This is a genomic window from Nonomuraea candida (genome assembly GCF_000725485.1).
Classification (GTDB): domain Bacteria; phylum Actinomycetota; class Actinomycetes; order Streptosporangiales; family Streptosporangiaceae; genus Nonomuraea; species Nonomuraea candida.
In genome coordinates, this window is record NZ_JOAG01000027.1 from 112,451 (window position 1) to 168,231 (window position 55,781).

General features: G+C 73.3%; 54 protein-coding genes (2 of these 54 running past the window's edge). 30 read left to right on the top strand and 24 right to left on the bottom strand.

Annotation, left to right across the window (positions count from 1 at the left end):
* Both IO39_RS25395 and IO39_RS50940 read left to right on the top strand, forming a co-directional pair.
* Positions 1-810, top strand: the 3' portion of a protein-coding gene (locus IO39_RS25395) for a PAC2 family protein (protein ID WP_043627968.1). It extends 45 nt beyond the left edge of the window; 810 of the gene's 855 nt are visible here — the last part of the coding sequence; its start codon lies off the left edge, out of view; the stop codon is at positions 808-810.
* Positions 811-1,186: 376 nt separating this feature from the next.
* On the top strand, positions 1,187-1,774 hold the full coding sequence (locus IO39_RS50940; protein WP_157548884.1) for a TetR/AcrR family transcriptional regulator C-terminal domain-containing protein: 588 nt from the start codon (positions 1,187-1,189) through the stop codon (positions 1,772-1,774).
* Between the two features lie 193 nt (positions 1,775-1,967).
* Here the strand turns inward: IO39_RS50940 and IO39_RS25405 are convergent, their stop codons facing one another.
* Positions 1,968-2,711, bottom strand: a complete 744-nt coding sequence (locus IO39_RS25405) for a sirohydrochlorin chelatase (RefSeq protein ID WP_043627970.1) — start codon at positions 2,709-2,711, stop codon at positions 1,968-1,970.
* 40 nt (positions 2,712-2,751) lie between these two features.
* Positions 2,752-3,912, bottom strand: coding sequence for a uroporphyrinogen-III synthase (locus IO39_RS25410; RefSeq protein WP_043627972.1), 1,161 nt, complete (start codon positions 3,910-3,912; stop codon positions 2,752-2,754).
* 334 nt (positions 3,913-4,246) lie between these two features.
* Between IO39_RS25410 and IO39_RS25415 the strand changes: the two genes are divergently transcribed.
* Positions 4,247-4,732 (top strand): peptide deformylase, encoded by a 486-nt coding sequence (locus IO39_RS25415; protein WP_043627974.1) that lies wholly within the window; start codon positions 4,247-4,249, stop codon positions 4,730-4,732.
* Here the strand turns inward: IO39_RS25415 and IO39_RS52925 are convergent.
* Genes IO39_RS52925 through IO39_RS25430 form a run of 3 tightly spaced genes read right to left on the bottom strand, consistent with a single transcriptional unit; the run spans position 4,668 to position 6,510 of the window.
* A complete protein-coding gene (locus IO39_RS52925; protein ID WP_157548886.1) occupies positions 4,668-4,967 on the bottom strand; it encodes a WhiB family transcriptional regulator in 300 nt (99 codons plus the stop codon). The two genes, IO39_RS25415 and IO39_RS52925, sit on opposite strands and share 65 nt — an antisense overlap.
* 35 nt (positions 4,968-5,002) lie before the next feature.
* A complete protein-coding gene (locus IO39_RS25425) occupies positions 5,003-5,923 on the bottom strand; it encodes a glycosyltransferase (protein ID WP_043628298.1) in 921 nt (306 codons plus the stop codon).
* Positions 5,920-6,510 (bottom strand): D-glycero-alpha-D-manno-heptose-1,7-bisphosphate 7-phosphatase, encoded by a 591-nt coding sequence (locus IO39_RS25430; protein WP_245642217.1) that lies wholly within the window; start codon positions 6,508-6,510, stop codon positions 5,920-5,922. Before IO39_RS25430 ends, IO39_RS25425 begins: the two co-directional genes overlap by 4 nt.
* Positions 6,511-6,682: 172 nt before the next feature.
* On the opposite strand from IO39_RS25430, the gene IO39_RS25435 reads away from it, so the two are divergent.
* From IO39_RS25435 to IO39_RS25475, 9 genes are all read left to right on the top strand, one after another.
* Entirely contained in the window at positions 6,683-8,314 is a 1,632-nt protein-coding gene (locus IO39_RS25435; RefSeq protein ID WP_043627979.1) for a carbamoyltransferase family protein, read from the top strand.
* Positions 8,311-9,456, top strand: a complete 1,146-nt coding sequence (locus IO39_RS25440; protein ID WP_043627981.1) for a glycosyltransferase family 2 protein — start codon at positions 8,311-8,313, stop codon at positions 9,454-9,456. The genes IO39_RS25435 and IO39_RS25440 overlap by 4 nt, the downstream gene beginning before the upstream one ends.
* Positions 9,453-10,682, top strand: coding sequence for a glycosyltransferase family 9 protein (locus IO39_RS25445; protein WP_245642218.1), 1,230 nt, complete (start codon positions 9,453-9,455; stop codon positions 10,680-10,682). Before IO39_RS25440 ends, IO39_RS25445 begins: the two co-directional genes overlap by 4 nt.
* A complete protein-coding gene (locus IO39_RS25450; RefSeq protein WP_043627983.1) occupies positions 10,679-11,866 on the top strand; it encodes a glycosyltransferase in 1,188 nt (395 codons plus the stop codon). Before IO39_RS25445 ends, IO39_RS25450 begins: the two co-directional genes overlap by 4 nt.
* 2 nt (positions 11,867-11,868) lie before the next feature.
* Positions 11,869-12,414 (top strand): D-sedoheptulose-7-phosphate isomerase, encoded by a 546-nt coding sequence (locus IO39_RS25455; RefSeq protein ID WP_043627985.1) that lies wholly within the window; start codon positions 11,869-11,871, stop codon positions 12,412-12,414.
* Between the two features lie 84 nt (positions 12,415-12,498).
* On the top strand, positions 12,499-13,863 hold the full coding sequence (locus tag IO39_RS25460) for a PfkB family carbohydrate kinase (protein WP_052423356.1): 1,365 nt from the start codon (positions 12,499-12,501) through the stop codon (positions 13,861-13,863).
* Entirely contained in the window at positions 13,860-14,534 is a 675-nt protein-coding gene (locus IO39_RS25465) for an SDR family oxidoreductase (protein ID WP_043627988.1), read from the top strand. Before IO39_RS25460 ends, IO39_RS25465 begins: the two co-directional genes overlap by 4 nt.
* Positions 14,525-15,397 (top strand): glycosyltransferase family 9 protein, encoded by an 873-nt coding sequence (locus tag IO39_RS25470; protein ID WP_043627990.1) that lies wholly within the window; start codon positions 14,525-14,527, stop codon positions 15,395-15,397. Before IO39_RS25465 ends, IO39_RS25470 begins: the two co-directional genes overlap by 10 nt.
* On the top strand, positions 15,394-16,362 hold the full coding sequence (locus IO39_RS25475) for a UDP-glucuronic acid decarboxylase family protein (protein ID WP_043627991.1): 969 nt from the start codon (positions 15,394-15,396) through the stop codon (positions 16,360-16,362). Before IO39_RS25470 ends, IO39_RS25475 begins: the two co-directional genes overlap by 4 nt.
* A gap of 184 nt (positions 16,363-16,546) precedes the next feature.
* On the opposite strand, the gene mshC is transcribed toward IO39_RS25475, so the two are convergent.
* The 5 genes from mshC to IO39_RS25500 are packed head-to-tail and all read right to left on the bottom strand — an operon-like array spanning position 16,547 to position 20,475.
* Positions 16,547-17,773 carry a cysteine--1-D-myo-inosityl 2-amino-2-deoxy-alpha-D-glucopyranoside ligase gene (mshC, locus tag IO39_RS25480; RefSeq protein ID WP_084773474.1) on the bottom strand — a complete coding sequence of 409 codons (1,227 nt, stop codon included), beginning with the start codon at positions 17,771-17,773 and terminating at the stop codon, positions 16,547-16,549.
* A gap of 10 nt (positions 17,774-17,783) precedes the next feature.
* The gene (locus IO39_RS25485) at positions 17,784-18,434 is read right to left on the bottom strand and encodes an NRDE family protein (RefSeq protein WP_043627992.1); all 651 of its coding nucleotides are present in this window, start codon (positions 18,432-18,434) and stop codon (positions 17,784-17,786) included.
* Positions 18,435-18,466: 32 nt separating this feature from the next.
* Positions 18,467-19,180: an SCO1664 family protein gene (locus IO39_RS25490; RefSeq protein WP_245642220.1), complete on the bottom strand. Its 714-nt coding sequence runs from the start codon at positions 19,178-19,180 to the stop codon at positions 18,467-18,469.
* A 50-nt stretch (positions 19,181-19,230) separates the two neighbouring features.
* Positions 19,231-19,779, bottom strand: a complete 549-nt coding sequence (locus IO39_RS25495; RefSeq protein WP_043627996.1) for a DUF3090 domain-containing protein — start codon at positions 19,777-19,779, stop codon at positions 19,231-19,233.
* 9 nt (positions 19,780-19,788) lie between these two features.
* Positions 19,789-20,475 carry an MSMEG_4193 family putative phosphomutase gene (locus IO39_RS25500; protein ID WP_043628306.1) on the bottom strand — a complete coding sequence of 229 codons (687 nt, stop codon included), beginning with the start codon at positions 20,473-20,475 and terminating at the stop codon, positions 19,789-19,791.
* A 64-nt stretch (positions 20,476-20,539) separates the two neighbouring features.
* Between IO39_RS25500 and IO39_RS25505 the strand changes: the two genes are divergently transcribed.
* Together IO39_RS25505 and IO39_RS25510 are read left to right on the top strand one after the other, a co-directional pair.
* Positions 20,540-21,487 carry an aldo/keto reductase gene (locus IO39_RS25505; protein WP_043627997.1) on the top strand — a complete coding sequence of 316 codons (948 nt, stop codon included), beginning with the start codon at positions 20,540-20,542 and terminating at the stop codon, positions 21,485-21,487.
* Positions 21,488-21,674: 187 nt separating this feature from the next.
* Positions 21,675-22,553, top strand: coding sequence for a hypothetical protein (locus IO39_RS25510; RefSeq protein ID WP_157548888.1), 879 nt, complete (start codon positions 21,675-21,677; stop codon positions 22,551-22,553).
* A 148-nt stretch (positions 22,554-22,701) separates the two neighbouring features.
* On the opposite strand, the gene fabI is transcribed toward IO39_RS25510, so the two are convergent.
* Together fabI and IO39_RS25520 are read right to left on the bottom strand one after the other, a co-directional pair.
* Positions 22,702-23,466: an enoyl-ACP reductase FabI gene (fabI, locus tag IO39_RS25515; RefSeq protein WP_043628000.1), complete on the bottom strand. Its 765-nt coding sequence runs from the start codon at positions 23,464-23,466 to the stop codon at positions 22,702-22,704.
* Position 23,467: 1 nt separating this feature from the next.
* Complete coding sequence (locus IO39_RS25520) at positions 23,468-24,163, bottom strand: beta-ketoacyl-ACP reductase (RefSeq protein ID WP_043628002.1); 696 nt, start codon at positions 24,161-24,163, stop codon at positions 23,468-23,470.
* A gap of 77 nt (positions 24,164-24,240) precedes the next feature.
* Here IO39_RS25520 and IO39_RS25525 point away from each other — a divergent pair, with 77 nt between their 5' ends.
* Positions 24,241-25,734, top strand: coding sequence for a TldD/PmbA family protein (locus IO39_RS25525; protein ID WP_043628005.1), 1,494 nt, complete (start codon positions 24,241-24,243; stop codon positions 25,732-25,734).
* Between the two features lie 11 nt (positions 25,735-25,745).
* Positions 25,746-27,107, top strand: coding sequence for a metallopeptidase TldD-related protein (locus IO39_RS25530; protein ID WP_043628007.1), 1,362 nt, complete (start codon positions 25,746-25,748; stop codon positions 27,105-27,107).
* Positions 27,108-27,278: 171 nt separating this feature from the next.
* Here the strand turns inward: IO39_RS25530 and IO39_RS25535 are convergent, their stop codons facing one another.
* Positions 27,279-27,491, bottom strand: a complete 213-nt coding sequence (locus IO39_RS25535) for a dodecin (protein WP_043628308.1) — start codon at positions 27,489-27,491, stop codon at positions 27,279-27,281.
* Positions 27,492-27,590: 99 nt separating this feature from the next.
* On the opposite strand from IO39_RS25535, the gene IO39_RS25540 reads away from it, so the two are divergent.
* Complete coding sequence (locus tag IO39_RS25540; RefSeq protein ID WP_043628010.1) at positions 27,591-27,905, top strand: DUF3099 domain-containing protein; 315 nt, start codon at positions 27,591-27,593, stop codon at positions 27,903-27,905.
* A 302-nt stretch (positions 27,906-28,207) separates the two neighbouring features.
* Here IO39_RS25540 and IO39_RS25545 read toward each other — a convergent pair whose 3' ends face one another.
* From IO39_RS25545 to IO39_RS25555, 3 genes are all read right to left on the bottom strand, one after another.
* Positions 28,208-29,032, bottom strand: a complete 825-nt coding sequence (locus IO39_RS25545) for an NTP transferase domain-containing protein (RefSeq protein ID WP_043628012.1) — start codon at positions 29,030-29,032, stop codon at positions 28,208-28,210.
* 86 nt (positions 29,033-29,118) lie between these two features.
* A complete protein-coding gene (gene moaA / locus IO39_RS25550) occupies positions 29,119-30,108 on the bottom strand; it encodes a GTP 3',8-cyclase MoaA (RefSeq protein WP_245642222.1) in 990 nt (329 codons plus the stop codon).
* A gap of 181 nt (positions 30,109-30,289) precedes the next feature.
* Complete coding sequence (locus IO39_RS25555; protein WP_245642224.1) at positions 30,290-30,682, bottom strand: winged helix-turn-helix transcriptional regulator; 393 nt, start codon at positions 30,680-30,682, stop codon at positions 30,290-30,292.
* A gap of 168 nt (positions 30,683-30,850) precedes the next feature.
* On the opposite strand from IO39_RS25555, the gene IO39_RS25560 reads away from it, so the two are divergent.
* Positions 30,851-31,564: an NAD(P)-dependent oxidoreductase gene (locus tag IO39_RS25560; protein ID WP_211267160.1), complete on the top strand. Its 714-nt coding sequence runs from the start codon at positions 30,851-30,853 to the stop codon at positions 31,562-31,564.
* Positions 31,565-31,721: 157 nt separating this feature from the next.
* On the opposite strand, the gene IO39_RS25565 is transcribed toward IO39_RS25560, so the two are convergent.
* From IO39_RS25565 to IO39_RS25580, 3 genes are all read right to left on the bottom strand, one after another.
* Positions 31,722-32,219, bottom strand: coding sequence for a hypothetical protein (locus IO39_RS25565; protein ID WP_157548890.1), 498 nt, complete (start codon positions 32,217-32,219; stop codon positions 31,722-31,724).
* A 148-nt stretch (positions 32,220-32,367) separates the two neighbouring features.
* Entirely contained in the window at positions 32,368-33,249 is an 882-nt protein-coding gene (locus IO39_RS25570; RefSeq protein ID WP_043628018.1) for a hypothetical protein, read from the bottom strand.
* A gap of 785 nt (positions 33,250-34,034) precedes the next feature.
* Entirely contained in the window at positions 34,035-35,894 is a 1,860-nt protein-coding gene (locus IO39_RS25580; protein WP_043628020.1) for an AMP-dependent synthetase/ligase, read from the bottom strand.
* A gap of 147 nt (positions 35,895-36,041) precedes the next feature.
* Between IO39_RS25580 and IO39_RS25585 the strand changes: the two genes are divergently transcribed.
* Positions 36,042-37,523, top strand: coding sequence for a peptide MFS transporter (locus IO39_RS25585; protein WP_084773480.1), 1,482 nt, complete (start codon positions 36,042-36,044; stop codon positions 37,521-37,523).
* Positions 37,524-37,534: 11 nt separating this feature from the next.
* The gene (locus IO39_RS25590; RefSeq protein ID WP_052423359.1) at positions 37,535-38,143 is read left to right on the top strand and encodes a trimeric intracellular cation channel family protein; all 609 of its coding nucleotides are present in this window, start codon (positions 37,535-37,537) and stop codon (positions 38,141-38,143) included.
* Positions 38,144-38,164: 21 nt separating this feature from the next.
* Here IO39_RS25590 and yczR read toward each other — a convergent pair whose 3' ends face one another.
* A complete protein-coding gene (yczR, locus tag IO39_RS25595; protein WP_245642226.1) occupies positions 38,165-39,586 on the bottom strand; it encodes a MocR-like transcription factor YczR in 1,422 nt (473 codons plus the stop codon).
* A gap of 72 nt (positions 39,587-39,658) precedes the next feature.
* Between yczR and yczE the strand changes: the two genes are divergently transcribed.
* On the top strand, positions 39,659-40,261 hold the full coding sequence (gene yczE / locus IO39_RS25600) for a membrane protein YczE (RefSeq protein WP_052423361.1): 603 nt from the start codon (positions 39,659-39,661) through the stop codon (positions 40,259-40,261).
* A gap of 79 nt (positions 40,262-40,340) precedes the next feature.
* On the top strand, positions 40,341-42,110 hold the full coding sequence (locus IO39_RS25605; protein ID WP_043628025.1) for a glycoside hydrolase family 15 protein: 1,770 nt from the start codon (positions 40,341-40,343) through the stop codon (positions 42,108-42,110).
* A 227-nt stretch (positions 42,111-42,337) separates the two neighbouring features.
* On the opposite strand, the gene IO39_RS25610 is transcribed toward IO39_RS25605, so the two are convergent.
* The 4 genes from IO39_RS25610 to IO39_RS25620 form a co-directional block, all read right to left on the bottom strand.
* Positions 42,338-43,327, bottom strand: coding sequence for a lytic transglycosylase domain-containing protein (locus tag IO39_RS25610; protein ID WP_157548892.1), 990 nt, complete (start codon positions 43,325-43,327; stop codon positions 42,338-42,340).
* 200 nt (positions 43,328-43,527) lie between these two features.
* Positions 43,528-44,532: a LamG domain-containing protein gene (locus IO39_RS25615; protein WP_211267162.1), complete on the bottom strand. Its 1,005-nt coding sequence runs from the start codon at positions 44,530-44,532 to the stop codon at positions 43,528-43,530.
* Positions 44,493-44,654: a hypothetical protein gene (locus tag IO39_RS56105; protein WP_169789113.1), complete on the bottom strand. Its 162-nt coding sequence runs from the start codon at positions 44,652-44,654 to the stop codon at positions 44,493-44,495. Before IO39_RS56105 ends, IO39_RS25615 begins: the two co-directional genes overlap by 40 nt.
* 140 nt (positions 44,655-44,794) lie before the next feature.
* Positions 44,795-46,051, bottom strand: coding sequence for a cation:proton antiporter (locus tag IO39_RS25620; protein ID WP_043628028.1), 1,257 nt, complete (start codon positions 46,049-46,051; stop codon positions 44,795-44,797).
* A gap of 177 nt (positions 46,052-46,228) precedes the next feature.
* Between IO39_RS25620 and IO39_RS25625 the strand changes: the two genes are divergently transcribed.
* The 8 genes from IO39_RS25625 to yicI all read left to right on the top strand — a co-directional run.
* Positions 46,229-48,061, top strand: coding sequence for an aldehyde ferredoxin oxidoreductase C-terminal domain-containing protein (locus tag IO39_RS25625; protein WP_043628030.1), 1,833 nt, complete (start codon positions 46,229-46,231; stop codon positions 48,059-48,061).
* A gap of 56 nt (positions 48,062-48,117) precedes the next feature.
* A complete protein-coding gene (locus IO39_RS25630) occupies positions 48,118-48,657 on the top strand; it encodes a dihydrofolate reductase family protein (RefSeq protein ID WP_043628032.1) in 540 nt (179 codons plus the stop codon).
* 290 nt (positions 48,658-48,947) lie between these two features.
* Entirely contained in the window at positions 48,948-49,973 is a 1,026-nt protein-coding gene (locus tag IO39_RS25635) for a LacI family DNA-binding transcriptional regulator (protein WP_043628034.1), read from the top strand.
* Positions 49,970-52,081, top strand: coding sequence for a beta-galactosidase (locus IO39_RS25640; RefSeq protein ID WP_043628036.1), 2,112 nt, complete (start codon positions 49,970-49,972; stop codon positions 52,079-52,081). The genes IO39_RS25635 and IO39_RS25640 overlap by 4 nt, the downstream gene beginning before the upstream one ends.
* 64 nt (positions 52,082-52,145) lie before the next feature.
* Positions 52,146-53,453: an ABC transporter substrate-binding protein gene (locus tag IO39_RS25645; protein WP_043628038.1), complete on the top strand. Its 1,308-nt coding sequence runs from the start codon at positions 52,146-52,148 to the stop codon at positions 53,451-53,453.
* Positions 53,453-54,349 (top strand): carbohydrate ABC transporter permease, encoded by an 897-nt coding sequence (locus IO39_RS25650; protein WP_043628041.1) that lies wholly within the window; start codon positions 53,453-53,455, stop codon positions 54,347-54,349. The genes IO39_RS25645 and IO39_RS25650 overlap by 1 nt, the downstream gene beginning before the upstream one ends.
* Entirely contained in the window at positions 54,346-55,185 is an 840-nt protein-coding gene (locus IO39_RS25655; protein WP_043628042.1) for a carbohydrate ABC transporter permease, read from the top strand. The genes IO39_RS25650 and IO39_RS25655 overlap by 4 nt, the downstream gene beginning before the upstream one ends.
* 36 nt (positions 55,186-55,221) lie before the next feature.
* Positions 55,222-55,781 carry the 5' end (the start) of an alpha-xylosidase gene (gene yicI, locus IO39_RS25660; RefSeq protein WP_043628043.1) on the top strand. The gene runs 1,735 nt beyond the window's last position, so only the first 560 of its 2,295 coding nucleotides appear in the window; its start codon is at positions 55,222-55,224; its stop codon lies off the right edge, out of view.

Here is a 55,781-nt window from a genome sequence, read left to right on the forward strand (position 1 = left end):
ATAGCCGCGTTCGAGGGGTGGAACGACGCGGGTGAGGCCTCCAGCGGTGTGATCGCCCATCTCGAGTCCGCCTGGAAGGCCGAGCCGCTCGTCGCGCTCGACCCCGACGACTACTACGACTTCCAGGTGACCCGGCCCGTGGTGGAGATGAACGACGGGCTGACCCAGTCCATCGTGTGGCCCACCACGCGGCTGCTGCGCGCCAGGCCGCCGGGCGTCGACCGCGACGTCGTGCTGCTGCGCGGCATCGAGCCCAACATGCGCTGGCGCTCGTTCTGCGCCGACATCATCTACGTCTGCCGCGAGCTGGGCATCGAGCTGGCGGTGATGCTGGGCGCGCTGCTCAACGACTCGCCCCACACCCGGCCGGTGCCGATCCTGGGCGGCGCGACCAACGCGGGGCTGGCCCGCTCGATCAACCTGGAGCTGAGCCGCTACGAGGGCCCGACGGGCATCGTGGGGGTGCTGCAGCACGCGTTCGGCCAGGCCGGGCTCGACGCGATCACGTTGTGGGCGTCGGTGCCGCACTACGTGGCCCAGCCGCCCAACCCCAAGGCGACGCTCGCGCTGCTGCGCCGGCTGGAAGACGTCCTGGAGATCCCGATGCCGCTGGGCGACCTCGACGAGGAGGCCCGGGCGTGGGAGCGCGGCGTCGACGAGCTGGCCTCGCAGGACAGCGAGGTGGCCGAATACGTCAAGGAGCTCGAGGAGCGCAAGGACGCCGCCGAGCTGCCCGAGGCCAGCGGTGACGCGATCGCGGCGGAGTTCGAGCGCTACCTGCGCCGCAGGGACCGCGACACCGACGGCTGACCCGCCGCGAGCCCCGACGGCGACGGGACGGCTGCCACGGGCCGCGACGCCGACCGGCTGCCGCCGCGAGAGCGACGGGATGATCGCCGCGCGGCCCGACGCCGACCGGCTGCCCCGACAGTGGCTGGAAGGCTGCCACGGGCCGCGATGCCGACCGGCTGCCGCGGCAGCGGCGGGACGGTGGCTGCGGGGCGCGATAGCGGTGGGTGGCCTTCGGGGGATTTGATCCTGCGGCTCCTGGCCCTTTCGGGCGATAATCGGGAACCCGTATAATTTTCCACCAAGTTGGGATCCCATTTAAAAGTCACCCGGAAATCCGGGGACCTCGGCTTCGCACGTGATGCCTGCTCCAACCGTTGCGCACGTAAGGCATGCCATGGCGACACCCCACGCAGACCCGCACCACAGGAGCCAGGACACCAGGCGGCGCGTCCTGGAGATGGCCGTCTCGCTCAGGGAGGACCGCGCCGGCGGCTCGGTGGACTACTTCCTCGCCCTGCTGCAGGACCGGCTCCCCTTCTGGCTGAGCATCCTGCACAATCTCTCCCACCGCATCGGGAGAGGAGCCGTGTCCGACAATCTCCTGCCGATCGCGCGGGCGGGGATCGACTACTACATCGACGTGCAGAGTGCCGCGCTGCCGGCCTTCACCTCGCCGAAGGTGACGGTCCGGTTCCGGCAGGCCATCCGTGACGCGGGGCTCGGGCCGCACACGGAGGTCGCGCCGCTGGCCGCGTACCTGGAGGCCGAGCAGCGGCTGGGACGGGTGCGGGCCGACGCGGACCCGGAGGGCAGCGCGCGCCTGCTGGTCGCGGGCTGCTTCCACCGGGCCTACATCGAGATGTTCGTCGGGGCCGACGCGGGGCCGTCGCGGGACGCCAGCGCCCGGGAGATCGTCCGGGAACTGCGCCTGGAGCCCCTCCCCCGCCCCGCCCTGTCCACGCCGCCCGATCCCCTCACCTGATCCCGCCCTGTCCACGCCCCCGATCCCTCACCTCGATCTCCCCCGGCCGCCTCCACCTGATCCCGCCCGGTCACTCTCACGTTGATCCCGTCCCGGTCGCCCTCACCCCGCTCCGTCTCCACGCCCTCACCCGGCTCCGTCTCCACGCCCTCACCCGGCTCCGTCTCCACCCGTCAGGAGCGGGTGCGGGCCGTCAGGAGCGGGCGGGCGAGTGGGTGCGGCCGTCAGGCGTGGTGTGCGGGGTGGCGGCGGTGCGGGCGACGCGGCGCAGGGCCTCGTCGTAGCGGTGCCAGATGAGCGCCGCCACGTCCGGGTCGGCGCCCAGCGGGTCGCTGACCAGGCCCGCCCCCGCCGCCGCCAGGCGGTCGTGGAAGTGGCCGGGCGCGAGCACGTACGAGGCGATGGCCACCCGGGCGGCCGAGGTGGAGCCCAGCCGTTCCATGGCCTCCTCCAGCGAGGGCGCGCCGGCCGAGGCGAAGGCGGCCGTCACCGGGCGGGCCAGGCGCACGGCGAGACGGTGGGCGGCGGCCCGCACGTCGGCCAGGGCCGCCGGGTCGGAGGAGCCGGCCGCGCCCAGCAGGACGGCGTCCGTGGGGCGCAGGCCCGCCCGCGCCAGCCTGCGGGCCAGCGCCGAGGTCAGCAGCCGGTGCGGCCCCAGCCAGCCGGCCACCACCGCGTCGGGCCGGTGCGCGGCGATCACCTCGGGCAGGTCGATGTGCGCGTGGTAACCGCCGGCCAGCAGCAGCGGGACCACGACCACCGGGCCGCGCACCGCGGGCAGCACGTCCGCCAGGAGAGGTGAGCTGATCTCCAGGTAGCTCAGCTCCACGCGCCGTCCCGGACGGGCCCTGCCGGCCGCCCTGGCCAGCTCCGACAACGTGCGCTCTCCGGCGGCGCTGCGGGTTCCGTGCGCCGCCAGGACGAGGGTGGGGGTCACCGGGCCGCTCCTGGGCGGGAGGTGGGGGCAGGGGTCGCGGTCATGTGTCGTACCGGCAGGCCAGGCGGTAGCCGCGCTTGACCACGGTCTCGACGATGCCGCCGGGCCCCAGGGCGCGGCGCAGCCGGGTGATGGCCATCTCCACGGCGTGCTCGGCCGATTCGCGCGCGACGCTGCCCGGCAGCACCGTGCGCAGGTCGGCCCGCGACACCACGTGCCCCGGCTTGTCGGCCAGGCGTTTGAGCACCGCCATCGGGGCGGGCGGCAGCGGGCGCAACTCTCCGTCCACGACCACCGCGTGCCCGCGGATCTCCAGCCGGTGCTCGCCGGCCGTGAGCCGGGTGACGCCGTGCTCGGGCAGGTGCCGGGCCAGGGCGCGGGCCAGCGCGCCGAGCCGGGAGCGGTCCGGCTGCAGGGTCGGCACGCCGCGCGAGGTGAGCGGATCGGCGGTGACGGGCCCGACGCAGGCGGCCACGACCGGTCCGCCGAACGCGGCCAGCAGCGCCTCCTCCAGCCCTTCCGCCCTGGCCGTGGCGAGCATGGCGTGCACGGCGGGCGCGCTGGTGAAGGCGACCGCGTCGACGGAGCCGGAGACCGTCTGGCTGATCAGCCGGCGCAGCGGCGAGATGTCCCGGTACGGCAGCCACCGGTAGACCGGGATCTCGATCACCTCGGCCCCGGCCGCGCGCAGGTCGTCCACGAAGTCGCGCAGCGGCTCGCCGTGCTGCTGCACCGCGATGCGGCGGCCCCGCAGGTCCTGGGCCAGGAGGTACTCCTTGACCTCCTGGCACGACTCGGTCGAGGGGGTCCAGTGGTCGTTGAGCCCGGCGGCGCGCACCGCTCCCCTGGCCTTGGGGCCGCGGGTGAGCAGGCGGGACCTGGACAGGTGCTCGCCCAGGTCGCCGGAGAGCCCCCACCCTTCGGCGGCGGCCATCCAGCCGCGGAAGCCGACGCCGGTGGTGACGACCACGTCGTCGAGCGGCTTCTCCAGGCTGTGCCGGGTGGCGGCGATCAGGTCGGCGTCCTCGGCGAGGGGCACGAGCCGGATCGCGGGGGCGCTGACCACGCGGGCGCCGCGGCGCTCCAGCAGCGCCCCGAACTCCTCGCGCCGTCTGGTCGCGGTGACGCCGATGGTGAAGCCCGCCAGGGCGTCGGGCGCCGTCTCCGGGGAGGCTCCGCTCTCGAAGGGAAGCGCGCTCATGGGTGCACCTCCGGGTGGTCAGGGACGCCTGGCGGGGCCCCGAGCACCCGGCCAGGCATCACAGGCACGTGTGACGCAAGTGAGATCACCCTCCGATACTGCTTTCGGGTGGTTTCGCCGCTGGGTCTCCTCTGTTACCGCTGTGCTACAAGCCACCGGTTCTCCTCTGTCACCGCTGTGCCACAAGCCACCGGTTCTCCTCTGTCACCGCTGTGCCACAAGCCGCCGGGTCTCTTCTGTCACCCGACTGCTACAAGGAGGGCGCCTGGCGGTTGGCCCGGGGTCCTCGGGGGAAACGTTCTTGGTGACGACGTGGCCTATCGGGGAGTTGCGGGTGACGGTCCGGCCTATTCGCACGTTCGACGATCCGGTGCTCCGCTCGGTGGCGGCGCCGGTCCAGGATTTCGACCGGGAACTGCGCCGGCTGGTCAAGTCGCTGACCGCCACCATGCGCGCGGTCCCGGGAGGCGCGGGCCTGGCGGCGCCGCAGCTCGGCGAGCCGGTCCGGGTGGTGGTCTACTCCTACGACGGCAAGTCCGGCCACCTGGTCAACCCGCGGCTGGAGCTGTCGGAGCGGCGCGTGGTCGCCGACGAGGCGTGCCTGTCCGCGCCCGGCGTGTGGTGGCCGCTGGAGCGCTCCTACATGGTGACGGCGCGGGGCCGCGACATGTTCGGCAAGCCCGTGACGGTGCGGGGGCTCGGGGTGCTGGCGAGGGTGCTGCAGCACGAGGCCGACCATCTTGACGGCGTGTTGTTCAGCGACCACCTCGAAGCGAGCGAGCGGGCACGTTTTCTCGCCGAGGCCCTGCCGTCGGGGTGAGCGCGTCCGCCGGGAGCGCGAGCTCCCGCCGCTGCGCGGGGTCGGTGCCGCCCCAGACGCCGTACGCCTGGCCGGTGTCGAGCGCGTATCTCAGGCACGGTTCCCGCACGGGGCAGTCGCCGCACACCCGCTTGGCCCGCTCGACCTGGGAGTGGCTCGGGCCTTCCATGGAGATCGGGAAGAACAGCTCCGGGTCCAGGTCGAGGCAGGCCGCCCTGCGTGTCCAGTCGAGCATCATCATGATGGTCGCGCTACCCACGCCTTCCGGCGTCATACCTCGCTGAGCAGGTGGTCCCAATCGGCGAGGAACCTGCCGAGCCCGTAACGCGACAGCGCGGCCGCCCTGGCCGCCTTGCCGGCCTGGCTCGCGCGCTCGGGGTCGCGGGCGAAGTCGTGCAGCGCGTCGGCCAGCACGCTCACCTTGGTGGACAGCACGCCGGCCTCGGGCGGCACGGCCTCGATCGCCTCTGTGGCCGCCAGCGCGACCACGGGCATGCCCAGGGTCATGGCCTCGATGAGGGCCAGGCCCAGCGAGGTCCAGCGGTAGGGATGCAGGTAGACGCGCCTGCGGGCGAGCTCGGCGTGCATGACGTGCTGGGGCAGGTCCTCGTGGGTGCCGTACGGCAGCCCGTCCACCTTCATCCCGAACACGTCGAGCGGCACCCGCTCGGCGAAGCGGGGCAGCAGGTCGGTCCCGGCGACCCGGGTGCGGCGCACCGGCTCGTTGACGACGACGCCCGCCCGGGGCAGCTCCCCGGTGTAGAGGTGGCCGGGGTCGGGCACGCCGTGCTCGATGACGCGGGTCGGGGCGCGGCCGTTGTCCCAGTACAGCTCGTTGAAGTGGGTGACGTGCACGAGCGTGATGTCGTCGCGGCCGGCCAGCGGGTGGCGGGTGCGCGGCACGTCGCTGGTGGGCGTGTTGTGCTCGACGTACAGGCCGGGCACGTCGCGGCCCAGCCACTCGCGGGCCAGCTCGATCTCGTGCGGGCGCTGGTAGACGACGACGTCCACGGGTTCGTGCCGCAGCCGGTCGTACGGCACCTCCCGGGCACTGGCGGGCCAGTCGTACGTCGCCGCCCGCCCCCGGCCGTCGGGCCTCCGGCCGGGGACGAGCGGCAGCACGTACTCGTGGGACCCGCGCACGAACGCGCTGGTCCACGAGCCGTGCACGTGCCAGATGAGGATCTTCACCAGCGGCTCCATCCCATGGCGCGGGCCCACGGCGCCGAGGCGGCGGCCACGGGGGCCTCCGCGTCGGTCAGCACGCGGTCCACCACGTCGATCAGGTCGTCGGCGACCTCGGCGGCCTGCCGGATCTCCTCGCGGAGCGTCTCTTGTGTCGGGACGAGGATGCCCCTGGCGCCGGCGGCCCTGGCGGCCTCCATGTCGCGGCCGATGTCGCCCACGACCACGCAGTCGCGGGGGCTGACGTCGAGCACGGCGGCGGCCCTGATCACGAGGCCCGGCGCCGGTTTGCGGCACGTGCAGCCGTCGGCGTCGTCGTGCACGCAGATCGCCCACGCGTCGAACGGGCCGAGCAGCTCCTCCACCTTGGCGTTCACCTGGTCCATCTCGTCCGGGGACAGCAGGCCCTTGGCGACGCCCGACTGGTTCGTGACCACGGCCACCGGCACCTCGGCGCGTCTGAGCCTGCCCAGCGCCTCGACCGCGCCCGGCATGGGCTCGACGAGGGCCGGATCGCCGTTGTACGGCACGTCCCTGATCAGGGTTCCGTCCCGGTCGAAGAGCACGGCCCCGGGACGTCGCTTTTCGAACACCTTTCACCTCCGTCGCGTGTCCGGCAGCTACCCGGCGCCCCGCCTGGCAAACAACTACTTACCGTGACCAGGCGCAGGCGATCGGCCCCGTTTTCGCATCTCGGGGGATCGCGGAATGTTTGAGGACCGCTTCTCTCGGTAGCGGTTCTCGACATCCTTAGGGGGAGGAACCATGAAGTTTCTCGGCATCAACGCGATCTTCCACGACCCGGCCGCCGCCCTGGTGGTCGACGGGAGGATCGTGGCCGCGGCGGAGGAGGAGCGCTTCAGCCGCCGCAAGCACGGCAAGAGGCCGCTGGCGTTCTCCGCCTGGGAGCTGCCCGAGCAGGCGGCCGCGTGGTGCCTGCGCGAGGCGGGGCTGGAGCCCGAGGACCTCGACGCGGTGGCCTACTCCTACGACCCGTCCCTGGTCGTGCAGCGGCCGGAGGGCGACTGGGAGGACCTGCGCACCCGGTACGCGGTGCGCGCCCCCGCCTTCCTGGCCACGGCCCTGCCCGGGCTCGATCCCGGCCAGGTCAGCTACGTGCCGCACCACGTGGCGCACGCCGCCTCCGCGGGGCTGGCCGCGCCGTGGCGCGACTGCGCGGTGCTGGTGTGCGACGGGCGCGGCGAGAACGTCTCCCACCTGGCGGGCGTCTATCGCGACGGCGAGCTGGAGGTGCTGGCCACGCAGGAGCTGCCGCACTCCCTGGGCCTCATGTACGAGGACGTCACCGAGCACCTGGGCTTCCTGCGCTCCAGCGACGAGTACAAGGTGATGGCCATGGCCTCCTACGGCCGGCCCCGCCGCCTGGAGGCGCTGCGCGAGGTGATCTACACCACCGGGGACGGCGGGTTCCGGGTGGAGCCGGTCGACTGGAACGTCTACGCCAAGGCGCTGAAGAAGGGCGCCCCGTGGACCTCCGACCACGCCGATCTGGCCGCCAGCGTGCAGGCCCGGCTGGAGGAGGTGCTGCTGGAGCTGGTGCGCTGGCTGCACGGGCGGACCGGCGAGCGGCGGCTGGCGCTGGCGGGCGGGGTGGCGCTGAACTGCGTGGCCAACACGCGGCTGCTGGACGAGGGGCCGTTCGAGGAGGTGTGGGCCCAGCCGGCCGCGGGCGACTCGGGCACCGCGCTGGGCGGCGCCCTGCACCTGGCGCAGTCCTACGGCGAGCCGGCCGGGCCGATGCCCGGCGCGGCGCTCGGGCGCGGCTTCACCGACGAGGAGCTCGGGGCGTGGCTGGACGTGGCGCGGGTGCCGTACACCCGTCCGGCCGACCTGTCCGCCGCCGTGGCCGCGGAGCTGGCGGCCGACCGGATCGTGGCGTGGTTCCAGGGGCGGTCGGAGTACGGGCCGCGGGCACTCGGGCAGCGGTCGCTGCTGGCGCATCCGGGTCACGCGCGCAACACCGAGCGGCTCAACGACGTCAAGGGGCGCGAGCAGTTCCGGCCCATCGCGCCGATGGTGCTGGAGTCGCGGGCCAGGGAGATCTTCGGGCGGGGGCCGGTGCCGTCACCGTACATGCTGTTCGTGCACGACGTGCGGCCCGAGTGGGCCGCGCGCATCCCGGCGGTGGTGCACGTGGACGGGACGGCCCGCATCCAGACGATCTCCCCGGGGGAGCATCCGCTGATGGCGCGGGTGCTGAGCGAGTTCGAGGCGCGTACGGGGCTGCCGGTCGTGGTCAACACGAGCCTCAACACGGCCGGTCGGCCGATGGTGGACGATCCGCGTGACGCGCTGGAGTGCTTCGGCTCCTCGCCGGTGGACGTGCTGGCCCTGGGGCCGTACCTGGTGCGGCGCGGGGAGGTGTTCGCCTCGTGATCACCGTGGTGATCCCCACCATCGGGCGGGCCACGCTGCGCGACACGCTGGCGGCCGTGGGGCCGGGCGTGCCGGTGATCGTGGTGGACGACCGGCCTCTCACCGGCGGCGCCTCCTCCGAGGGGACGGACATTCCGGGTGGTGCACACACGAAGGCGCCGCCCGGGGTGACGGAGCCTCTGGCCGAGCACGTGCTCGTGGTGCGCTCCGGCGGCCTGGGGCCGGCGGCGGCGCGCAACGCCGGCTGGCGGGCCGCGGACACGCCGTGGGTGGTGTTCCTCGACGACGACGTGGTCCCCGCGCCGGGCTGGGCCGAGGCGCTGTGGAAGGACCTGGTGGACCTGCCCGACGACGTGGCGGGCAGCCAGGGCCGCATCGAGGTGCCGCTGCCGGCCGGCCGCCGGCCGACGGACGCCGAGCGGCACACCGCCGGGCTGTCCGAGGCGTTGTGGGTGACGGCCGACATGGCCTACCGGCGGGCGGCGCTGGAGGCGGTGGGCGGGTTCGACGAGCGCTTTCCCCGGGCGTACCGGGAGGACGCCGACCTGGCGCTGCGGGTGCGGCGGGCCGGGTACCGGCTGGTCAGGGGCGAGCGGGTGACGACGCATCCGGTGCGGGCGGACGGGTTCTGGGCGAGCGTGCGCTTCCAGCGCGGCAACGCCGACGACGCCCTCATGCGGCGGCTGCACGGCCCGTCCTGGCGGGCCGACATCGGCGGCGCCGGGGGACGGCTGCGCCTGCACGCGCTCACGACGGCCGCGGGCCTGGCGGCGGCGCTCCTCGGCGCGGCCTCCGTCGCCCGCCGGCGGAGCGTGAGCGGCCGGGGCGTGACCTTCCGGGGCGCCATCCTGCCGAGCGTGACCGGCCGGGGCGTGGCCTCTCGGGGCGTCATCCCGCGGAGCGTGACCGGCCGGGGCGTGGCCTCCCGGGGCGTGACCGGGCGGGACGGGCGGGTCCTGCGGGCGCTGACGTGGGGGGCGGCGGCCGGGTGGGCGGCGCTGACCGCGGAGTTCGCGTGGCGGCGGATCGCGCCGGGGCCGCGTACCCCGGGCGAGGTGCTGCGGATGGCCGTCACGAGCGTGCTGATCCCGCCGGTCGCCTGTGCGCACCGGTTGCGGGGGGAATGGAGGGCGCGGCGATGAGCGAGCGCACGAGAGCGCGGCACGCCCCGCGCCCCGCCACGGCCCCGGCCGGCCCCGAGGGGACCGCCGCCGAGGGGATCGCCGCCGAGGGGATCGCCGCCGCGAAGACCGGCGGCCGGGCCGGTGCCCACGGGAGCGTCACCGGCCGGACCGTCGGCGAGCGGGGAATCGGGAGGCGGGAACGTTCCAGCGGGGACCGGGGGCGGGTGCTGGTGGCGCGGCTGGACGACGCGGGGGACGTGCTGCTGGCGGGGCCCGCGGTCCGGGCCGTGGCGGCGGCGGCCTCGGAGGTGGTGTTCCTGGCGGGCCCGCACGGCACGGCCGCGGCCGGTCTGCTGCCCGGCGTGGACCGGGTGGCCGAGTGGCACGCGCCGTGGATCGACCACACCCCGCCGCCCGTCACCGAGGCCAAGGTCGCCGAGCTGCTCGGCCAGGTGGGCGGGATCGACGAGGCGGTGCTGCTGACCTCGTTCCACCAGTCGGCGCTGCCGCTGGCGCTGCTGCTGAGGCTGGCGGGGGTCAGGAGGATCACCGCGATCAGCAACGACTATCCGGGCTCGCTGCTCGACGTGCGCCACGTGGTGGACGAGAGCGTGGACGTGCCGGAGGCGGAGCGGATGCTGGCGGTGGCGCGGGCGGCGGGGTTCGAGCTGCCGGAGGGCGATGACGGCAAACTCGCTGTTCAGCGGCCATTGCCGGATATAGACGAATTTACGGGGCACTGTGTAGGCGTCGGCGGCGTAGCCGACAAAGGCGCGTATGTCGTGGTGCACCCAGGGACCTCGGCCCCCGCCCGTACCTGGCCCGCCGACCTGCACAGGCAGGCGGTGCGGGAGCTGGCCGAGGACGGGCACCAGGTCGTCGTGACCGGCACAGAACGTGACCTCACCGCCTATGTGGCCAGCGACGTCGCGGTCGACCTGGGCGGCGTGACCACATTCGCGGAACTGGCCGCCGTGATCGAGCGTGCCGGGGTGCTCGTGGCGGGGAACACCGGCCCGGCGCACCTGGCGGCGGCGGTCGGCACCCCGGTCGTGAGCCTGTTCGCCCCGGTCGTCCCAGCGGCGCGGTGGGCCCCGTACGGCGTGCCCTCGGTGCTGCTGGGCGACCAGCACGCGCCCTGCCGCGGCAGCAGGGCGCGGGTCTGCCCGGTGCCGGGGCACCCGTGCCTGTCCCACGTGACAAGTGAGCAGGTGGTCAAGGCAGTGAGGGAGCTGACTCAGTGAAGGTCGATCTCATCTCGGAGCACGCGGACCCGCTGGCGGCGGTCGGCGGCGTGGACTCCGGCGGCCAGAACGTCTACGTCGCCGCGCTCGCGGTGGCGCTTGCCGAGCGCGGGCACACGGTCGTGGTCCACACCCGGCGCTCCTCCGAGTCCCAGCCTGACGTGGTCGGCCTCGCGCCGGGCGTCACGGTCGAGTACGTCACCGCGGGTCCCGCGGCTCCCGTCCCCAAGGACGAGCTGCCCCCGTACATGCCGGAGTTCACCGAGCGGCTGGCCCGGCGCTGGGCCGAGCGTCCGCCGGACGTCGTGCACGCGCACTTCTGGATGAGCGGGCAGGCCGCGCTCCGGGCGGCGCGCGGCCTGCCCGTGGTGCAGACCTACCACGCGCTCGGCACCGTCAAGCGGCGCTGGCAGGGCGAGGCCGACACCAGCCCCGCGCACCGGATCGAGACCGAGCGCGAGATCGGGCAGCGGGCCGACGCGGTGCTGGCCACCTGCAGCGACGAGGTCAGCGAGCTGTGCGCGATGGGCGTGCCCGAGCACCGCATCGCGGTCGTGCCGTGCGGGGTGGACCTGACGGCGTTCTGCCCGGACGGGCCGGTGGCGCCGCGCACGGAGCGTCAGCTCGTGCTCAGCATCGGCCGGATGGTGCCGCGCAAGGGCGTGGACACCGTGATCAGGGCGATGCGTCACATCCCCGACGCCGACCTGGTGATCGCCGGCGGCGGCCAGGACGACGAGGAGGCGGTCAGGCTGCGCGAGCTGGCCGACGGGTACGGCATGGGCGAGCGCGTCCACGTCATCGGCTCCGTGCCGCGCCGGCACGTGCCCGCGCTGATGCGCTCGGCCGACGTCGTGGTGACGGTGCCCTGGTACGAGCCGTTCGGCATGGTGCCCGTGGAGGCCATGGCGTGCGGCGTGCCGGTCGTCGCCTCGGCGGTCGGCGGCCATCTCGACACGGTGGCCGGCTGCGGCGTGCTGGTCCCGCCGCGCCGCCCGCGCGCCCTGTCCAGGGCGCTCAAGGACGTGCTCGCCGATCCGCGGCGGCGCGCGGCGCTGGGCGCGGCGGGAGCCCGCCGGGCCCGCGAGCGGTACGGCTGGTCGCGCGTCGCCGAGTCCACCGAGGCCGTGTACACGCAGGTGATCGAGGGAAAGGTCTGCCGTCTGGCGGCCCTGGGGGGTTGATCATGGATGCTCATCTGGAGAAGCTCTGGAACACCCTGGAGAAGGTCGACGACCACGCGGTCACCGTCCGCGCCTGGGGCGGGAAGCTGGCCGGGGTGCTGGCCGCCGGGGGCAGGCTGCTGGCCTGCGGCAACGGCGGCTCCGCGGCCGAGGCGCAGCACCTGACGGCCGAGCTGGTCGGCCGGTTCAGGGACGACAGGCAGCCGTACGCGGCGATCCCGCTGCACGGCGACGGCTCGTCGTTCACGGCGATCGTCAACGACTTCGGCGCCGACGAGGTCTACGCGCGCCAGGTGCGCGCGCACGGCCGGCCGGGGGACGTGCTGGTGTGCCTGTCCACCAGCGGCGGCAGCCGGAACGTGCTGGCCGCCGCGGCGGCGGCGCAGGAGTCCGGGCTGGTGGCCTGGGCCATGACGGGCCCGGCGCCCAATCCGCTGGCCGAGCTGTGCGACGAGGCGGTGGCCGTGCCCGGCGAGACCGCCACCGTGCAGGAGGTGCACCTCGCGCTCATCCACCTGCTGTGCGACGCGCTGGAGGAGGCGCTGTGAGGAAGATCCCGCACCCGAGTGACGTGCTGGAGGAGGCGCTGTGACGAGGAGCCCGCACCGGAGCGACGTGCTGGAGGAGGCGCTGTGACGAGGAGCCCGCACCCGAGCGGCGCGGCGGAGGGGCCGCTGGTCGTCATCGGCGACACGCTGCTCGACGTGGACGTCGAGGGCGACGCCGACCGGCTGTGCCCGGACGCGCCCGTGCCCGTGGTGGACGTGTCGGCCGAGCAGGCCAGGCCCGGCGGCGCCGGGCTGGCGGCGCTGCTGGCCGCGCGGGACGGCGCCGACGTGGTGCTGATCACCGCGGTCGGCGACGACCCCGACGGGCGCCGCCTGTGCGGGCTGCTGTCGGAGGAGGTCGATCTGGTACGCCTCCCGCTGCGCGGCGGCACCGTGCGCAAGACCAGGGTCAGGTCCAGGGGCCAGACGCTGGTCCGCCTGGACACCGGCGACGGCGTCGCCCGCTACTCCCCCACCCCGGAGGCGGCCGAGGCGATCGGCCGGGCCGGCGCGGTGCTGGTCTCCGACTACGGCAGGGGCGTGGCCAGGATGGCCGCCGAGCTGCTGAGCGACAGCGACGTGCCGGTGGTGTGGGACCCGCATCCGCGGGGCGAGCAGCCGATCCCCGGCTGCGCGCTGCTGACCCCCAGCGAGGCGGAGGCGAGACTGCTGTGCTCCTCCGGCTACCACGGCCCCGACCAGGCGGCGCGCCGGCTCGTACGGGCGCTGCGGGCCGAGGCGGTGGCCGTCACCACCGGCGAGCGCGGAGCCGCGCTCGCCGTGGCGGGCGGACCGCTGACCAAGGTGCCCCCTCCGGTGCGGGCCGGCGGCCAGGACGCCTGCGGCGCGGGCGACCGGCTGGCCGCCGCCGCCGCGCTGGCGCTGCGCGACGGCGCCGGCGCCGAGGAGGCGGTCACCATGGGCGTCGGCGAGGCCTCGCGCTTCGTCGAGCGCGGCGGCGCCGCCGCCGTGAAGGTGCGCGAGCAGCGGCTGGGCGACCGGCCGCGCACGGCGCTGGAGGTGGCCCGGCTCACCCGGGCCTACGGCGGCCGCCTGATCGCCACGGGCGGCTGCTTCGACCTGCTGCACGCGGGCCACGTGAGCCTGCTGCGGCGGGCCAGGGCGCTGGGCGACGCGCTGGTCGTCTGCGTCAACTCCGACGACTCGGTACGCCGGCTGAAGGGCCCGTCCAGGCCCATCGTGGACGTGCGCGACCGGGTCGAGGTGCTGCGGGCACTGGGCTGCGTGGACGCGGTCCTGGTGTTCGACGAGGACACGCCGGCGGGCGCCATCGAGCAGCTCCGCCCGGACGTGTGGGTGAAGGGCGGCGACTACGAGGGGGAAGTGCTGCCCGAATCCGAGGTCCTCGGCAGGCTCGGCGCGGAGATCGTCGTGCTGAGCACGCTGCCGGGACGTTCGACAACCAATCTGATCAGGGAGATCCAGTGAATGTATTGATCACCGGGGGCGCCTCCGGGCTCGGCCTGGCCACGGCCGAAGCGGTCGAGAAGGAGGGCTGGAAGGCGCTGGTCGTCGACGTGCGCGCGCCCGACCAGCGCTTCGAGCACGTGACGGCGGACCTGGCCGACCGCGGGGAGGCCGAGCGGGCGGTCCGCGAGCTGGCCGAGCGGGCCGGCGGCCTGGACGCCGTCGTGACGGCCGCGGGCATCGACGCGTGCGGGCGGCTGGAGGACGTGCCGGCCGACGACTGGGAGCGGGTCATCCGGGTGAACCTGCTGGGCACGGCCTCCGTCGTACGGGCGGCGCTGCCGTACCTGAAGCACACCCGGGGCAAGGTCGTCACCTGCGCCTCGACGCTGGGGCTGCGGCCGCTGAGCGACGCCTCGGCGTACTCGGCGTCGAAGTTCGGCGTCGTCGGGTTCACCAGGGGCCTGGCGATCGAGCTGCGCGGGGAGGTGGGGGTGACCCTGCTGATCCCCGGCGGCATGCGCACCGGCTTCTTCGACGGCCGGCCGGAACAGTACAAGCCGGGCCCCGAGGCGGGGCTGAACGATCCGGCCGACGTGGCGCAGGCCATCGTCTTCGCACTGCGGCAGCCCGCCGGATGCGAGGTGAGAGAGCTGGTCGTCTGCCCGTCCACGGAGACGTCATGGCCCTAGAACTGCTGGCCCTGCGCGGGCTCGGCCTGGGCGACCTGCTCACGGCCGTGCCCGCGCTGCGGGCCCTGCGCCAGGCTTTTCCCAAGCACCGCATCACGCTGGCCGCGCCGCGGGCGCTGGAGGCCCTGCTGCCGCTGATCGGCGCGGTGGACGACCAGGTGGACGTCTCGGGCCCGGGGCCCGTGCCGTTCGAGCGGCCCGACATCGCGGTGAACCTGCACGGGCGGGGGCCGCAGAGCATCGAGGCGCTGCGGCGCACCGAGCCCGGGCGGCTGATCAGCTTCGGCACCGGTCCGGCCTGGGAGGAGGGCGTGCACGAGGTGCGGCGCTGGTGCGACCTGCTGGAGTGGCATGGCATCCCGGCCGATCCCGGCGATCTGACGCTGGGCATCTCCGACCGTACGGGGCCGGCGATCGTGCATCCGGGCGCCGCCTATCCGGCGCGGCGCTGGCCGCCGGAGCGGTTCGCGGAGGTCGCGGCGGCGCTGGACGACGTGATCGTCACGGGCAACGCCGAGGAGGTGCCGATCGCCACCCGGGTCGCGGAGCTGGCGGGGCTGCCGCCGGAGCGGATGGTGGCCGGGCGTACCTGCCTGGCCGACCTGATCGATCTGGTGAGCAGGGCGCGGCTGGTGGTCTGCGGCGACACCGGCGTCGCGCACCTGGCGACGGCGTTCTGTGTGCCGTCGGTGGTGCTGTTCGGCCCCGTCTCGCCCAGGTTGTGGGGGCCGCCGCCCGGCTGGCGCCACGTGGCGCTGTGGGCCGGGCACAGCGGTGACCCGCACGGGCAGCGGCCCGACCCCGGCCTGCTGAAGATCGAGGTTTCCGAAGTCGTCGACGCCGCCATGGAGGTCACGTCATGAGGGCACTGGTCACCGGAGGCGCCGGCTTCCTCGGCTCCTATCTCTGCGAGCGGCTGCTGGCGGGCGGGGCGGAGGTGGTCTGCATGGACAGCTTCCTGACCGGCGGGCCGCGCAACGTCGAGCATCTTCTCGACCGCCCCGAGTTCCGGCTCATCGAGTGCGACCTGACGGGGTACGTGCACGTGCCGGACCGGCTCGACCTCGTGCTGCACTTCGCCTCGGCCGCCTCGCCCGCCGACTACCTGCGCTACCCGATCGAGACCCTGCGGGTGGGCAGCGTCGGCACGCTGCACGCGCTGGGGCTGGCCAGGGAGAAGGGCGCCCGGTTCGTGCTGGCCTCGACCAGCGAGGTGTACGGCGACCCGCTGGAGCACCCCCAGAAGGAGACCTACTGGGGCAACGTCAACCCGGTCGGCCCGCGCAGCGTGTACGACGAGGCCAAGCGTTTCGCCGAGTCCCTGACCACGGCCTACCGCCATTCGCGCGGCACCGACACGGGCATCGTGCGGATCTTCAACACCTACGGCCCGCGCATGCGGCCGTTCGACGGGCGGGCGATCCCGACGTTCATCCGGCAGGCGCTGACCGGCGAGCCGATCACGATCACCGGTGACGGGTCGCAGACGCGGTCGATCTGCTACGTCGACGACACCGTGTCGGGCATCCTGGCCATGGCCGACAGCGGCTTCGCCGGGCCGGTCAACATCGGCAACCCCGACGAGCTGACCATGCTGGAGCTGGCCACCCTGATCAAGAAGCTGTCCGGGTCGTCGTCGGAGATCGAGTTCATCGACCGGCCGGCCGACGACCCGAAGGTCAGGCGGCCGGACACGTCGCTGGCGGCCGAGCGGCTCGGCTGGCGGGCCCGGGTGCCCGCCGAGGAGGGGCTGCGCCGCACGATCGAGTGGTTCTCCGCGGAGCTGGCCGCGCCCGAGCAGCTCGAAGGGGCCGCCGGGGTCAAGTAGCGGCCCCTTCGGGCGGCACCTGAGCGGCCCTGCGAGCGGCACCTGAGCGGCCCTTCGGACGGAACCCGAGCGGCCCTTCGAGCGGAACCGCCCTGTGCCTGGGGGCGGCCGCCCGGGGAGCGGGCGGCCGGGGAGCGGGCGGCCGGGGAGCGGGCGTCCGGGGACGGCCCCGGTGAAGCGGGGGTCAGCGCAGGGAGATCCCGAGCAGCGCGTCGGCGAGGTCGCGCACGAGCCCGGGCGCGGAGTCGTCGGAGCCGTCACCGGCGAGGGCCCGCGCGGCCCAGGCGTCGACGGCGGCCAGCGCGCCGGGCGAGTCGAGGTCGTCGGCCAGCCGCTCGCGCACCCGGGCCAGCAGCTCGCCGGCGGGCGGCCCCGCGGTCAGCGCGGCGGCCGAGCGCCACAGCGCCAGCCTGCGCTCGGCGCCGGCCATCAGGTCGGGGGTGTACTCCCAGTCGGCGCGGTAGTGGTGGGCCAGCAGCACGAGCCTGATCGCCATCGGGTCGTGCTCGCGGCGCAGCTTGGAGACGAAGACCAGGTTGCCCTTGGACTTCGACATCTTCTCGCCGTCGAGCGCCACCATCCCGGCGTGCGTGTAGAACTTGGCGAACGGCCACTCGCCGGTCGCGGCGTGCCCCTCGGAGGCGCCGCACTCGTGGTGCGGGAAGATCAGGTCGGAGCCGCCGCCGGCCACGTCGTAGCCGGGGCCGAGGTTGTCGAGCGCGATCGCGGTGCACTCGATGTGCCAGCCGGGGCGTCCCCGGCCCAGCCGCGACTCCCAGGCCGGCTCGCCGGGCCGCTCGGCCCGCCACAGCAGCCAGTCGAGCGGGTGGCGCTTGCCCGGCCGGTCGGGGTCGCCGCCGCGCTCGGCGAACAGGGCGAGCATCTCCTGCTCGTCGTAGCCGGACACCTGGCCGAACTTGGGGGCGTCGGCCACGCTGAAGTAGACGTCGCCGTCGAGGACGTAGGTGACGCCCTTGGCCGACAGCCTGGAGATCAGGTCGGCCACCCGGCCGACGACCTCGGTGACGCCGACGTATTCGCGGGGCGGCAGGATGCGCAGCGCCTCCATGTCGCCGCGGAACAGCTCGATCTCCCGCTCGGCCAGCTCCTGCCAGTCGATGCCGGTCTGCTCGGCCCGCTCCAGCAGCGGGTCGTCCACGTCGGTGGCGTTCTGCGTGTAGTGCACCTCGTGGCCCGCGTCGCGCCACACCCGGCCCACGAGATCGAAGGCGTGGTAGGTGTTGGCGTGGCCGAGGTGGGTGGCGTCGTACGGGGTGATGCCGCAGACGTACATCCTGGCGGTCGGTCCGGGATCGGTCTGCCGCACCTGCTTGGCCGACGTGTCATAGAGACGCAGCGGAATGCTCTCACCTGGGAGCTTTGGAACGTTCTGGGCAGACCACGATCTCATGCCTTTGAGCCTATCCGTCCCGATCGGCGGTCAGGTCGGTGAACGCGTACGTCACGTCGCCGGGCCCGATCTCGACCCGCATCACCGACAGGGAGGCGAAGACGCGGCCGTCGGGCAGCTCGTGCCGGACGATGAGCGCGCTCGCGTCGGAGGACGGCTCGGCCGTGATCAGCTCGCCCCAGTCGGCCTGGTCGCGGAAGCGGGGCAGGTGCGCCACGACGCGGGGGCTGTCGGGGTCGAGGCCCGTGTTGACGACCATGCTGGTGCCCGCGGGCAGCTCGGAGACGGCCAGGCCCGCGCCGTCCCAGCTGAACAGGCGCACCCGCGACAGGTCGGCGAGCACCAGGTGGAAGGGGTCGTAGTGGCCGAGGTCGCCGCCCGGCCCCTCCCCCGTGCACGCCGCCCGCAGTGCCAGGTCGCCCCGGGAGACCTTCGTCTTCTCCCCGGCGGCCCTGCCGTGCCCGTTGAGCAGCGCCGCGGCCCGGCGGGCCGCGGGGTTGACGGCCAGCCAGGTGCCGCCGGCCTTCAGGTCGCGCCCGCCGATCACGCCCGGGTATTCGGGCCAGTGCTCACCCGGCCCCTCCCAGGGCCGGTCGGCGAACTCGTCTCTCACGCCCATGAGGCTCAGCGTCGGCCCGGTTCTCACGATCAGCGTGCACATGGGCAAAGGGTAATAAACGGGTACAGGGTCGTTCAGATCGGGGGCCAGGGTATGGCCGGCCAGCCCTCCGACGGGTAGGGGTGCACGCCGGTGTCGAGCAGCCGCCTGACCCGCCGCCAGGTGGCCTCGACCTCGGCCTGGGTCAGCAGCTCGCGCAGCCGCCTGCCGAGCGTGCCGGACTCGATGTCGCGTTCGAGCTTGGCCAGCACCGCCACCGCCTCGCGGGCCAGCGGCTTGCCGCGCCACTGCCACAGGACCGTGCGCAGTTTGTCCTCCACCGAGAAGCAGACCCCGTGGTCGACGCCGTAGACGTGGCCGGTGGGCAGCGGCAGCAGGTGGCCGCCCTTGCGGTCGGCGTTGTTGACCACCGCGTCGAACACCGCCATCCGGCGCACCACCGGGTTGCGGCTCTTGACCAGGCGCATGAGGTCGATCTCGCGCTCGGTGTCGATCCACAGCTGGCACATGCCCGGCCCGAAGGGCCCGTCGCGGTAGACGGTGGGCGGCACGATGCGCCAGCCGGTGGCCTGCGAGACCTCGAAGGCGGCCACCTCGCGGGCGGCGAGGGTGCCGTCGGGGAAGTCCCACAGCGGGCGCTCGCCGCGTACGGGCTTGTAGACGCAGGCGGCCGAGCGGGAGCCGAGCTTGACCGAGCAGTAGAGCGTCATGTTGGTCGCCTCGACGAGGCGGCCGGCGACCTCGAGGGTGCCGTCGCGCAGCAGCGTGAGGGCCTCTTCGTCATGCATGGACGGCGGTGGGGCGGGTGGCTTGACGGCCGGTTCGCTCTCCGGAGCGGTCATGAAGCCGCCTCACCCCCGCGGTAGCCGTTGAGACGGACGCAGACGTGCCCGGCGGCGTCGAGCGGCTGCCCGCACAGGGGACACGGCGGTCGGCCCGCCGCGACGATCTGCAGGGCTCGCCGGGTGAAGGCGCGCGCGGCCCCCGCGCTGATGCGCACCCGCAGCACCGCGGGCTCGGGCCTGTCGAGGTCGTCCTCGTCGACGACCTCCTGCGCTTCTATCACCACCTGCGATTTCTCGGCGTCCCAGGTCAGCGCCATGGTGCCGACGCGGAAGTCCTCCGCGACCGGCGCGTCGAGAGGCCCGTCGTCGGTCAGGTCGGCCGGGGCCAGCGCGGGCACCTGGGCGGTGCCCCCGCTGAGCCGCAGCACCTCGTCGAGCAGCTCGTCGAGCCTGCCCGCGAGTGCGGCGACCTGCAATTTCTCCAGCGCCACCGTGGTCAGTCTGCCCTCGGCCCTGGCCTGCAGAAAAAAGACCCGCGCGCCCGGCTGCCCCAAGGCACCGGCGACGAACCTCTCTGGTGGGTCGTAGTCGAAGACCGGCATAGCCTGACCTTACGTGGTTCCGGGTCCGCCGCCGACGGCGGCATCGCTCCCGGTGATGTTTTCTCCCCCGTCTTTCTCCTCCGAATCCTCGGGAAGCCGCAATTCCCCCATATCGTTGACTCTGAGAACAAAGGGACGCAAGGGGGCATAGCGCACCACTGTGACGGCCGCCGGATCAGCCGTAATCCGCTGAAACTGATCGAGGTGAAGGCCCAGCGCGTCCGCGACGATCGCCTTGATCACGTCGCCGTGGCTGCAAACCAGGTAGGAAGCCTTCTCCCCCAGGCGTTGATTCCACTCCCGGACGGCCGAGACCGCACGATGCTGCATTTCCGTCAGCGACTCCCCTTCCGGAAATGTCACCGCGCTGGGGTGCGCCTGCACGACCCGCCACAGGGGCTCCTTGGCGAGCTCCGAGAGCGGCCGGCCGGTCCACTCTCCGTAGCCGCACTCGATGAAGCGTTCATCGGTGCGCACCTCCAGCCCGCGGCCCGCGGCGACCGCTTGCGCCGTTTCCTGGCAGCGCTCCAGCGGGCTGGAGACAATGGCGTCGAGCCTGACGCCCGCGATGCGCCCGGCGAGCGCGGCCGCCTGCGCCCTGCCCGCCTCGCTCAGATGCACCCCCGGGGTACGGCCGGCCAGCACCGGCCCTGTGAGGTCCGTCAGCCCGTGCCGGACCAGAAGCAGCGTGGTCATCCCGCAAGTGTCGCAGGCGTCGATCACGACGTTTCATCGGCCTGGACGGTAACCTGGCGGGATCATGGAGCAGCGCTATGTCGGCCACAGCGGCCTGTCGGTGTCCCGGCTGGGGCTCGGCACGATGACCTGGGGGCGTGACACCGACGCGGACGAAGCCGCCGCCCAGCTGCGCACCTTCCTCGACGCGGGCGGCACCCTCGTCGACACGGCCGACGTCTACACCGGCGGCGACGCCGAGCGGCTGCTGGGGCGGATGCTGCGCGACTCGGTGCCGCGCTCCGAGCTGGTCATCTCCACCAAGGCCGTGGTCACCCCGACCGGCCGCCGCCCGCGCGACGCCTCCAGGCGCCACCTGATCGCCGCCGTCGACGACTCGCTCAACCGGCTCGGGCTCGACTACGTCGACCTGTGGCAGCTGCACACCTACGACGCCGAGGTGCCCCTGGAGGAGACCCTGGGCGCTCTCGACGCGATCGTCTCCTCCGGCCGGGCGGTCTACGCGGGCGTCTGCGACTACGCCGGCTGGCAGCTCGCCGCCGCCGCCGTCACCCAGAAGACGGTGCCCGGCCGCATCCCGATCACCTCGGCGCAGGCCGAATACTCGCTGCTGGCCCGCGAGCCCGAGCGCGAGCTGCTGCCCGCCGCCGCCCACCTCGGGGTGGGGGTGCTGGCCTGGTCGCCGCTGGGGCGGGGGGTGCTGACGGGCAAATACCGCACCGGCATCCCCGCCGACTCGCGCGCCGCGACGCCGCACTTCGCCGACTTCGTCCGCCCCTACCTCGACGAGCGCAGCCGCCGGGTCGTGGAGTCCGTCATGACCGCCGCCGACGGGCTGGGCGTGTCACCGCTGGCCGTGGCGCTGTCGTGGGTGCGCGACCAGCCGGGGGTGGCCGCGGCCATCGTGGGGGCGCGCACCCACGCGCAGCTCAAGGGCGTGCTCACGGCGGAGGACGTCGTGCTGCCGATAGAGATCCGAGAGGCCCTCGATGACGTGTCGTCGCTCGACTGACCGGCGGGGCCCCGGCGGCCGGGCGCGGCGGGACGGTCCCGGCCCGCGGCGGCTGGAGGAGGGGGAACCAGAAGTTCTCTCGCGTATCACTAGTCGATACCGAATCGCAACTTTACCTGTCAAACGCCTGCGTCTGACGCTCGATGTCCATAAGGATTTCCCCCGGAAGCGACGCAGGAGGGGACGGATGGGGAGCAGGACCGCGATCTCGGCTGGAGTTCTCGCGGTGGCGCTGGCGGCCGTCCCGGTGGCGGCGCCCGCGGCGTCGGCCGCCGTACAGGACTGCACGCGCGGCGGCGGCCTGCTCTCGGGGGTGACGGACGCGCTGTGCGAGGTCGTCGACGTGGTCACGGGCACGGTCGACACCCTGACCGGCGGCACGACCGAGAAGGTGACCGGCGGGCTCGACAAGGCCACCGACGAGGTGCTCGGCCGGGTCGGCGAGGCGGTGCCGACCACCAGGTCCTCCCCCGGGCGGCCGACCCTGCCGGCGCCGTCCCGGAGCACGACGCCCAAGACGCCGCAGCCGGGCCGGACGGGGCTGGTCCCCGACACGCTCGGGGACGTCTGCCTGCCCGTGCTGGCCTGCGAGGACCAGCGCGTGATGGGCCGGCAGTCGCCGTCGGCCACGTCCTCGCCCGCGTCGTCGGCGGGCGCGCGCACGGGGCGGGGCTGGGTCAACTCTCCCGCCCCCGCCCCCACCGCCACCGCCACCGCCACCGCCACCGCGCCGCGCACCACCCGCCCGGAGAGCACGCCGCAGCTCGTGGACACCGGCCGGCCCGTGCCGGAGAAGCGGACCGCGCACGCGGAAGAGCCCAGGGTGGACCTGTTGTGGCCCAACCCGTTCGCGCACGAGCTGGCCGTGCCGATGCAGGACCAGCGCGTGGTGCGGCCCAGCCCGCCGGCCTCAGACGTGCTGGGGACGGTGCTGACCATCGCGCTGCTCGGGTCGGCGGTGCTGGCCACGCGCATCGTGCAGCAGCGCCGCCAGCGCTCGGAGCCCTCGGAGTCGATCCCGTTCGAGCCCGCCCGCGCCGGCAACAGCCGCCACCGCCTGGCCTGACCCCTGCCCGCGAGGCAGGGGCCGGGCGCGGGTCGCCGGGCGCCGGTCGCGCGCGAGGCCGGCGCGCCGCAGGCCGGGCGGACGGTGCGGTGCAGGCCGGGCCGACGGTGGGTGCAGGCCGGGCCGACGGTGCGGTGCGGGCGGGGCGTCAGGCGCCGATGGCGTGGACGCCGCCGTCGACGTGCACGATGTCGCCCGTGGTCGCGGGGAACCAGTCGGACAGCAGGGCCACGCACGCCCTGGCCGCCGGGACGGTGTCGGACAGGTCCCAGCCCAGCGGGGCCTTGTCGGGCCAGCTGTCCTCGAACTCCTTGAAGCCCGGGATCGACTTGGCCGCCATCGTGCGCAGCGGGCCCGCCGCCACCAGGTTGACCCGGATGTTGTGCTTGCCCAGGTCGCGGGCGAGGTAGCGGTTGCAGGACTCGAGCCCGGCCTTGGCCACGCCCATCCAGTCGTAGACGGGCCACGCCTTGGAGGCGTCGAAGTCGAGCCCGACCACCGCGCCGCCCTCCTTCATGAGGGGCAGGCAGGCCACGGCCAGCGACTTGTAGGAGTAGGTCGACACCTGCAGCGCCGTGGCGACGTCTTCCCACGGGGTGTTGAGGAAGTTGCCCCCGAGCGCGCTCTGCGGGGCGAAGCCGATGGAGTGCACGACGCCGTCGAGGCCGTCGACGTGCTCGCCCACGCGGGCGGCGAGGGTGTCGAGGTGCTCGTTGTTCTGCACGTCGAGCTCCAGCACCGGCGCCGGCGCGGGCAGCCGCCTGGCGATGCGCTCCACCAGGCTGAGCCGGCCGAAGCCGGTCAGCACGACGGTGGCGCCCTCCTCCTGGGCCAGCTTGGCCACGGAGAACGCGATGGAGGCGTCGGTCAGCACCCCGGTGACGAGGATCCGCTTGCCTTCGAGAATGCCCACGTCAGTGCCCCATTCCGAGTCCGCCGTCGACCGGGATCACGGCCCCGGTGATGTAGGAGGCGTCGTCGCTCGCCAGGAAGCGCACGACGCGCGCGATCTCCTCGGGGGCCGCCTGCCGCCCGAGGGGGATGTTGGCGGTGATCGCCTCCTTGTCGAGCTCGGCCGTCATGTCGGTGGCGACGAAGCCGGGCGAGACGACGTTGACCGTGATGTTGCGCGAGCCGTATTCGCGCGCCAGGGAGCGGGCGAAGCCCACCAGGCCGGCCTTGGAGGCGGCGTAGTTGGCCTGACCGGCCTGGCCGCTGAGGCCGACGACGGAGGAGATGAGGACGATCCGGCCGCGCTTGAGCCGCATCATGGGCCGGATGGCCCGCTTGGCCACGCGGTAGGCGCCGGTGAGGTTGGCGTCGATGACGTCGGTGAAGGTCTCTTCCTTCATCATCGCCAGCAGCGTGTCCTTGGTGATGCCGGCGTTGGAGACGAGCACCTCGACCGGGCCGTGCTCGGCCTCGACCTTGTCGAACGCGGCCTCGACGTCGGCCGTGCTGGTGACGTCGCAGCGCACGCCGAACAGGCCCTCGGGCGGCTCCCCCGATCGGTAGGTGACCGCGACGGCGTCGCCCGCCGCGGTGAGTTCACGGGCGATCGCGAGGCCTATGCCGCGATTGCCCCCGGTGACGAGTACAGAGCGTGCCATGAGAACTGACGCTATCTCCTACCCGCCGGTATCGGCTTGTCCGGGTGGCACAAGATCACAGGGTTAGGATCGTGGACATGCGCCAGATCGACCCCGACTTCCTGGAGCTGCCGCTGCGGCAGCTGGCGGACGCCGCCCTGCAACGTGCCCGTGACCTGGGCGCCGAGCACGCCGACTTCCGCCTCGAACGTGTCAGGGCCGAGACCCTGAACCTCTACGACGCCCGCCTCGAAGGCGCCATGGACGCCGACGACCTCGGATACGCCGTACGTGTCGTCAAGGGCGGCACGTGGGGGTTCGCCGCCGGCATCCACCTGACGCCGGAGGCCGCCGCGGCGGTGGCCGAGCAGGCGGTGCGGGTGGCGGAGGTGAGCGCCCCGATCAACAGGGAGCCGATCGAGCTGGCCCCCGAGCCGGTCCACGCCGGGGCGGTGTGGGTGTCGGCCTACGACGTCGACCCGTTCGAGGTGCCCTCGGCCGACAAGGTCGGCCTGCTGGCCGAGTGGTCGGCCGGGCTACTGAAGGGCGCCGACCACGTCTCGGCGCGGCTGCTCCAGGTCAAGGAGCAGAAGTTCTACGCCGACACGGCCGGCACGGTGACCACGCAGCAGCGGGTGCGGGTGCATCCCACGCTCAACGCCATGAAGGCGACCGAGAACGGCTTCGACGACATGTCGACGATCGCGCCGCCGGTCGGCCGCGGCTACGAATACCTGACCGGCACCGGCTGGGACTGGCAGGGCGAGCTGGCCAGGCTGCCCGAGCTGCTGGCGGAGAAGCTGGCCGCGCCGTCGGTCGAGGCCGGCGACTACGACCTGGTGATCGACCCGTCCAACCTGTGGCTGACCATCCACGAGTCGATCGGCCACGCCACCGAGCTGGACCGGGCGCTGGGCTACGAGGCGGCCTACGCCGGCACCAGCTTCGCCACCTTCGACCAGCTCGGCGAGCTGGTCTACGGCTCGCCGCTGATGAACGTGACCGGCGACCGCACGGTCACGCACGGCCTGGCCACGATCGGCTACGACGACGAGGGCGTGCAGGGGCAGAGTTTCGACATCGTCAAGGACGGCATCCTGGTCGGCTACCAGCTCGACCGGCGGATGGCGCTGATGAAGGGGCTCGGGCGCTCCAACGGGTGCGCCTTCGCCGACTCGCCGGGCCACATGCCGATCCAGCGCATGGCCAACGTGTCGCTGGCCGCCGCGCCCGGCGGGCCCGCCACCGAGGAGCTGATCTCGGGCGTCGAGCGGGGCCTCTACATCGTGGGCGACAAGAGCTGGTCGATCGACATGCAGCGCTACAACTTCCAGTTCACCGGGCAGCGCGCGTACAAGATCACCAACGGCCGGCTCGACGGGCAGGTCAGGGACTTCGCCTACCAGGCGACCACGACGGACTTCTGGCAGTCCATGGAGGCGGTCGGCGGGCCGGAGACCTACGTGCTCGGCGGCGCGTTCAACTGCGGCAAGGGGCAGCCGGGGCAGGTCGCGCCGGTCAGTCACGGATGCCCGTCGGCGCTGTTCAGGGGCGTGCGCATCCTCAACACCGTGCAGGAGGGCGGGAAGTGACACCTCAGGAGATGGTGGAGAGGGCTCTGCAGCTCTCCGGCAACGACGGCTGCGTGGTGCTCGTGGACGAGGGGTCCACGGCCAACCTGCGCTTCGCGGGCAACACGCTGACCACCAACGGCGTCGCCCGCTCGGCCCGGCTGACCGTGATCTCGATCGCGGGGCAGGGCGTGGGGGTGGTGTCGCGGGCCGCCGTACGCGACGAGCAGCTCGCCGACGTGGTGGCGGCGGCCGACGCGGCGGCCCGCGCGGCCCGGCCGGCCGAGGACGCCCGCCCGCTGGTCGAGGCCGGCGAGGCGTCCCCGCACTGGGCCGAGGAGGTGCGGCCGACCGACATCGGGGTGTTCGAGGGGTTCGCGCCCGCGCTGGGCGAGGCGTTCGCGGCGGCGGAGGCGGGCGGCAGGAAGCTGTACGGGTTCGCCGAGCACTCGCTGACCTCCACCTTCCTCGGCACCTCGACCGGCGTGCGGCTGCGCCACGACCAGCCGACCGGCCGGCTGGAGCTGAACGCCAAGTCCGGCGACCTGAAGCGCTCGGCGTGGACCGGCGTGTCCACCCGCGACTTCGCCGACGTCGACGTGGCCGCGCTCGGTTCCACGCTGGCGCAGCGGCTGGAGTGGGCCAAGACCCGCGTCGACCTGCCGGCGGGCCGCTACGAGACGCTGCTGCCGCCGAGCGCGGTGGCCGACCTGATGATCTACCTGGTCTGGTCGGCGGGGGCGCGTGACGCGCTCGACGGGCGTTCGGTGTTCGCCAGGCCCGGCGGGGGCACGCGGGTGGGCGACCAGCTCGCCACGCTGCCCCTCTCGCTGTCCAGCGACCCGGGCGCGGCGGGCATCGGGTGCGCGCCGTTCGTGACCGCGCACTCCTCCGGCAGGGAGAGCTCGGTGTTCGACAACGGGCTGCCGCTGGGGCGTACCGACTGGATCAGGGACGGCCGGCTGGAGGCGCTGCTGCAGACCCGCTACTCCGCCGAGCTGAGCGGGCTGCCCGTGACGCCGGCCATCGACAACCTGATCATGTCGGGGCCGGCCGGCGGGCGGGCGCCGTCGCTGGAGGAGATGATCGCCTCCACCGAGCGCGGCCTGCTGCTGACCTGCCTGTGGTACATCCGCGAGGTCGATCCGCAGACCCTGCTCCTGACCGGGCTGACCAGGGACGGCGTCTATCTGGTCGAGCATGGCGAGGTCGTGGGGGAGGTCAACAACTTCCGCTTCAACGAGAGCCCCGTCGATCTGCTGGGGCGCATCACCGAGGTGGGCGCGGGCGCGCAGACGCTGCCGCGCGAGTGGAGCGACTACTTCCAGCGGGCGATCATGCCGCCGGTACGGGTGCCCGACTTCAACATGTCCACGGTCAGCCAGGCGAGCTGACCGCCACGCCCTGAGGGGCCGCCGCTCTTTCACGGGCGGAGGCCCCTCAAGGCGTTCCCGGACGCGGGGAGGCCGGGGCGTGGCCGGCGCGGAGAGGGCCGCTGAGGGGTTCGCGGGGCGCGCGGCGGACCGTGGCCCCCGCCGGGGCCGCCACCGCCCCGCGTGGCCGCCTCAGGCGTCCTCGAGGCGGAAGCCCACCTTCATGCCGACCTGGAAGTGCGCGACCTCTCCCGCGTCGAGGTGCCCGCGGATCTCCGTCACCTCGAACCAGTCGAGGTGCCGCAGCGTCTGCGAGGCCCTCCTGAGGCCGTTGCGGATGGCCTGGTCGACGCTCTCCCCAGACGTTCCGACTATTTCGGTGACCCGGTACGTTCGATCCGTCATCTCCACATCCTCCTTACTAGAAGGCCATGATCGCATGACCCCTCTCCCCCTGCCGGGCTGCCGTCGCCACCTCGGCCCCCTGGGGCTACGGTGGAAGATATGAAGGGGTGGCGCAGGAAACCAGACGTCCACCAGGTCACGGACGCCAGGCCGTCGCTGAGCTCGGACATCCGCAAGCGTGAGGTCTCTTACCTCATCAAGATGGGGATCCGGACGATCTGCCTGATCCTGGCGGTCGTGGTGCCGGTGCCGTGGCCGTACCGGCTGCTGTTCATCGCCGCCGCCGTCTTTTTGCCATACATAGCGGTAATCGGGGCCAATGAGAGGTCGAACGGTGCGCCTCCGCCTACCTTTCAGACCCCTGAAGCTAACCAAACCGAGATACCGCTGCATCGACGCGAGATCGGGTCGTGACTAAGTCTTGACGCATCCCATGGGTTGTAGGTGTACGCTTTAGCCAAGCGCTCCGGTCCCCCGTCGGAGTGCTGGTGCCGGCGTTCCGGGCCCCCGTCGGAACGCCGATGAAGCGACGCCGGGTGGTTTGCCCCCGTAACCACCCGGCGTCGCCCTTTTCCCGGCCATCTTTCGATCAGTGCGTGCCGGCCTCGCCGTCGGATAGGACGGCTTTCCCGAAATCGTTTACACTCGCCCCCGCCTCGATATTCACAGGAAATCTTCAGGCGGGGGGAGCTTGACTTCAAGAGTTCGTTCGAGTGTCAGCCGTCTGTCAGCGTCTCAGTAGTCGCCTGGCCCCAGTTCTTCGCCAATGTGGTCAATCGCGCCACGGCGTCCTCGGGGGCGGTTCCGGCCCCCTGGGCCAGGCCGAGCAGGTACGCCGTCAGCGGCGCGGCCGGCCTGGCGACCCCGTGGGCGACCTCCTTGGTCAGGTCGAGGATCTGGTCGCGGTCCACGCGGGCCGGGTCGATGCCCAGCTCCTCGCAGGCCAGGATGGTCCATTCGTGCAGCACGTTCATACGAGCCTCCTCCAGGTCGTCCATTGTGTCGCAGTCGAACCAGGGGCGTCCGGGCAACCTCAGCCGGGCGCGCACCAGGGGGGCGAGCAGGCCCTTGAGCGAGCGGCCCGGGTAGCCGGCGAGCGCGGCCTTCAGCTCGGCCGCCGGCCACGCGCCCGCCAGCCACTGCTCACGTCCCTCATCGTCCAGCAGCACGACGCCGCCGCCCGCGCGGCGCGCCGCGGCCAGCAGGGCGGTGACGTGCGCGGCGGTCATGAAGGGCAGGTCGCCGGCCAGCAGCGCCACCCAGGGGGCCGTCACCCGCGCCAGCCCGGCCGCCAGCGCCGGCACGGGGCCGCCGCCCGGCGGGTCCTCGCGCACGAACACCACTCCCGGCAGATCGCGCTCGGGACCGGCCACGACGGTTCTGCGGGCGCTGGCGACGGCCGCCAGCACGTGCTCCAGGAGCGACCTGCCGCCCACGGTGAGCCCGGGCTTGTCGGCCCCGCCCAACCGGCGCGCTTGCCCGCCGGCGAGTACGACGGCGTCGTAGACCGGCACGGGCCCGGCATCCCCGGACGAAGGCATGACGTCCTCCCGCGAAGAAACGGGCCCGGAAGAGTCGGCCGGGGCGGCGGGCCGGGGCGGGTCGGCGGGCATGCCGCGGGGTCGCGTCAGCCGCCGATGGCGGACATCGGGCGGGACGGCTGGAGGAATGACGGGTCGTCGATGCCGTGGCCGGCCCGTTTGCGGGACACGGCCGCCAGCCACCGCGCGGCCAGCTCCTCGTCGGAGGCCCCCGCGCGCAGCGCCGCCTTCAGGTCGGACTCCTCGGTGGCGAACAGGCAGTTGCGCACCTGGCCGTCGGCGGTGAGCCGCACCCGGTCGCACGCCCCGCAGAACGGCCGCGTCACCGAGCCGATCACACCGACCCGGGCGGGCCCGCCGTCGACGAGGAACCGCTCGGCCGGGGCGCTGCCGCGCTCCTCCAGGTCGTCGGGCGTGAGGTCGAAGGAGCCCGACAGGAGGCCGAGGATCTCGTCGGCGGTCACCATGTCCGCGCGGCTCCAGCCGTGCTGGGCGTCGAGGGGCATCTGCTCGATGAAGCGCAGCTCGTAGCCGTGGTCGAGGCACCAGCGCAGCAGCGGCACGGCCTCGTGGTCGTTGACGCCGCGCATCAGCACCGCGTTGACCTTGACCGGACGCAGGCCCGCGGCGTCGGCGGCGGCCAGGCCGGCGACCACGTCGGCGTGCCGGTCGCGGTGCGCCAGGCGCTTGAACGTGGCCGCGTCGAGCGTGTCGAGCGAGACGTTGACCCGGTCGAGCCCGGCGTCGGCCAGCGGCTGCGCGAGGCGGGCCAGGCCGATGCCGTTGGTGGTCAGGGAGACCTGCGGCCTGGGGGTCAGGGCGGTGGTGCGGGCGACGATGTCCACCAGCTCGCGGCGCAGGAGGGGCTCGCCGCCGGTGTAGCGCACCTCGGTGATGCCGAGCCGCTCGACGCCGATCGTCACCAGGCGGACGATCTCGTCGGCGGTGAGCAGCTTGGCGTTGGGGAGCCAGTCGAGGCCCTCGGGGGGCATGCAGTACGTACAGCGAAGATTGCACTTGTCCGTGAGGGACACCCGCAGATCCGTCGCCACCCGTCCGAACGAGTCTCGCAACACGGGCGTCACCTCCTGTTCCGTACGCCAGAGGGCCAGACTACGTCGGCTGTCCGCTCGCCCCCAAAATCCGCCACTTCACGCACGACAACACATTCTTCCCTAGATCGATTCCATGCTCCACGCATGCGGTCCGCCGCCTTTCCCGGCCCCGGTCCCGCCGCCGGGCCGGCGCGCCGCCCCGCTACGGGATGGCGGCGTGCCAGGCGTCGCGGGCGCGCATGAGGTCGGGCAGGTGCCTGCGGGACCACTCGCAGCCGGCGTTCATGGGTTCGAGCAGGCTGCGGCCGAGGCCGGTGAGCTCGTACTCGACGCGCGGCGGGATCTCGTCGTAGGCGGTGCGGGTGAGCAGGCCGTCGCGCTCCATGGCCCGCAGGGACTCGGTGAGCACCTTCGGGGTGATGCCGCGCAAGGGGATCTGGAGCTCGGTGAATCGGCGCGGCCCGGACTCCAGGCAGCGGATGATCTTCGCGGTCCACTTTCCGCCGAGACGGATCGGCGGGGAAACCGGCGGGCAGTCGGTGAACATGTGCGGGTCCAGCGGCTCGGGCATCCCGTCGGGGTAGGGCTCGCGCATTCCGCCATCGTAGGAGCCACCCGGCCGGCTCGTCATCTCGCGGGATGCCCTTCGTCCGGCCGGGAAGTCCCGGGGTGACTATCGTTGCGGGAACTGACACCTCCTCTTCTACCGTCTGCGGAGACGGCGGCCGGGAAGTCCGGCCGTCCGGAGCCGTGGAGGCGTGGTATGAGCAGGATCGTGGTGTTCGGGGCGGGTGGCCGGGCCGGGCTGAAGGTGGTCGCGGAGGCGGCCGGCCGTGGGCACGAGGTGACCGCCGTGGTGCGTGACCCGTCGAGGCATCCGGGTCTGCGGGGCCCGGGCGGGGGCGGTGAGCGGGCGGGCTCGGGCTCCGGGAACGGTGGGGACGGCGGCGGCTGGGGCGCGCGGGTGAAGGTGGTCGCCGGTGACGTGGCCGAGGCCGGGAGCGTGGCGGAGGTGGCGGCGGGGCACGACGTGGCGGTCCAGGTGGCGGCGCGGCTGGACATGCCGTCGGAGGAGTTCTACACGGCGGCCTCGCGGGCGCTGGTGGACGGGCTGGCGCGGGCAGGGGTGTCCCGCCTGGTGGCGCTGGGGATCGGCAGCCTGCTGGAGGTCTCCCCCGGCGTACGGCTCATCGACACGCCCGGGTTCCCCGCCGACGCGCGCGCCTTCTCGCTGGGGCACGCGGCGGAGCTCGGCGTGCTGGCGGAGTCGGCGCTGGACTGGGTGGTGATCGCGCCGCCGCCCGTGATGCTGGACGCCGAGGCGGCCAGGACCGGGCGGTACCGGTTCGGGGACGGGCGGGTGCCGGAGTCGCGTGAGGGCGAGCCGGCGTTCTCGTACGCGGACCTGGCGGTGGCACTCGTGGACGAGGTGGAGAACCCCCGGCACCACCGGGTCCAGGTCGCCGTCTCCTACTGATCGGCCACCCCGCTGATCGGCCACCCCGCTGATCGGCCACCCCGCTGATCGGCCACCCCGCTGATCGGCCACCCCGCTGATCGGCCACCCCGGCCCGGACATGGCGAACGCCCGGCCGGGGTGGCCGGGCGTTCGGGTGTGGCGGGTGGTGGTGCCGTCAGTGGTGGCGGTGACCGATGACCTTCACCCAGTCCTTGCCCTCCGAGGGGGCCAGGTGCCGGCTGCCCTCGAAGACCGCGCGCCACGTGCCCGACGAGCGGGCCGGCACCCTCAGGCCGAAGTAGCCCTTGCCGCTCGTGCGCACGGTGTCGACGTGCTCCCAGCGGCCGCTGTGGTCCGGCTGGAAGAGGATGACGACCCGCTTCCAGGCCAGGCGGTGCCAGTTCTCCTGCTTCTTGCAGTAGTCGGCGTGGTGGACCGAGACGAAACCGCTGATGTAGTCATCGTCGCACTGCACCGAGAGCTTGCCCTCGATGGTGAGGGGCTTGCCCCGCCAGGCGGGCTCGGGGTTCACATCGAGCTGGAGGCTGGTGTGACCGCCCGCGACATCCGGGTCGAGGCCCGGGTCGGCGAGCGCGGGCGAGGCGGCCGTGGCCACCATCGTCGCGCCCAGGGCAGCAGCCGCCAGACCGGCGGCCAGACGTCGCATCTTCAAAACCTCAAATCCTTCCCCGTCCGAAAACGCGCCCCCTAACGGGGCACGTCAACCAATGACGCGTAAGGGTAAGGAAAAGTTGCGACAAAGTTGATCACGATTCGGCAACGGCGGCGATTCAACGGTTTAACGGAACGCCTTATCTGTGCTATTGCACGATTTGTCGTACTTTAGAGACATTTGCGGCGTAGTGTCCCGTTCCGGGGAAACGAACGCGCCAGTAACCGCCCGTGCGGCCCTTGACCGTCCCGACGAACGCGCCCGCCGCGTCCGTCGTCGTCTCCCCGACCCTCGTCCAGGCCGAGGACGCGTCCGGACGCCAGAGCACCTCGAGCCGCTGCTTGCCGAACGGGCCGTAGTCGGTCAGGCCGCGCGGGTCCACCCGGGTCAGCGAGCCGCGCAGCCGTACGCCGTCCGCGCGGGCCGACTTCTCGGCCCGTACCGCCGAGAGCTTGGTCTCGCGCTTGAGCTCGAACGAGGCGTACTGCGTGACCGTGCGGCCGTTCGCGCCCTTGGCGGTGGCGGTGATCGTCCAGGTGCCGGCCGGGTAGAAGCGGTTGAGGCGCTTGTCGGGCAGGAAGCGCCAGGTCTGCCAGCCGTCCGGCGTGTCGGCCGCCATCCTGGCCGCGCCCGTGCCCAGCCGCCAGACCAGGCGCGGGGGCAGCGGGGTGCGGCCGTACGAGGAGACGCCGTCCTTGGGAGTGGCGGCGCCGGGCGGGCCCTGGCGCGGGTCCTCCGGGTGGGCCGGGCGCCGCGCGTGCTCCAGAGGCGCCGCGCCCATCCCGCCCGGCCCTGCCATCATGTCCGCCGGGCCCCTGCCCGGTTCCGTCGTGCCCCAGCTCGCCGTGTCCTCGGCCGGGAACGGCCGCGGGGCGGTGCCCGGTGACGGGGCCGAGCCCTGGGCCGCGGTGAGCGGCGCGGCCTGCCCGCCCATGTGCCCCGGGGTCTGCGCGGGAGCCAGGACGTTCCCCTGCGCGGGCTCCTGGGCCTGCCCGTGAGCGCCGGCCTGCCCCGGACCGTGGGCGGGCATCTGGATCTCTCCCTGGCCGGGCGCGTGCGCGGGCCGATGGTCGAGTCCCTGTCCAGGGCCTTGCCCGGGTCCTTGGTGGTGTCCCTGGTGGGGTCCTTGCCCAGGTCCGTGGTGAGGACCGTGATGGGGTCCCTGGTGGGGGCCTTGATGGGGTCCCTGGTAGGGGCCTTGGTCGGGGCCTTGGTCGGGCATGTGGGCGGGTGGCTCGTCGGGTGCGTGGGCCGGTGGACGGGCGGGGGGACGGGCCGGCGGGTTCGCCGGCGTGCCTGCCGAGGGCGGCTCCACCGGGCGGGTGACGATGGGCGGGTGGACGGGGGCGGCGTGCGCGGGCGGGGCGCCGGGTTCGACCTTGACGGTGACACCGTCCTTGCCTCGTACGCCCTTCGCGATCACGTCGATCACCAGGCGGACGGAGCCCTGCGCCCCGACGACGGGATCCGCGGGACGTACGGTGATGGCGCGGATGGCGGGCTCGGTCGCGGCGGAGGCAGCAGGCACGGGCACCGTGAGCGACCCCGCCGCGAGCGAGACGAGAAGAAAGCCTCTGGTCATGATCGAGACGGTAGGAACCGTCCGGTAATGACCAGGACCGCGACACACGCCACGAATGGCAAAGCCGGACCCGGCCGGACGAGACGCCCGCTCCACCACCCGGCCAGGCCCTCGCCGCACCCCGCGGGCCGCGCGAGGGGGGTGACCGAGCGGGACCGGGCGAGCGGGCCGCCTTCGCCCCGCGAGCCGCGCGGGCGGGCGGCCGGTCGGGCCGGGTCAGGGGTGCGGCGTCGTCACCTGGCCTGACCCGGCGAGGGCGGCTCGCCGTAGAGGCTCTCGATGACGTCGGCGTACTTGGTGTGGATGACGCGCCGTTTGAGCTTGAGGCTCGGGGTCAGTTCCTCGGTCTCGGCCGTCCACTCCACGCCCAGCAGCGCCCACCGCTTGACCTGCTGCACCCGGGCCAGCTTGGCGTTGGCGGCGTGCACCGCCGCCTCGACCTCCTTGAGCACCTCCGGGTGCTCGGCCAGCTCGGCGAGCGAGGTGAAGGCGATGCCGCGCGCCTGCGCCCAGCCGGGCGCGACCTCGGCGTCCAGGGTCAGGACGGCCACCGGGTGCGGCCGGTTGTCGCCGTAGGCAAGGGCCTGGCCGATGAGGTTGTGCTGCTTGAGGTGGTTCTCGATCTCGGCGGGTGAGATGTTCTCGCCGCCCGCGGTGATGATCAGCTCCTTCTTGCGGTCCACGACGCGGTAGAAGCCGTCCTCGTCCACGGTGCCGATGTCGCCGGTGTGCAGCCAGCCGTCGGCGTCGATGAGCTCGGCGGTGGCGTCGGGGCGGTTGAGGTAGCCGCGGGTGTTGAGCGGGCTGCGGGTGAGGATCTCGCCGTCCTCGGCGATGCGGATCTCGACGCCGGGCTCGGCCCTGCCGACGGTGCCCAGGCGGTAGCAGGCGGGGCTGTTGCCGGTGAAGGCGCCGGTCGTCTCGGTCATGCCGTACACGTCGATGACCTTGAGGCCGAGGCCGGCGAAGAAGTGCTGCACCTCGTCGGGGAGGGGGGCGGCGCCGGTGGCGGTCCACTCGGCGCGGTCGAAGCCGATCATGCCGCGGATGACGGACAGGAGCGAGGCGTCGGCCTTCTCGTAGGCGGTCCGGATCTCGGGGGTGACGGTGCGGCCGTACTGGCCGGCCTCGACGTAGGCGGCGCCGGCGGCCATGGCCTCGCGGACGGCGGCCTGCTGCTCCTCGGTCTGGGTGGCGAGCACGGCGAGCAGGCGGGCCATCATCTTCTCCCACACCCGGGGCACGCCGAAGAACATCATCGGCCTGACCTGGCCGAGGGTGGCGCCCAGGTTGGCCAGGTCGGTGCAGAAGTGCACGTGGGAGACCTTCACCAGGGGCAGGTAGAGGCTGAGGACGCGCTCGGCGATGTGCGCGTAGGTGAGGTAGGAGATCTGGGTGCCCAGCATGGGCAGCTCGGTGAGGCGGTCGGTGGCGGCGACCTCGTAGAAGATGTTCGTGTGGGTGAGGGGCACGCCCTTGGGAACGCCCGTGGTGCCGGAGGTGTAGAGCACGGTGGCGACGTCGCCGGGGGTGACCGCGGCGGCGCGGGCCTCGACCCCGGCCGGGTCGCCGGCCAGCCGCCGCCGGCCGAGGTCGAGGAAGTCGGCCCAGGTCATGAAGCGGTCTCCGACCGGGGCCCCCTCCAGCATGATGATCTTGCGCAGGCCGTCCAGGCGGTCGAGCACCGGCTCCCAGCGGGCCAGCTCGGCCGGGCCGCCGAGCACGGCGTAGCGGGCGCCGACGTCGCCGGCCACGAAGGCGATCTGGTCGGGGGCGAAGGTCGAGTAGACGGTGCAGCCGACGCCGCCGGCGTGCACCGCGCCGAGGTCGGCCAGCACGTGCTCGCTGCGGTTGACCATCATCAGCGCCACCGACTCGCCGGGCTCCAGCCCCAGCCCAGCGAAGGCGGCGGCGATCTCCAGCACCCGCTCCCGGGCCTGGCCGTAGGTCAGGGTGCGCCAGCCGTCGCCGTCGGGGTCGGAGTAGGCGGGGGCGTCCGCGTGCCGCTCGGCCGCCTGTTTGAGCTGCTCGCACACCGTACGGCCCACGATCTGCCGCTCGATCTCGGCCCGCACTTCGAGGACTTCGGCCATGGCACCCGCCTCCGGTCAGTGTTCACTTACACGAGTGACATGCATCGCACCACACCGCGCGGGTAGCGGCAAGGGCTTACGGAGAAAGACCTGCGTCTTTGCGTAGAGTGACGACAAGGACACGGATTGCGCTGGCGGGGGGCGTGCATGAGTGGTGGCGGCGGCAGGACGTTCTTCGGTCATCCCTGGGGCCTGGCCACCCTGTTCGGCACCGAGATGTGGGAGCGTTTCTCCTGGTACGGGCTGCGCGCGATCCTGGCCACGTTCATGGCGGCCTCGCCCGCCCAGCAGGGCCTGGGCCTGTCGCAGGAGACGTCGCAGGCGGTCGTGGGCGTCTACGGCGCGCTGATCTACCTGGTGGCGCTGCCGGGCGGGTGGATCGCGGACCGCATCCTGGGAGCGCGCCGGTCGGTGTTCTGGGGCGGGTTCGTCATCATGCTGGGGCACATCAGCATGGCGATCCCGGTGACGTCGCCGTTCTTCGTCTGGCTGGGGCTGCTGCTGATCATCACGGGCACGGGGCTGCTCAAGCCGAACATCTCGGTCATGGTCGGCCGGCTCTACCCGGAGGAGGACGACGGGCGCAGGGACGCCGGGTTCTCGCTGTTCTACCTGGGCATCAACCTGGGCGCATTCTTCGCGCCGCTGGTGGTGGGGTGGCTGGCCACGGGCAACCGCTGGCACCTGGGGTTCGGTGCGGCGGCGGTCGGCATGGCGCTGGGCCTGGTCCAGTACGTGCTCGGCGGCCGGAGCCTGCGCGGCGTCGGCGAGCGGCCCGGCATGCGGCTGTCGCGCCGGGAGCGCCGCCGCTTCGGCGGCCTGGTGGCGCTCGGCGTGGTGCTGGCGGCGCTCGCGGTGGGGGCGTGGGCGGCGACCGGCACGCTGACGATCGACCGGTTCACCGTGGCGCTCACGCTGGTCATCCTGATCGTGCCGGTCGTCTACTTCGGCTACATCATGTTCGGCAGCCACGACCTGAGCGAGGACGAGCGCATCCGGATGAAGGCCTACATCTGGCTGTTCATCGCGGCGGCGATCTTCTGGATGCTCTACGACCTGGCGCCGAGCAAGCTGCTGTTCTTCGCCCAGGACCACACCGACCTGTCGCTGTTCGGCGTGCCGATCACGCCGGCCACGACGCAGTCGTTCAACCCGCTGTTCATCATGATCTTCGTGCCGGTGTTCGCGGCGTTGTGGGTGAAGCTGGGCACGCGGGTGAGCACGCCGCAGAAGTTCTCGTTCGCGCTGGTCATGGTGGGGCTGAGCTTCGTGGTCATGGCGCTGGCCGCCGCGCTGGCCGGGACCGGGCGGGTCTCGGTGTGGTGGCTGGTGCTCGTCTACCTGATCCAGGTGTTCGGCGAGCTGTCGCTGAGCCCGGTCGGCCTGTCGGTCACGACCAAGCTGGCCCCCGAGGCGTTCAAGGGGCAGATGCTGGGCATCTGGTTCATCGCGGTGTCGGTGGGCGACGCGATCGGCGGGCAGACGGGGCGGCTCAACCGGGTGCTGTCGGAGCCGGTGTACTACCTGGTGCTGGCCGTGATGGCGATCGTGGCCGGGCTGGCGCTGCTGATGTTCACGCGGAAGCTGCGGGTGATGATGGCCGAACATCATGAGCCCGGCATGCGGTAGACATTCCGATCGTGTCTGAACTTCTCGACCTTGTCGGCATTTTCGTCTTCGCGCTGTCGGGCGCGCTCATGGGGGTCCGCAAACGGCTCGACGTGGTCGGGATGGGCGTGCTGGCCGAGATGACCGCGCTGGGCGGCGGCGTCGTGCGCGATCTCATCCTGAACGTGCGCCCCATCGCCTTCCAGAGCCTCGGCTACGTCCTGGTGCCGGTGGCCGCCACCGTGATCGTCTTCTTCTGGCACCCGCACGTGGCCCGGGTGATGCCGGCCATCCTGGTGCTGGACGCGGCCGGACTCGGGCTGTTCTGCGCCGTCGGCACCGAGAAGGCCATGGAGTACGGCCTCAGCCCCCTGCACGCGGCGCTGCTGGGGGTGACGACCGCCGTGGGCGGCGGCATGCTGCGCGACGTGCTGGCCGGGGAGATCCCCACGCTGCTGTACGACCGGCAGCTCTACGCCGTGCCGGCGCTGCTGGGCTCGGCGGTGATGGCGGGGCTGTCGTACCACGGGCTGCACGGGTGGCCCGCCACGCTGGCGGCGGCGCTGCTGGCCTTCGGGCTGCGCATCGCGGCGATGCGCCGCAACTGGCGCGCGCCGCTGGCCAGGGGCCTGAGCGAATGACCGGCGGGCCGCCGGGGACGGTCACAACATCGCGATGAGCGGGTCCGGGGGGCGGGCGGCGCCGGTGGGGCCGTGGTCGAGCGCGGCGCGCAGGCGGACGACCACGTCCGCCAGCAGGCCGGGCGGCTGGGTGTAGGGCAGGCGCAGGTAGCCCTCCAGCGCGCCCTCCAGGCCGAACCAGGGGCCGGGCGCGAGGCGTACACCGTGGGAGAGCGCGGCCTCGGCCAGCGGCGTCGAGCCGGCGCCGGCCAGCCGGACCCACAGCGAGCCGCCGCCGCGCGGCACCTCGAAGGCCCAGCCGGGCAGGTGCTCGCGCAGCCCCGACACCAGCGCGTCGCGTGAGGCGCGCAGCGTGCGGCGGCGCTCGGCGCGGGTCTCCTCCAGCCGGTCGAACAGCCGTGCCACCACGAGCTGCTCCAGCACCGGGCTGGCGATGTCCACCGTCGAGCGGAACGTGGACAGCCGGCGCGCCAGCGCGGCGGTGGCGCGGATCCAGCCGATGCGCAGCCCGCCCCACCACAGCTTGGAGGCCGAGCCGACGCTGATGACCCGGCTGTCGGTGTCGAAGGCGGCCGGCGGCGAGGTCCGCGGCACCTCCTCCAGGGCCAGCTCCGACCAGGTCTCGTCCACCAGCAGCAGGGTGCCGGCCCGCCGGGCGGCGCCCACGACGGCGGCGCGCACCGGGTCCTCCATGAGGGCGCCCGTCGGGTTCTGGAAGTCGGGCATCAGGTACGCCAGCCGCGCCCCCGACTGCCGCATCGCCCCGGCGACCAGGTCCGGCTGCCAGCCGTCGTGGGAGACGCCGACCGGCACGATGCGCGCCCCGCGGTGCCGGAACGCCTCGATGGCGTGCGGGTAGGTCGGCGACTCGACCACCACCGCGTCGCCCGGCCCGACGAGCAGGCCCGCGACGAGCTGGATGGCGTGCTGGGCGCCGCCGGTGACGACGATCTGCTCCGGCCGGGTGGCCACGCCCCTGGCGGTGTAGCGGGCGGCGATGCGCTCCCTGAGCTGCGGCAGGCCCATCGGGTCGTAGCCGTTGCCCATGCCATAGCGGGGCAGGTCCTCCACCGCCCGCGTCATGGCGGCGATCAGCAGCGCGGGGGCGGGCGGGGCGGCGGTGTTGAGCTGGATGAGGCCGTCGTCGTCGGTGCCGAGCCACGGGTTGTCGGGCGCCAGGGCCGGGTCGGGCAGGGCGGTCCAGCTGCCCGAGCCCTGCCGGCTCTCCAGGTAGCCGCGCTCGCGCAGCAGGTCGTAGGCGGCGGTGACGGTGGTGCGGCTGACCTTGAGCGTCTGGGCCAGGTCGCGTTCGGCGGGCATGCGGACGCGTACCGGGAGCTGGCCGTCCATGATCAGGCCGCGCACGCCGTCGGCGAGGGCCCGGTAGTACGGCCGCGCCGCCGGGTCGACGTCCACGAGCCGGGCCACCTGCATGGCTGACATATGCCGCATAAGGCCACTTTTCGCGATTGGCCCTGGTCTTGGCAAATCGGCGAATGCCAAGGTAGGCGCATCATGAGCGAAACGTCCGTCCCTCTGCCGAGCTCCCTGCCCGCCCGCCTCCTGCGCCTCTACGGCGGCCTGGCCCTGTACGGGCTCGGCATCGCCCTCCAGGTGGAGTCCGGGCTGGGCAACGGCCCGTGGGACGTCTTCCACCAGGGCCTCGGCCTGCACGTGGGCCTGTCCATCGGCACCGTCATCATCGTCGTGGGCGCCCTGGTGATGCTGTTGTGGATCCCGCTGAAGCAGAAGCCGGGCTTCGGCACCATCAGCAACGTGGTGTTCGTCGGGCTGTTCGCCGATGCGGGGATCTTCCTGCTGCCCTCCCCCGGCGTGCTGGCGCTCCAGGCGCTCTACGTGGCGCTGGCCGTCCTGTCGATCGCGCTGGCCACCGTGCTCTACATCGGGGCCGGCATGGGCGCGGGCCCCAGGGACGGCATCATGACCGGGCTGATGCGGCTCGGCCTGTCGGTGCGGCTCGCCCGCCTGCTCATCGAGGTGAGCGTGCTGATCGCCGGCTGGCTGCTGGGCGGCCTGGTGGGCGTGGGTACGCTGGTGTTCGCGCTGGCGATCGGGCCGCTGACCCAGCTGTTCGCCCGCTGGTTCCCCCTGACGTGATCCCGCGTGCCGGGACGGCATGACGCGACATGATCGGCCCGGACGCGGGATCACCCCCGATCCGAGTAGCGTCTAACCCATGCGGATCGAGGATTACGCCCTGATCGGGGACATGCAGTCGGCCGCGCTCGTGGCGCGGGACGGGTCGATCGACTGGCTCTGCCTGCCGAGGTTCGACTCGCCCGCGTGCTTCGCGGCGCTGCTCGGCGGCGAGCGCAACGGGCACTGGTGGCTGGGGCCCGTCGGCAGGAAACCGGCGACCAGGCGGCGCTACCGCCCCGACACGCTGGTCCTGGAGAGCGAGTGGGACACCCCCACGGGCACCGTCCGCGTGATCGACTTCATGCCGCCGCGCGACCGCAACCCCGACGTCGTGCGCATCGTGGAGGGCGTCTCCGGCGCCGTGGAGGTCTCCACCCAGCTGCGCGTCCGCTTCGACTACGGCCGCATCGTGCCGTGGGTGCGCCGCACGAACGGCCACCTCCAGGCCATCGGCGGGCCCGACTCGGTGTGGCTGCACTCCCCCGTGCCGCTCAAGGGCGGCGACTACGCCCACCGGGCGACCTTCACCGTCAAGGAGGGCGAGCGGCTGCCGTTCGTGTTCACCTGGCATCCCTCCCACGAGCCGATGCCGCCACAGATCGACTGCGAGGGCCAGCTCGCCGAGACCGAGGCGTTCTGGGCGGAGTGGGTGGGCAGGTGCACCTACACGGGCCCGCACCGCGAGGCGGTGGTCCGGTCGCTGATCACGCTCAAGGGCCTGACATACGCGCCGACCGGCGGCATCGTGGCGGCGCCCACCACGTCCCTGCCGGAGGACCTGGGCGGGGTGCGCAACTGGGACTACCGCTTCTGCTGGCTGCGCGACGCGACCCTGACGCTGGACGCGCTGATCAGCTCCGGCTACCTGGAGGAGGCCGCCGACTGGCGGGCGTGGCTGCTGCGCGCGATCGCCGGCCGGCCGCAGGACCTCCAGATCATGTACGGCGTCGCCGGCGAGCGCCGCCTGCCCGAGCTGCGCCTCGACTGGCTCGACGGCTACGAGGACTCCCGCCCGGTGCGCATCGGCAACGAGGCCGTCAAGCAGCTCCAGCTCGACGTCTACGGCGAGGTCATGAACTGCCTGTACGTCTCGCGCACCCGCGGCCTGTCCGCCGACGAGCGGGCCTGGACGATCCAGCGCCGCCTGCTCGACTACGTCGAGGAGCACTGGGACCAGCCCGACGAGGGGCTGTGGGAGGTGCGCGGGTCGCGCCGGCACTTCGTGCACTCCAAGGTGATGTGCTGGGTGGCGCTCGACCGGGCGGTCAAATACGTCGAGCGCTTCGGGCGCACCGGCCCGGTGGACAAGTGGCGCACGCTGCGCGACGTGATCCACGCGGAGATCTGCGAGCGGGGCTACGACCCGGAGCGCAACACGTTCACGCAGTCGTACGGGTCGTCGGAGCTGGACGCGGCGCTGCTCATGATCCCCATCGTGGGCTTCCTGCCCGCCGACGACCCGAGGGTGCTGGGCACGGTGGCGGCCATCGAGAAGGAGCTGATGTCCGACGGGTTCGTCCTGCGCTACCCGCTGGCCTCCGACAACGACGTGGACGGGCTGCCCGGCGGCGAGGGCGCGTTCCTGGCGTGCAGCTTCTGGCTGGTGGAGGTCATGGCGATGCAGGGGCGCAGGCAGGAGGCCGAGGACCTGTTCGAGCGGCTGCTGGCGCTGCGCAACGACGTGGGGCTGCTGGCGGAGGAGTACGACCCCCGCTACGGCCGGCTGGTGGGGAACTTCCCGCAGGCGTTCAGCCACGTGCCGCTGGTGCACGCCGCCCGCGCCCTGTCACAGGCGGCCACCCCGTAGCCCGCCCCGTTTCGCCCCCTCGCGCGCGGGCCGTCGTCACGTCACCGGCCCGGCCTCCGGCCGGGACGCCTTCACCACGCCGAGCCGCCTCACCCCGGCCGAGGTCCCGAACCCCACCCCCTGCTGCGCCGGCCACACCTGAACCGCCCCGCCCGAACCCGGGCGGGGCGCTCCCGTCCCGGAGGGTTCCCCGTTCCGGGCGTTTCCGTTGCCGGAGTGGTCTTTCGTCAGGGGCCGGTGAGGCGGCGTTCGCCCTTGGTGGTCAGCACGAACACCTGCCAGTTGTAGTAGGCGTAGTAGGCGCGCGGGTCGCGCTTGATCTGGCGGGCGTGCAGCAGGATCGCCCGCACGTACGCCTGCGACGGGTTGTAGGCGTGCAGCGCCCGCCGATAGTCGCGGGGCGCGCCACTGGCCCTGAGGTAGTTGGCCGCCCCCATGACCGCGTCGCGCGGGTCGCGCACGTCGCCGCCCATCCCGTACGCCTTCCAGGTGGCGGGCATGAACTGCATCGGGCCCTGGGCGCCGACGTGGCTGTCGGACCTGACCCGCCCGAACTTCGTCTCCGCGAACATGACCGCCGCCAGCACCTCCCACTCCACCCCGAACCGGCGCTCGGCCTTCTTGAAGTGACCGAGCAGCTCGCCGGCGGGCCGGGCCCGCTGGGTCCTGAACACGGCGTCCGGCTTGATCGGGTGGGCCAGGGAGAGCAGCTCGCGGATGGCGGCCGTGTTGTCCTGGGCCTGGGCGGCCAGGGCCTTGGGCAGGCGGGCGAAGGCCCTGGCGGCGAGCTTGGGGTGGCGGGCGGCGTGCCGGTAGAGACGCTGCTGGTACAGGGCCGGCAGCTCGACGTCCTCGGGCGGCTCGCCCGTCGTGGGCGCGCCGCCCTCCGTCCAGGCGTCGATGGCGTCGTTGAGGCGGGCGGTGGTCTCCTTCAGCGCGGTGGCCAGCCGCGCGGCGTCGTCCGGCACCTTCTCACCGGGCGCGGGGAACTCCTCCTCGGGCGGCTGCGTGCTGGGCGGCGCCGTGGGTGACGCCGTGGGTGACGCCGCGCTCGCCGGCGGGGCGGAGGAGGTTCCGCCGCTCCCGGAGCCCGTCTCGGGGCCGGTCTGAGGGGACGCCCCGCAGGCGGTCATGGCCAGCGCGAGGGCGGCGGCGAGGCAGGAGGCGGGTGCGCGGCCCCGGCGGGCGGGGTGTGGGTGCTTCGGGCGTGCCTGCATGGACAGGCAACCTACCCGGTACGCGCACCGCATCCCAGATCATCGGCCCCGGCACGGCACCGCGTTGCCGGTCACCGCCCGGCCCGGCACGACCGCCCGGATCACCGGCACGGCACCCGGATCAGGCCCCCGCCCTGCCGTCCTGGTGAGACGGCAGGGCGCGGCCCCTGCTCGCCCTCGTGAGCGGCGGGTGCCCGGGGTCAGGCGTAGGGGGTGAGGAACTCCCTGGGGCGCAGGGCCCTGGCCACGATCCGCACGTCGCCGATCCAGCCGTAGAACCCCTGCCCGTAGCGGAGCGCGAACTGCGTGCCGCCGATGGCGAACGGCCGGCCCAGCGTCGAGATGCCCTTCGACGGCTGGGACGGGTTGCGGGCGATCCGGGACCCGTCGACGTACATGACCGTGCGCCGCGCGTCGTTGACCACCGCCACGTGGGTCCAGCGGCCCACCGGCAGGGCGTGGCTCCAGGAGGTGGGGTCGGCGTCGCGGTCGGTGGGGTAGACGACGTACTGCAGGTACCGCTCGGGCGAGACGTTGAGGCTGCAGGTGGGCTCGTCGGGCGACCAGCCGCTGGACTTGCCGGCGTCGCCGCTGCGGCCCTCCCAGCTCAGGATGCCCATCCAGGCGTGGTCGCCCTCGAACGGCTCGGGCAGCTTGATGAACGCCTCGATGGTGTAGCCGGACTCGAATGTCATGCCGTTGATCGGCGCGTTCGCCGCCGTCCTGAGCACCGCGCCCCGGTCGGGGCCCTTGCCGCCGTCGAAGCGCAGGCTGGCGTGGGCGGGCTGGCCCTCGTGGTGGTCGGCCGACCAGCGCAGCGTCTCGGGGCCGCCGGCGTGCAGCAGCTCCGCGGTCAGGTCGTTGCCGCCGCCGGTCAGGTCGCGGGCGACCGTCCCCGCTGGGACGACCGCGCCGTCCGCGCCGGCCCGCGCCAGGCCCTCGGCGTCGAACCTCCAGTACGCCACCGTCCCGCGCGGCATCACGGCCCTGGCGGGCCTGGCCGGGGGGAGGGCGCGCGGGGCGAACCCGGCGAAGCGCGCGTCGAAGTCGATCTCGATGCTGAAGCGGTCGGCGGGGCCGGTCAGCTCCAGGTGCTCGGCCTCGAGCGGGGTGCGCTCCTCCGGGTCGCGCGCCAGCAGCCAGGGCGACAGCGTCTCCACGTCGATCATGTTGCGGACGAGGTCGAAGGCGTAGAGCCGGACCATGCCCGCGCCGCCGGAGCGGCGGCGTGCGCGCGGGTGGTCGTCGTGGCGGCCAGGGTGCCGGCGGCCGGGGCGGCGATGGCCGCCTGGAGCAGGGCGCGGCGGCCGAGCGAGGGGTGGGACATGTGTCGTACTCCGTTTCAGGGTGCCGCGCAGCACCTTGATCGTCGTACGTGGCGAGGCGGTGCCCCGGGCGGTAACGACCGCCTTCCGCCGGTGGAACTCTCCGTGCCCCTCGGCTGCCCCGCGCTTTCCTGGGCCGGCGTCAGTCCTGGCGTGCGGCCGTCATCCGGTCGCGCAGCGCGTCCAGGTGGTTCATCACGGGGGTGGCCGTCACGCCGTGCAGGACCACGGAGGCCAGCACGGTGAAGCCCGCCACCGCCCACAGCTCGTCGGCGGGCACGCCGAAGCCGGCCTGGCCCAGCGCGTACGCCAGGTAGAACAGCGAGCCGATGCCCCGGATGCCGAAGAACGAGATCACCAGCCGTTCCCTCGGCCCCGCCGGGCCGCGCCACTGGGCCAGCCAGCCGGTCAGCGGGCGGATCACCAGCAGCAGCAGGAGGCCGACGGCCGCGCCGCGCCAGGTGAGCGCCGCCAGGCCGCCGGTCACGGCGAAGCCGCCGAGCAGGAGCAGCAGCCAGGCGGTGAACAGCCGCTCGACCTGCTCGACGAAGCCGTGCAGCACGTTGTTGTAGCCGTGGCCGTGCTCGGCCCGCCTGATGGTGCACGCGGTGACGAACACGGCGACGAAGCCGTACCCGTGGGCCAGCTCCGTGACCCCGTACGCGAGGAACGTGGCGGCCAGCGCGACGAAGCCGTCGCGGCGCTCCGACAGGCGCAGCCCGTCCGGCCTGGCGCGGAAGAACAGCCGGCCGAGCAGGCGGCCGATGAGCAGCCCGAGCACGAGGCCGGCGGCGGTGCGGTAGAGCACGTCCGTCAGCGCCCACTCCCCCAGCCAGACGGCGCCGCCCGCGGTGGCCAGGGCGATGGCCACGTACACGAAGGGGAAGGCCAGCCCGTCGTTGAGCCCGGCCTCGGAGGTGAGCGCGAAGCGCACCTCGTCGTCGGCGTTCTCCGCGTCCACGGGCTCGCCCACGTGCACGTCCGAGGCGAGCACCGGGTCGGTCGGCGCCAGCACGGCGCCGAGCAGCAGCGCGGCGGCGATCGGCCAGCCGAGCAGGAGCACGGCCGCGGCGGCCACGCCGGCCACGGTCAGCGGCATGGCCAGGCCGAGCAGCCGCCACGTCGTGGCCCAGCCGCGCGCCCCGGAGCGGCGGTTGATCGCCAGGCCCGCGCCCATGAGGGAGATGACCACGCACAGCTCGGTGACGTGCTCCAGGGCGGTGCGGTGGGCGATCGGGTCGGGGTCGGGCAGCCCGAGGGGCAGGGCGAACAGCAGCACGCCGCCCAGCAGGTAGACCAGGGGCAGGGAGAGGGGCCGGCCGGCGAGCACCTCGGGGAGGATCGCGGCCAGCAGCGCGGCGGCGCCGCCCAGGGCCAGGACGAGATCGAGGGTGGACATCGGCGATCACCTGCCCCGAAGATCGCTACTTATCCCTTTTGTCCACCAGTCGGGCTCCTGGCCGCCTCCCGCGGCCGCGGGTTCACCGCCGCCCGCCGGTCACGGGGGTCGAGGGTTGCGCCCGCTCGGTGATGTGTGATGTCGTGCCGCTCTTGATTCCCTCCAGGAGGCTTGCGCATGCCGTTCGTCGTGGACTTGACCAGTGGGACCGTGGAGAAGGAGCGGTGCCCGGCGGAGCGGGGGCACCACGGCGGGACCGTCCTCGGGCTGCGGCTGATGAGCGGGCGCACGCCGGCGGGGCTCGATCCGTACGATCCCCGGGCATTGCTGTACATCGCGGCCGGGGCGCTGGGCGGGACGCGGGCGCCCGGGCTGGCCAAGGCGGTCTTCCTGGCCAAGTCGCCGTTGACGGGCGTGGCCGGGGAGGCGCACGCGCTGGGCCCGTTCGCCGCCGGGATGCGCGGGGCGGGGGTCACGGCGCTGGCCGTGGTCGGCCGGGCGGAGCGGTGGTCGTACCTGCTGGTCGAGGAGGGCTCGGTCAGCCTGCACGACGCGACCGGCCTGCGCGGTCTCGGCACCGCCGCCACCACCGACGCGCTGCGCGCCCGGCACGGCGCCGGGGCCCACGTCGCGGCGATCGGGCCGGCCGGGGAGAGCCTGGTGCGGTACGCGAGCGTGGTGACCGACCACGCCCACCCCGCCGCCCGGTACGGTCTCGGGGCGGTCTTCGGCGCCAAGAACCTCAAGGCCGTCGTGTGCGCCGGCGACGCGCCCGCCGCGGTCGCCGACCCGGAGGCGATCGCCGGCATCGAGGCGCACTACCGGCGCTCCCTGGCCACCAACCCGCTGGCCGCGCTGCAGGCGGGCGTGCCCGGGTTCGCCGGGTGGGCGGACGGCCCGCTCGACCCGGGCTACGCCTCGGTCCGCAACTTCTCGGTCACCGGCCCGCCCGGTCTCGGCGTGCCGTCCGCCGCCGGCTACGACGGCCGCGCGGTCGCCACCACGGGCTGCTGCCCCGGCTGCCCGAACGACTGCCTCAAGGTCTACGCGCCGCTGCGGCCGGGCCCGGAGCCGGCCGACCGGCGGGCCGGCGGGCTGGGGCAGGAGGCGTTCCTGTCGCTGGGGTGGAATCTCGGCATCGACGACCTGGACGCGGTGCTGGACGCCAACGCCCGCTGCAACGACCTCGGCCTCGACCAGGTCTCGCTCGGCGGCACGCTGGCGTTCGCGATGGAGTGCGCCGGGCGCGGCCTGCTGCCCGGCGGGCCGGCGTTCGGGGACGCGGCGGCGCTGCCCGGCCTGATCGCGGACGTGGCCCGGCGCTCGGGCGCGCTGGGCGACCTGCTGGCGGAGGGCTCGGCCAGGGCGGCGCGGCGCGTCGGGCGGGGCGCGCGGGCGTACGCGATGACGGTCAAGGACGCCGAGCTGCCCTGCTTCGACCCGCGCCCGCAGCCGGGCATCGGCCTCGGGTACGCCCTGGCCCCCGGCGGCCCCCGCTACGACGCCCTGGAGCACGACCTCGACTTCGACCCCGTGGCCGGCCTGCCCCACAGCTTCCCCGAGGCGGCCAGGATCGGCGCGGAGCCGGCTCCGGCGGGCGAGCTGGACGAGGAGCGGGGCCGGCGCAGCGCCCGCCTGCTGCGATTGTGGAGCGGGCTCGACGCGCTCAACCTGTGCGTCTTCGCCTCGACCCCCACCCGGCCGCTGACCATCGACCACCTGACCGCGCTGGTCACGGCCGTCCTCGGCGAGCCGTTCACGCTGAGCGACCTGCTGGCGGCCGGGCAGGCCCGCCTCGACGGGCTGCGCGCGTACGCCCTGCGCGAGACCGCCGCCCACGCCCCGCACGGCGCGTACGCGACGGAGCTGGAGGAGGAGCTGCCGGCGCGGCTGCACGAGGAGCCGGTCGCCGAGGGACCGCACCGGGGGGCGGTGCTCGGCCGGGCGGCGTTCGCGCGGGCCCGGGCGGCCTTCCACGAGGAGCTCGGCCGGCCGCGATCCCGTGGCTGAGCGATGACTTCCGCCGTGGCCCGCGGTCTGCCCTCCGAGAGGAAAGGACACAGATCATGAGCAAGCTGCTGTACTCGGTGACCATGTCGGCCGACGGCTTCATCGCCGGGCCGGGCGGGGACATGTCCTGGCTGAGCGCCCATCTCGGGCCGAACCCGGTGGCCGAGGAGCTGGCCGGGCGGGTGGGCGCGCTGCTGGTGGGCAACCGCACCTTCCGGGGCGACGACCCGAACCGGGGCACCGAGAAGGAGGGCGCGTTCGAGGGGGCGTGGCAGGGGCCGCAGATCGTGCTCACCCGCCACGTCCCGGACGCCCCGGTGCCGGACGTCACCTTCGCCGGCGACCTGGCCACCGCGGTCGCGGCGGCCAAGGCGGCGGCCGGCGGCCGCTACGTCAACGTGCTCGGCGCGGACGTGGCCCGGCAGTGCCTGGCGGCGGGAGAGCTGGACGAGGTGCTCACGATCGTGGCGCCGGTGCTGCTCGGCGACGGCACCCGCCTGTTCGACCATCCCGGCGGGACGAACGTGCGGCTGGAACGGCTCGGCGTCACCCCCGTCCCGCACGCCACGAACCTCTGGTACCGCGTCGTCCGCTGACGCCACCGACCTCGGGCACCGCCTCGTCCGCTGACACCACGAACCTCTGGTACCGCGTCGTCCGCTGATCCTCCCCCCGGCGGCCGGTTCCGGCCTCCTGCGGGCCTTGCGGGCGGGCCGCCGGCGCGGTGACGCGCCGGCCCCGCAGGCCGGCGGCACATTCCCGCAACTTTTCGGTCATCCGCATTCACACCATTGACATCTCCGCAAATGGGACTTTAGGTTGTGCGAAACGTTTCGACCACCGTATCGGCCCTCGCTGGGCCGGTCACGCCCAGGCCCGGAGATCCATGACCTCGCTACGTCACGTGGCCGAGCGCGCCCAGGTCGCGGTCAGCACCGCCTCCGCCGCGCTCAACCGCACCCGCCCGGTGGCGGAGGCGACCAGGCGCCGGGTCGAGCAGGCCGCCGCCGAGCTCGGCTACCGCCCCAACCTGCTGGCGCGCGGCCTGCAGAGCAAGCGCACGCGCATCCTGGCGCTGCTGTTCCCCGCCCCGCACAGCGGCTTCGGGCTGACGGAGATGCAGTTCGCCACCGGCGCCGCCGAGGCGGCCAGCGAGCTGGGCTACCACCTGCTGCTCTCGCCCGAGAGCGCCGACCCGATGGAGGAGCTGCGCCACCTGACCGGCCTGGGGCTGGTGGACGGCGTGCTGCTGATGGAGGTGCGGCTGGACGACGAGCGCCCCGAGTTCCTGTCGGAGTCCGGGGTGCCGTTCTCGATGATCGGGCGCACCCGCGACCCGGGCTCGATCGACTACGCCGACATCGACTTCGCCGCCACCGCCAGGGACGCCGTGGCGCACGTGGCCGGGCTCGGGCACCGCAAGCTGGCCTTCTTCAACCTCTCCGGCGACACCTACGCCGCGCAGTACGGCCCCGCGATCCGGGCCGCCGCGGAGTTCGCCGCGGCGGCGGAGGAGGCGGGCCTGGCCTACGTCGGCGACTTCCGCCCCGGCTCGGCCGAGGCGGGCGGCCGGGCGTTCGAGCGGCTCATGCAGGAGCACCCGGACGTCACGGCGCTGGCGGTGATGGACGACCACGCGGCGGTCGGCGTGATCGCGGCCGTGGCGCGGCGCGGCTGGCGCATCCCCGAGGACCTGACGCTGCTGCTGGTGCTGTCGTCGGCGCGGGTCGCCGAGATGTTCCACCCCCGGCTCACGACGCTGGAGCCGCCCAGCGCCGAACTGGGCCGGCTGGGCGCACGGATGCTCATCGATCGGTTGCAGGGTGACGGGCCGCCGCAGCAGCGGCTGGTGCCCTGCCGTCTGGTGGTCGGGGACAGCTCCGCGCCACCGCGTGAGGGGGTCATGGCATGAGGCTCGGGATGCACACGCTCACCGAGGGCCGCGGGCTGCTGTTCGGCGGGGACTACAACCCGGAGCAGTGGCCGGAGGAGGTGTGGGCGAAGGACGCGGAGCTGATGCGGGCCGCCGGGGTGAACCTGGTCACGGTCGGCGTGTTCAGCTGGTCCCGGCTGGAGCCGGAGCCCGGCAGGCACGACTTCGGCTGGCTGGACCGGGTGCTCGACCTGATGGCCGCCCACGACATCGCGGTGGACCTGGCGATCCCGACGGCCTCGCCGCCGCCGTGGCTGGGGCACCGCTGGCCGGAGACGCTGCCGGTGGACGAGAGGGGGCAGCGGCTCTGGTACGGCTCGCGCAACCAGTACTGCCCTTCTTCGCGCGTCTATCGGGAGCGCTCCCAATCGATCACCACGGCGCTGGCGGAACGCTACGCCGGCCATCCGGCGCTGGCCATGTGGCACGTGGGCAACGAGTACGGCGAGGTCTGCCACTGTGACGCCTCCGCCGCCGCGTTCCGCGACTGGCTGCGGGCCCGCTACGGCGACCTGGACACGCTCAACGAGGCGTGGGGCACCACGTTCTGGAGCCAGGGCTACGGCGACTGGGCCGAGATCGTGCCGCCGCGGCACGCCCCGTACATCATCAACCCCACGCAGCGGCTGGACTGGTGGCGGTTCTGCTCCGACGAGCTGCTCGCGCACTTCCGCGAGCAGCGGGACATCCTGCGCGCGCACACCCCGGACCTGCCGATCACCACGAACTTCATGGGGCTGTTCAAGCGGGTCGACTACTTCTCCTTCGCCGCGGAGGAGGACATCGTCTCCAACGACTGCTACCCCGAGCCGGGCAACCCGCGCACCCCCGCGCTGACGGCGCTCACCCACGACCTGATGCGCGGGCTGGGCGGCGGGCGGCCGTGGCTGCTGATGGAGCAGTCCACCAGCGCGGTGAACTTCCGCGGGCACAACCTGCCCAAGCCGCCCGGCCAGTTCCGGCTGGAGTCGCTGCAGGCGGTGGCGCGCGGCGCGGACGGGCTGTGCTACTTCCAGTGGCGGGCCTCCCGCTTCGGCGCCGAGCGCTTCCACGCCGCGATGGTGCCGCACGCGGGCGAGGACACCCGGCTGCACGCCGAGGTGCGCGCGCACGGGCAGGAGCTGCGCCGGCTCGCCTCGCTGGCCGGGCAGCCGGTGCCCGCGCGGGTGGCGATGGTCTTCGACTGGGCGAGCTGGTGGGCGCTGGAGGACCGCGGCCGGCCCAGCGACCGGCTCAACGCCACCGAGCAGCTGCTGGACTACTACACGCCGTTCTTCGAGCGCGGCGTGAGCGTGGACGTGGTGCCGCCGTCGGCGGACCTGTCGGCGTACGCGCTGGTCGTGGTGCCGAACCTGTTCCTGGTCAGCGACCGGGACGCGGCGGCGCTGACCGCGTACGCGCGCGGCGGCGGCGTGCTGGTGGTCGGGCCGTTCTCCGGCGTCGTGGACCCGAACGCGCACGTGCGCACCGGCCGCTTCCCCGCGCCGCTGCGCGAGGTGCTCGGCGCCTCCGGCGAGGAGTGGCTGCCCGTCGCCGACGGGCAGGTCGTGCGCTGCCGCTGGCGTGCCGCCGCGAACCCGGACACCGCCGGCCTCGACAGCGCAGGCCCGGACAGCGCAGGCCCGGACAGCGCAGGCCCGGACAGCGCAGGCCCGGACAGCGCAGGCTCCGGCGGCGCGGAGTTCGGCGCGCGCGCCTGGACGGAGCTGCTGCGCTCGGACGGCGCCGAGGTGGTGGCCGAGTTCGCCGAGGGCGACCTGGCCGGCTCCCCGGCCGTGCTGCGCAATCGGGCCGGCGACGGCGTCGCCTGGTACGTCGGCACCATGCCCGACGCCGCCGCGCTCGGCGCGCTGGCCGAGCGGGCGCTGGCCGACGCCGGCGTGCGCGGCCCGCTGCCCGGCCTGCCGCCCGGCGTGGAGGCGGTGCGCCGCGGCGACGTGCTGTTCCTGCTCAACCACGGCACCTCGACGGTGCGCGTGCCGATCCCCGAACCCGCCGACGATTTGCTCACCGGCTCCACCGCCGAAGGGCACGTCACGCTGACGTCCCGCGCGGTCGCCGCCCTGCGCCCGCACACCCCGTCCTGAAGCCGTCTCCGCCCCTAGCACCCCCCGGGCCGCCTCTGCACAATCAGAAGTTGGAGATAGCACCTTGCGTAGAAGAACGTTCCTCGCCTCGACCGCCGCCACGCTGTTCCTGGCCGGTTGCGGGGCCGAGGACTCCGGCGAGCCCGCCGCGCAGTCCTCGCCCATCTCCGGGGACGAGAACGCCGCCGCCACGCTCACGTTCTGGGCGTGGGCGGAGAACATCCAGCGGGTCGTGGACCTGTGGAACGAGAAGAACCCCACCCAGAAGGTGACGCTGAGCGGCCAGGCCGCCAGCGACGAGCTGATCGCCAAGTTCCTCACGGCGGTCAAGGCCGGCAACGCGCCCGACGTGCTGCAGGTGGAGTACCAGTCACTGCCCACGCTCATCACCAACAACGCGCTGCAGGACCTGACCAGCGCGGTCGCCCCGGTCAAGTCCGCCTTCGCCGACGGCACCTGGAACCTGACCTCCTTCGGCGGCGCGACGTACGCGGTGCCGCAGGACGTCGGCCCGATGATGCTGTTCTACCGGGAGGACCTGTTCGAGAAGATGGGGCTGGAGGTGCCCGCCACCTGGGAGGAGTTCGGCAAGCTGGCCGAGACCGTCCGGCAGAAGGACCCCAAGCGCTACCTGACCACGTTCTCGCCCGGCGACGCGGGCTGGGTGGCCGGCTTCGCCCAGCAGGCCGGCGCGAACTGGTGGACCAACCAGGACGGCGCCTGGCAGGTCTCCATCGACGACCCCGCCACCAAGAAGGTGCTGTCGTTCTGGGGCGAGCTGGTCAAGTCGGGCGCGGTGCTCGGCGACCCGATGTACACGCCGCAGTGGAACAGCCAGATGAACGACGGCACGATCATCGCCTGGCCGAGCGCCGTGTGGGGCTCGGGCATCCTGGCCGGCGTCGCGCCCTCCAGCAAGGGCAAGTGGAAGATGGCGCCGCTGCCGCAGTGGAACGCGGGCGAGCAGCTCACCGGCTTCTGGGGCGGCTCGTCCACGGCCGTGGCCGCCTCCTCCAAGCAGAAGGCGCAGGCCGCCAAGTTCGCCCGGTGGATGAACACCGACCCCGAGGCGCTGAAGGTGCTCATCGAGATCGGCCTGTACCCGTCGGCCACCGCCGGGCAGACCGCGCTGGACACCGCGCCGGAGTACATGACGAGCCAGCCCGACTACTACGAGTCGGCCGCGAAGATCGCGGCGGGCGCGCGCGGCTTCAGCAGCTGGGGCCCGAACACCAACGTCACCTACGGGCAGTTCGAGGACCAGCTCCCCACCGCGGTCAAGAACAAGGCCGACCTGGCGGCCGTGGCCACCCAGGTGCAGCAGGCCAGCGTGGCTGACCTGAAGAAGCAGGGCTACCAGGTCGCCGGCTGATGTCCGGAAAGAGAACGCGCGCGCCGTACCTGATGGCGGCGCCCGCACTCATCCTGTTCGTGGTCTTCATCCTGGTGCCGATCGGGTACGCGGTCTGGCTCAGCCTGCACAACATGCGGGTGCGCGGCTCCGGGCTGGGCATCCGCACCGAGGTGTTCGTCGGGCTGGAGAACTACCTGGAGGCGATCCAGGACTCGGCCCTGTACGAGGCCGCGCAGCGCATGCTCGCCTACGGCCTGGTCATGGTGCCCGCGACCATGGGCCTGGCCCTGCTGTTCGCGCTGCTGCTCGACGCCCCGAGGGTCGGCGGCAAGCGCGCCTCCCGGGTCACGATCTTCCTGCCGTACGCGGTGCCGGGCGTGATCGCGAGCCTGCTGTGGGGCTTCATCTACCTGCCCGCGGTCAGCCCGATCGGCGCCGCCTTCGAGGCGATCGGCCTGGACGCGCCGGACTTCTTCGGCGACGTGTCGATCTTCTTCTCGGTGGCCAACATCGCCGTGTGGGGCTCGGTCGGGTTCAACATGGTGGTGCTCTACACCCAGCTCCGGGCCATCCCGAAGGAGCTGTACGAGGCCGCCCGGCTCGACGGGGCCAGCGAGTGGCGCATCGCGCTCGGCGTCAAGGTGCCGCTGCTGCGCCCGGCGCTCACCATGACCTCGGTCTTCACGCTGATCGGCATGCTGCAGGTGTTCAGCGAGCCGGCCACGCTGCGGCCGATGACCAACACGATCACCCAGGACTGGGTGCCCCTGATGCGGATCTACCAGCAGGCGTTCATCGACAACGACATCTACCTGGGAGCGGCCAGCTCGGTGCTGCTCGCGGGCGCGACGGTGCTGCTGTCGCTGGGCGCGCTGGGCGTCTTCAGGGCGCGGAGCACGAGGAGCGGGCGATGAGAGCACGTACGAAGATCGTGCCCACGCTGATCCTGGCGCTCGGCGGCGTGTACGCGATCCTGCCCCTGCTGTGGGTGATCTTCGCCTCCACGAAGAGCTCCGAGGAGCTGTTCACCACGTTCTCGGGCTGGCCCAGCTTCAACGGCGGCTTCACCGGCAACCTCGCCGCGCTCAACGCCTACGGCGACGGCCGGTTCTGGTGGTGGATGCTCAACAGCCTCATCTACGCCGGCGGCGGCGCGTTCCTGACCGTGGTGGTCTCGGCCGCCTGCGGCTACGCGCTGGCCAAGTACCGCTTCGCCGGGCAGCGGCTGATCTTCGGCGCGCTGCTGGCCGGGGTGCTGGTGCCGCAGATCACGCTGGCCATCCCGCAGTATCTGCTGCTGTCGGAGATGAACCTGGTCGGCACCTACTGGTCGGTCATCCTGCCCAGCATCATCAGCCCGTACAGCATCTACCTGTGCCGCATCTACGCCGAGGCGGCGGTGCCGGACGAGGTCCTGGAGGCCGGGCGGGTGGACGGGGCCGGCGAGTTCCGGCTGCTGTGGTCGGTGGGCGTGCCGATCATGACGCCGGGGCTGGTGACGGTGTTCCTGCTGCAGTTCATCGGCATCTGGAACAACTTCCTGCTGCCGTACATCATGCTCGCCAACGACGACCTGTTCCCGCTCACCGTGGGGCTGTTCTCCCTGCTCAACCGGGGGGCCTCGCAGCCGGCGCTGTACACGCTGGTGATCACCGGCTCGCTGCTGTCGATCATCCCGATCGTCGCGCTCTTCCTGTTCCTGCAGCGTTTCTGGCGGCTCGACCTCGTGGCCGGCAGCGTCAAGGGCTGACCTCCCCTCCGGACCCCCTCTCTAGAACGGATTGGCATGAAGTTCAAAGACGGCTACTGGCGGATGCGTCCCGGGGTGCGGGGCGACTTCGCCACCGCGGCCCACGACGTGACCGCGGAGGCCGGGTCGCTGCGGATCCTCGCCCCGACGCGCGAGATCCTCCGCCGCGGCAACACCATCGACGGGCCGGTCCTGCGGGTGGACCTGTCCTCGCCGATGCCGGACGTGATCCGCGTCCGTACGGTGCACTTCGCCGGGTCGGTGCCGGCCGCCCCCGCCTTCGAGGTGCGGGACGACCGGCCGGAGGCGCTGATCTCGGTGGACGGCGAGCAGGCCAGCCTGACCAGCGGCGGCCTCACCGTCCGGGTCGGCAGGAACGCGCCCTGGGACATGGTGTTCACCGCCGGGGACCGGGAGCTGACCCGCAGCTCGGGCAAGAGCCTGGGCGTCATGCACGACCACGACGCCCGGCACTTCATGATCGAGCAGCTCAAGCTGAGCGCCGGCGAGCTGGTCTACGGCCTCGGCGAGCGCTTCGGCGCGCTGGTGCGCAACGGCCAGGCGATCGACGTCTGGAACGAGGACGGCGGCACCAG

Coding starts and splice junctions, on each gene's coding strand:
- IO39_RS25505 (WP_043627997.1), top strand. CDS start 20,540: ATGGAGCAGCGCTATGTCGGCCACAGCGGCCTGTCGGTGTCCCGGCTG.
- IO39_RS25650 (WP_043628041.1), top strand. CDS start 53,453: ATGTCCGGAAAGAGAACGCGCGCGCCGTACCTGATGGCGGCGCCCGCA.
- IO39_RS25495 (WP_043627996.1), bottom strand. CDS start 19,779: ATGCCGGTCTTCGACTACGACCCACCAGAGAGGTTCGTCGCCGGTGCC.
- IO39_RS25545 (WP_043628012.1), bottom strand. CDS start 29,032: ATGCCTTCGTCCGGGGATGCCGGGCCCGTGCCGGTCTACGACGCCGTC.
- IO39_RS25635 (WP_043628034.1), top strand. CDS start 48,948: ATGACCTCGCTACGTCACGTGGCCGAGCGCGCCCAGGTCGCGGTCAGC.
- IO39_RS25555 (WP_245642224.1), bottom strand. CDS start 30,682: ATGCGCGAGCCCTACCCCGACGGGATGCCCGAGCCGCTGGACCCGCAC.
- yczE (WP_052423361.1), top strand. CDS start 39,659: ATGAGCGAAACGTCCGTCCCTCTGCCGAGCTCCCTGCCCGCCCGCCTC.
- IO39_RS25445 (WP_245642218.1), top strand. CDS start 9,453: ATGAGCGAGCGCACGAGAGCGCGGCACGCCCCGCGCCCCGCCACGGCC.
- IO39_RS25560 (WP_211267160.1), top strand. CDS start 30,851: ATGAGCAGGATCGTGGTGTTCGGGGCGGGTGGCCGGGCCGGGCTGAAG.
- IO39_RS25485 (WP_043627992.1), bottom strand. CDS start 18,434: ATGTGCACGCTGATCGTGAGAACCGGGCCGACGCTGAGCCTCATGGGC.
- IO39_RS25640 (WP_043628036.1), top strand. CDS start 49,970: ATGAGGCTCGGGATGCACACGCTCACCGAGGGCCGCGGGCTGCTGTTC.
- IO39_RS25535 (WP_043628308.1), bottom strand. CDS start 27,491: ATGACGGATCGAACGTACCGGGTCACCGAAATAGTCGGAACGTCTGGG.
- IO39_RS25530 (WP_043628007.1), top strand. CDS start 25,746: ATGGTGGAGAGGGCTCTGCAGCTCTCCGGCAACGACGGCTGCGTGGTG.
- IO39_RS25470 (WP_043627990.1), top strand. CDS start 14,525: ATGGCCCTAGAACTGCTGGCCCTGCGCGGGCTCGGCCTGGGCGACCTG.
- mshC (WP_084773474.1), bottom strand. CDS start 17,773: ATGAGATCGTGGTCTGCCCAGAACGTTCCAAAGCTCCCAGGTGAGAGC.
- IO39_RS25605 (WP_043628025.1), top strand. CDS start 40,341: ATGCGGATCGAGGATTACGCCCTGATCGGGGACATGCAGTCGGCCGCG.
- IO39_RS25585 (WP_084773480.1), top strand. CDS start 36,042: ATGAGTGGTGGCGGCGGCAGGACGTTCTTCGGTCATCCCTGGGGCCTG.
- IO39_RS25655 (WP_043628042.1), top strand. CDS start 54,346: ATGAGAGCACGTACGAAGATCGTGCCCACGCTGATCCTGGCGCTCGGC.
- IO39_RS52925 (WP_157548886.1), bottom strand. CDS start 4,967: ATGCTCGACTGGACACGCAGGGCGGCCTGCCTCGACCTGGACCCGGAG.
- IO39_RS25615 (WP_211267162.1), bottom strand. CDS start 44,532: ATGGTCCGGCTCTACGCCTTCGACCTCGTCCGCAACATGATCGACGTG.
- IO39_RS50940 (WP_157548884.1), top strand. CDS start 1,187: ATGGCGACACCCCACGCAGACCCGCACCACAGGAGCCAGGACACCAGG.
- IO39_RS25475 (WP_043627991.1), top strand. CDS start 15,394: ATGAGGGCACTGGTCACCGGAGGCGCCGGCTTCCTCGGCTCCTATCTC.
- IO39_RS25520 (WP_043628002.1), bottom strand. CDS start 24,163: ATGGCACGCTCTGTACTCGTCACCGGGGGCAATCGCGGCATAGGCCTC.
- IO39_RS25610 (WP_157548892.1), bottom strand. CDS start 43,327: ATGCAGGCACGCCCGAAGCACCCACACCCCGCCCGCCGGGGCCGCGCA.
- IO39_RS25525 (WP_043628005.1), top strand. CDS start 24,241: ATGCGCCAGATCGACCCCGACTTCCTGGAGCTGCCGCTGCGGCAGCTG.
- IO39_RS25625 (WP_043628030.1), top strand. CDS start 46,229: ATGCCGTTCGTCGTGGACTTGACCAGTGGGACCGTGGAGAAGGAGCGG.
- IO39_RS25510 (WP_157548888.1), top strand. CDS start 21,675: ATGGGGAGCAGGACCGCGATCTCGGCTGGAGTTCTCGCGGTGGCGCTG.
- IO39_RS56105 (WP_169789113.1), bottom strand. CDS start 44,654: ATGTCCCACCCCTCGCTCGGCCGCCGCGCCCTGCTCCAGGCGGCCATC.
- IO39_RS25630 (WP_043628032.1), top strand. CDS start 48,118: ATGAGCAAGCTGCTGTACTCGGTGACCATGTCGGCCGACGGCTTCATC.
- IO39_RS25570 (WP_043628018.1), bottom strand. CDS start 33,249: ATGCCCGCCCACGGTCCGGGGCAGGCCGGCGCTCACGGGCAGGCCCAG.
- yczR (WP_245642226.1), bottom strand. CDS start 39,586: ATGTCAGCCATGCAGGTGGCCCGGCTCGTGGACGTCGACCCGGCGGCG.
- IO39_RS25410 (WP_043627972.1), bottom strand. CDS start 3,912: ATGAGCGCGCTTCCCTTCGAGAGCGGAGCCTCCCCGGAGACGGCGCCC.
- IO39_RS25435 (WP_043627979.1), top strand. CDS start 6,683: ATGAAGTTTCTCGGCATCAACGCGATCTTCCACGACCCGGCCGCCGCC.
- IO39_RS25500 (WP_043628306.1), bottom strand. CDS start 20,475: ATGACCACGCTGCTTCTGGTCCGGCACGGGCTGACGGACCTCACAGGG.
- IO39_RS25580 (WP_043628020.1), bottom strand. CDS start 35,894: ATGGCCGAAGTCCTCGAAGTGCGGGCCGAGATCGAGCGGCAGATCGTG.
- IO39_RS25620 (WP_043628028.1), bottom strand. CDS start 46,051: ATGTCCACCCTCGATCTCGTCCTGGCCCTGGGCGGCGCCGCCGCGCTG.
- IO39_RS25455 (WP_043627985.1), top strand. CDS start 11,869: ATGGATGCTCATCTGGAGAAGCTCTGGAACACCCTGGAGAAGGTCGAC.
- IO39_RS25540 (WP_043628010.1), top strand. CDS start 27,591: ATGAAGGGGTGGCGCAGGAAACCAGACGTCCACCAGGTCACGGACGCC.
- IO39_RS25490 (WP_245642220.1), bottom strand. CDS start 19,180: ATGCATGACGAAGAGGCCCTCACGCTGCTGCGCGACGGCACCCTCGAG.